This is a genomic window from Paenibacillus sp. GD4 (assembly GCF_030846225.1).
Taxonomy (GTDB): Bacteria; Bacillota; Bacilli; order Paenibacillales; family NBRC-103111; genus Paenibacillus_G; species Paenibacillus_G silviterrae.
In genome coordinates this window covers 3,473,604-3,530,890 of record NZ_JAVCYK010000001.1, presented here as the reverse complement: position 1 = coordinate 3,530,890, position 57,287 = coordinate 3,473,604, and the positions used below count along the sequence as shown (strand labels likewise).

54 protein-coding genes and 1 riboswitch (1 of these 55 only partly in view) are annotated in these 57,287 nt (G+C 54.1%); of the genes, 20 read left to right on the top strand and 34 right to left on the bottom strand.

All coding sequences use genetic code 11. The features are described 5' to 3' along the window. From RAC89_RS17105 to RAC89_RS17090, 4 genes are all read left to right on the top strand, one after another. Window positions 1-36 carry the 3' end of a type II toxin-antitoxin system antitoxin gene (locus RAC89_RS17105; RefSeq protein WP_284644657.1) on the top strand. Its footprint begins 153 nt before the window's first position, so 36 of the gene's 189 nt are visible here — the last part of the coding sequence; the start codon falls outside the window, past its left edge; it ends in the stop codon at window positions 34-36. Between the two features lie 151 nt (window positions 37-187). Further along, complete coding sequence (locus tag RAC89_RS17100) at window positions 188-1,462, top strand: DUF2515 domain-containing protein (protein ID WP_306614916.1); 1,275 nt, start codon at window positions 188-190, stop codon at window positions 1,460-1,462. 58 nt (window positions 1,463-1,520) lie between these two features. Continuing rightward, window positions 1,521-1,603, top strand: a riboswitch (ZMP/ZTP riboswitch). Window positions 1,604-1,667: 64 nt separating this feature from the next. Further along, window positions 1,668-2,519, top strand: coding sequence for a bifunctional 5,10-methylenetetrahydrofolate dehydrogenase/5,10-methenyltetrahydrofolate cyclohydrolase (locus tag RAC89_RS17095; RefSeq protein WP_306614915.1), 852 nt, complete (start codon window positions 1,668-1,670; stop codon window positions 2,517-2,519). A 144-nt stretch (window positions 2,520-2,663) separates the two neighbouring features. Next, window positions 2,664-3,482, top strand: a complete 819-nt coding sequence (locus RAC89_RS17090; protein WP_306614914.1) for a DUF2935 domain-containing protein — start codon at window positions 2,664-2,666, stop codon at window positions 3,480-3,482. A gap of 56 nt (window positions 3,483-3,538) precedes the next feature. On the opposite strand, the gene RAC89_RS17085 is transcribed toward RAC89_RS17090, so the two are convergent. Further along, on the bottom strand, window positions 3,539-3,925 hold the full coding sequence (locus RAC89_RS17085; RefSeq protein WP_306614913.1) for a YmaF family protein: 387 nt from the start codon (window positions 3,923-3,925) through the stop codon (window positions 3,539-3,541). 150 nt (window positions 3,926-4,075) lie between these two features. On the opposite strand from RAC89_RS17085, the gene RAC89_RS17080 reads away from it, so the two are divergent. After that, window positions 4,076-4,453, top strand: a complete 378-nt coding sequence (locus RAC89_RS17080; RefSeq protein ID WP_306614911.1) for a hypothetical protein — start codon at window positions 4,076-4,078, stop codon at window positions 4,451-4,453. Between the two features lie 103 nt (window positions 4,454-4,556). Here RAC89_RS17080 and RAC89_RS17075 read toward each other — a convergent pair whose 3' ends face one another. The 4 genes from RAC89_RS17075 to asnB are packed head-to-tail and all read right to left on the bottom strand — an operon-like array spanning window position 4,557 to window position 9,384. Continuing rightward, window positions 4,557-6,221: a putative polysaccharide biosynthesis protein gene (locus RAC89_RS17075; RefSeq protein WP_306614910.1), complete on the bottom strand. Its 1,665-nt coding sequence runs from the start codon at window positions 6,219-6,221 to the stop codon at window positions 4,557-4,559. A 15-nt stretch (window positions 6,222-6,236) separates the two neighbouring features. Further along, window positions 6,237-6,722 (bottom strand): DUF456 domain-containing protein, encoded by a 486-nt coding sequence (locus RAC89_RS17070; RefSeq protein WP_306614908.1) that lies wholly within the window; start codon window positions 6,720-6,722, stop codon window positions 6,237-6,239. Between the two features lie 19 nt (window positions 6,723-6,741). Then, complete coding sequence (locus tag RAC89_RS17065; protein WP_306614907.1) at window positions 6,742-7,488, bottom strand: Cof-type HAD-IIB family hydrolase; 747 nt, start codon at window positions 7,486-7,488, stop codon at window positions 6,742-6,744. Window positions 7,489-7,506: 18 nt separating this feature from the next. Then, the gene (asnB, locus tag RAC89_RS17060) at window positions 7,507-9,384 is read right to left on the bottom strand and encodes an asparagine synthase (glutamine-hydrolyzing) (protein WP_306614906.1); all 1,878 of its coding nucleotides are present in this window, start codon (window positions 9,382-9,384) and stop codon (window positions 7,507-7,509) included. A gap of 212 nt (window positions 9,385-9,596) precedes the next feature. Here asnB and RAC89_RS17055 point away from each other — a divergent pair, with 212 nt between their 5' ends. Then, window positions 9,597-10,445, top strand: a complete 849-nt coding sequence (locus RAC89_RS17055; protein WP_306614905.1) for a sugar phosphate isomerase/epimerase family protein — start codon at window positions 9,597-9,599, stop codon at window positions 10,443-10,445. A 31-nt stretch (window positions 10,446-10,476) separates the two neighbouring features. On the opposite strand, the gene RAC89_RS17050 is transcribed toward RAC89_RS17055, so the two are convergent. After that, window positions 10,477-11,361 carry a LysR family transcriptional regulator gene (locus RAC89_RS17050; RefSeq protein WP_306614904.1) on the bottom strand — a complete coding sequence of 295 codons (885 nt, stop codon included), beginning with the start codon at window positions 11,359-11,361 and terminating at the stop codon, window positions 10,477-10,479. Window positions 11,362-11,477: 116 nt separating this feature from the next. Between RAC89_RS17050 and hisC the strand changes: the two genes are divergently transcribed. Then, the gene (gene hisC, locus RAC89_RS17045; protein ID WP_306614902.1) at window positions 11,478-12,578 is read left to right on the top strand and encodes a histidinol-phosphate transaminase; all 1,101 of its coding nucleotides are present in this window, start codon (window positions 11,478-11,480) and stop codon (window positions 12,576-12,578) included. Between the two features lie 64 nt (window positions 12,579-12,642). Here hisC and RAC89_RS17040 read toward each other — a convergent pair whose 3' ends face one another. The 8 genes from RAC89_RS17040 to RAC89_RS17005 all read right to left on the bottom strand — a co-directional run bounded on the left by RAC89_RS17040 (window position 12,643) and on the right by RAC89_RS17005 (window position 21,087). Next, entirely contained in the window at window positions 12,643-13,527 is an 885-nt protein-coding gene (locus RAC89_RS17040) for a metal ABC transporter permease (RefSeq protein ID WP_306614900.1), read from the bottom strand. Beyond that, window positions 13,520-14,488, bottom strand: coding sequence for a metal ABC transporter permease (locus RAC89_RS17035; protein WP_306614898.1), 969 nt, complete (start codon window positions 14,486-14,488; stop codon window positions 13,520-13,522). The genes RAC89_RS17040 and RAC89_RS17035 overlap by 8 nt, the downstream gene beginning before the upstream one ends. 5 nt (window positions 14,489-14,493) lie before the next feature. After that, a complete protein-coding gene (locus RAC89_RS17030) occupies window positions 14,494-15,267 on the bottom strand; it encodes a metal ABC transporter ATP-binding protein (RefSeq protein ID WP_306614897.1) in 774 nt (257 codons plus the stop codon). A gap of 28 nt (window positions 15,268-15,295) precedes the next feature. Next, window positions 15,296-16,246, bottom strand: coding sequence for a metal ABC transporter solute-binding protein, Zn/Mn family (locus RAC89_RS17025; protein ID WP_306614896.1), 951 nt, complete (start codon window positions 16,244-16,246; stop codon window positions 15,296-15,298). A 234-nt stretch (window positions 16,247-16,480) separates the two neighbouring features. Further along, entirely contained in the window at window positions 16,481-18,520 is a 2,040-nt protein-coding gene (locus tag RAC89_RS17020; protein WP_306614895.1) for a peptidoglycan D,D-transpeptidase FtsI family protein, read from the bottom strand. A gap of 34 nt (window positions 18,521-18,554) precedes the next feature. After that, window positions 18,555-19,271 carry an HAD-IA family hydrolase gene (locus RAC89_RS17015; RefSeq protein ID WP_284644638.1) on the bottom strand — a complete coding sequence of 239 codons (717 nt, stop codon included), beginning with the start codon at window positions 19,269-19,271 and terminating at the stop codon, window positions 18,555-18,557. 152 nt (window positions 19,272-19,423) lie between these two features. Beyond that, window positions 19,424-20,533 (bottom strand): transglutaminase domain-containing protein, encoded by a 1,110-nt coding sequence (locus RAC89_RS17010; RefSeq protein ID WP_306616118.1) that lies wholly within the window; start codon window positions 20,531-20,533, stop codon window positions 19,424-19,426. Window positions 20,534-20,631: 98 nt separating this feature from the next. Then, entirely contained in the window at window positions 20,632-21,087 is a 456-nt protein-coding gene (locus RAC89_RS17005; RefSeq protein ID WP_306614894.1) for a hypothetical protein, read from the bottom strand. Between the two features lie 181 nt (window positions 21,088-21,268). Here RAC89_RS17005 and RAC89_RS17000 point away from each other — a divergent pair, with 181 nt between their 5' ends. Further along, window positions 21,269-22,435: an MFS transporter gene (locus RAC89_RS17000; RefSeq protein ID WP_306616117.1), complete on the top strand. Its 1,167-nt coding sequence runs from the start codon at window positions 21,269-21,271 to the stop codon at window positions 22,433-22,435. Between the two features lie 180 nt (window positions 22,436-22,615). On the opposite strand, the gene RAC89_RS16995 is transcribed toward RAC89_RS17000, so the two are convergent. Continuing rightward, on the bottom strand, window positions 22,616-24,328 hold the full coding sequence (locus tag RAC89_RS16995) for a methyl-accepting chemotaxis protein (protein ID WP_306614893.1): 1,713 nt from the start codon (window positions 24,326-24,328) through the stop codon (window positions 22,616-22,618). Window positions 24,329-24,537: 209 nt separating this feature from the next. On the opposite strand from RAC89_RS16995, the gene RAC89_RS16990 reads away from it, so the two are divergent. Further along, window positions 24,538-24,645, top strand: a complete 108-nt coding sequence (locus RAC89_RS16990) for a YjcZ family sporulation protein (protein WP_284644635.1) — start codon at window positions 24,538-24,540, stop codon at window positions 24,643-24,645. 203 nt (window positions 24,646-24,848) lie between these two features. Then, window positions 24,849-26,489, top strand: coding sequence for an S-layer homology domain-containing protein (locus tag RAC89_RS16985; RefSeq protein ID WP_306614891.1), 1,641 nt, complete (start codon window positions 24,849-24,851; stop codon window positions 26,487-26,489). Between the two features lie 47 nt (window positions 26,490-26,536). Here RAC89_RS16985 and RAC89_RS16980 read toward each other — a convergent pair whose 3' ends face one another. Beyond that, window positions 26,537-27,532 (bottom strand): Gfo/Idh/MocA family protein, encoded by a 996-nt coding sequence (locus RAC89_RS16980; RefSeq protein WP_306614889.1) that lies wholly within the window; start codon window positions 27,530-27,532, stop codon window positions 26,537-26,539. Window positions 27,533-27,785: 253 nt separating this feature from the next. Between RAC89_RS16980 and RAC89_RS16975 the strand changes: the two genes are divergently transcribed. Further along, the gene (locus RAC89_RS16975; protein WP_306614888.1) at window positions 27,786-28,148 is read left to right on the top strand and encodes a ribonuclease M5; all 363 of its coding nucleotides are present in this window, start codon (window positions 27,786-27,788) and stop codon (window positions 28,146-28,148) included. On the opposite strand, the gene RAC89_RS16970 is transcribed toward RAC89_RS16975, so the two are convergent. From RAC89_RS16970 to RAC89_RS16930, 9 genes are all read right to left on the bottom strand, one after another. After that, window positions 28,138-29,064, bottom strand: coding sequence for an AEC family transporter (locus tag RAC89_RS16970; protein WP_306614887.1), 927 nt, complete (start codon window positions 29,062-29,064; stop codon window positions 28,138-28,140). The two genes, RAC89_RS16975 and RAC89_RS16970, sit on opposite strands and share 11 nt — an antisense overlap. Before the next feature lie 10 nt (window positions 29,065-29,074). Beyond that, window positions 29,075-29,683 carry an SCO family protein gene (locus RAC89_RS16965; RefSeq protein ID WP_284644630.1) on the bottom strand — a complete coding sequence of 203 codons (609 nt, stop codon included), beginning with the start codon at window positions 29,681-29,683 and terminating at the stop codon, window positions 29,075-29,077. Between the two features lie 71 nt (window positions 29,684-29,754). After that, entirely contained in the window at window positions 29,755-30,693 is a 939-nt protein-coding gene (gene cyoE, locus RAC89_RS16960; RefSeq protein WP_284644629.1) for a heme o synthase, read from the bottom strand. 443 nt (window positions 30,694-31,136) lie between these two features. Continuing rightward, complete coding sequence (locus tag RAC89_RS16955; RefSeq protein ID WP_306614885.1) at window positions 31,137-31,982, bottom strand: urease accessory protein UreD; 846 nt, start codon at window positions 31,980-31,982, stop codon at window positions 31,137-31,139. After that, the gene (ureG, locus tag RAC89_RS16950; protein ID WP_284644627.1) at window positions 31,975-32,637 is read right to left on the bottom strand and encodes an urease accessory protein UreG; all 663 of its coding nucleotides are present in this window, start codon (window positions 32,635-32,637) and stop codon (window positions 31,975-31,977) included. Before ureG ends, RAC89_RS16955 begins: the two co-directional genes overlap by 8 nt. A gap of 35 nt (window positions 32,638-32,672) precedes the next feature. Further along, window positions 32,673-33,371 carry an urease accessory protein UreF gene (locus RAC89_RS16945; RefSeq protein WP_306614883.1) on the bottom strand — a complete coding sequence of 233 codons (699 nt, stop codon included), beginning with the start codon at window positions 33,369-33,371 and terminating at the stop codon, window positions 32,673-32,675. A 64-nt stretch (window positions 33,372-33,435) separates the two neighbouring features. Beyond that, window positions 33,436-35,196 (bottom strand): urease subunit alpha, encoded by a 1,761-nt coding sequence (gene ureC / locus RAC89_RS16940; RefSeq protein ID WP_373429952.1) that lies wholly within the window; start codon window positions 35,194-35,196, stop codon window positions 33,436-33,438. After that, complete coding sequence (locus RAC89_RS16935) at window positions 35,178-35,543, bottom strand: urease subunit beta (protein WP_306614882.1); 366 nt, start codon at window positions 35,541-35,543, stop codon at window positions 35,178-35,180. The genes ureC and RAC89_RS16935 overlap by 19 nt, the downstream gene beginning before the upstream one ends. A 13-nt stretch (window positions 35,544-35,556) precedes the next feature. Continuing rightward, the gene (locus tag RAC89_RS16930) at window positions 35,557-35,862 is read right to left on the bottom strand and encodes an urease subunit gamma (RefSeq protein WP_306614881.1); all 306 of its coding nucleotides are present in this window, start codon (window positions 35,860-35,862) and stop codon (window positions 35,557-35,559) included. A 332-nt stretch (window positions 35,863-36,194) separates the two neighbouring features. Here RAC89_RS16930 and urtA point away from each other — a divergent pair, with 332 nt between their 5' ends. From urtA to gerQ, 7 genes are all read left to right on the top strand, one after another. Beyond that, the gene (urtA, locus tag RAC89_RS16925) at window positions 36,195-37,421 is read left to right on the top strand and encodes an urea ABC transporter substrate-binding protein (RefSeq protein WP_372516731.1); all 1,227 of its coding nucleotides are present in this window, start codon (window positions 36,195-36,197) and stop codon (window positions 37,419-37,421) included. A 154-nt stretch (window positions 37,422-37,575) separates the two neighbouring features. Next, on the top strand, window positions 37,576-38,481 hold the full coding sequence (gene urtB, locus RAC89_RS16920) for an urea ABC transporter permease subunit UrtB (protein WP_284644621.1): 906 nt from the start codon (window positions 37,576-37,578) through the stop codon (window positions 38,479-38,481). Window positions 38,482-38,498: 17 nt separating this feature from the next. Then, window positions 38,499-39,608 (top strand): urea ABC transporter permease subunit UrtC, encoded by a 1,110-nt coding sequence (gene urtC / locus RAC89_RS16915; protein ID WP_373429951.1) that lies wholly within the window; start codon window positions 38,499-38,501, stop codon window positions 39,606-39,608. 6 nt (window positions 39,609-39,614) lie between these two features. After that, complete coding sequence (gene urtD, locus RAC89_RS16910; protein WP_306614879.1) at window positions 39,615-40,409, top strand: urea ABC transporter ATP-binding protein UrtD; 795 nt, start codon at window positions 39,615-39,617, stop codon at window positions 40,407-40,409. Beyond that, the gene (gene urtE / locus RAC89_RS16905) at window positions 40,402-41,124 is read left to right on the top strand and encodes an urea ABC transporter ATP-binding subunit UrtE (RefSeq protein ID WP_306614878.1); all 723 of its coding nucleotides are present in this window, start codon (window positions 40,402-40,404) and stop codon (window positions 41,122-41,124) included. The genes urtD and urtE overlap by 8 nt, the downstream gene beginning before the upstream one ends. 83 nt (window positions 41,125-41,207) lie before the next feature. Beyond that, window positions 41,208-42,041 carry an aldo/keto reductase gene (locus tag RAC89_RS16900; protein WP_306614876.1) on the top strand — a complete coding sequence of 278 codons (834 nt, stop codon included), beginning with the start codon at window positions 41,208-41,210 and terminating at the stop codon, window positions 42,039-42,041. A 312-nt stretch (window positions 42,042-42,353) separates the two neighbouring features. Next, window positions 42,354-42,869, top strand: a complete 516-nt coding sequence (gene gerQ, locus RAC89_RS16895; RefSeq protein ID WP_306614874.1) for a spore coat protein GerQ — start codon at window positions 42,354-42,356, stop codon at window positions 42,867-42,869. A gap of 46 nt (window positions 42,870-42,915) precedes the next feature. Here the strand turns inward: gerQ and RAC89_RS16890 are convergent, their stop codons facing one another. The 5 genes from RAC89_RS16890 to RAC89_RS16870 all read right to left on the bottom strand — a co-directional run bounded on the left by RAC89_RS16890 (window position 42,916) and on the right by RAC89_RS16870 (window position 49,593). Beyond that, the gene (locus RAC89_RS16890) at window positions 42,916-45,387 is read right to left on the bottom strand and encodes a S1C family serine protease (RefSeq protein ID WP_306614872.1); all 2,472 of its coding nucleotides are present in this window, start codon (window positions 45,385-45,387) and stop codon (window positions 42,916-42,918) included. 137 nt (window positions 45,388-45,524) lie between these two features. Further along, window positions 45,525-45,989 carry a MarR family winged helix-turn-helix transcriptional regulator gene (locus RAC89_RS16885; protein ID WP_306614870.1) on the bottom strand — a complete coding sequence of 155 codons (465 nt, stop codon included), beginning with the start codon at window positions 45,987-45,989 and terminating at the stop codon, window positions 45,525-45,527. Window positions 45,990-46,017: 28 nt separating this feature from the next. Beyond that, entirely contained in the window at window positions 46,018-46,779 is a 762-nt protein-coding gene (locus RAC89_RS16880) for a pirin family protein (RefSeq protein ID WP_306614868.1), read from the bottom strand. A gap of 19 nt (window positions 46,780-46,798) precedes the next feature. Continuing rightward, the gene (locus RAC89_RS16875) at window positions 46,799-47,443 is read right to left on the bottom strand and encodes a nitroreductase family protein (protein WP_306614866.1); all 645 of its coding nucleotides are present in this window, start codon (window positions 47,441-47,443) and stop codon (window positions 46,799-46,801) included. A gap of 167 nt (window positions 47,444-47,610) precedes the next feature. Next, window positions 47,611-49,593 (bottom strand): ATP-dependent DNA helicase, encoded by a 1,983-nt coding sequence (locus tag RAC89_RS16870; RefSeq protein WP_306614864.1) that lies wholly within the window; start codon window positions 49,591-49,593, stop codon window positions 47,611-47,613. Between the two features lie 436 nt (window positions 49,594-50,029). On the opposite strand from RAC89_RS16870, the gene RAC89_RS16865 reads away from it, so the two are divergent. Next, window positions 50,030-50,395: a response regulator gene (locus tag RAC89_RS16865; RefSeq protein WP_306614863.1), complete on the top strand. Its 366-nt coding sequence runs from the start codon at window positions 50,030-50,032 to the stop codon at window positions 50,393-50,395. A gap of 13 nt (window positions 50,396-50,408) precedes the next feature. On the opposite strand, the gene RAC89_RS16860 is transcribed toward RAC89_RS16865, so the two are convergent. The 4 genes from RAC89_RS16860 to RAC89_RS16845 all read right to left on the bottom strand — a co-directional run bounded on the left by RAC89_RS16860 (window position 50,409) and on the right by RAC89_RS16845 (window position 55,807). Further along, entirely contained in the window at window positions 50,409-51,707 is a 1,299-nt protein-coding gene (locus RAC89_RS16860) for a DUF4129 domain-containing protein (RefSeq protein WP_306614861.1), read from the bottom strand. Further along, entirely contained in the window at window positions 51,704-52,807 is a 1,104-nt protein-coding gene (locus RAC89_RS16855; RefSeq protein ID WP_306614860.1) for a DUF58 domain-containing protein, read from the bottom strand. Before RAC89_RS16855 ends, RAC89_RS16860 begins: the two co-directional genes overlap by 4 nt. A 7-nt stretch (window positions 52,808-52,814) precedes the next feature. After that, window positions 52,815-53,783, bottom strand: a complete 969-nt coding sequence (locus RAC89_RS16850; RefSeq protein WP_306614858.1) for an AAA family ATPase — start codon at window positions 53,781-53,783, stop codon at window positions 52,815-52,817. A gap of 611 nt (window positions 53,784-54,394) precedes the next feature. Further along, on the bottom strand, window positions 54,395-55,807 hold the full coding sequence (locus RAC89_RS16845) for a HEAT repeat domain-containing protein (protein ID WP_306614856.1): 1,413 nt from the start codon (window positions 55,805-55,807) through the stop codon (window positions 54,395-54,397). A gap of 313 nt (window positions 55,808-56,120) precedes the next feature. Here RAC89_RS16845 and RAC89_RS16840 point away from each other — a divergent pair, with 313 nt between their 5' ends. Continuing rightward, the gene (locus RAC89_RS16840) at window positions 56,121-57,263 is read left to right on the top strand and encodes a cation:proton antiporter (RefSeq protein ID WP_306614855.1); all 1,143 of its coding nucleotides are present in this window, start codon (window positions 56,121-56,123) and stop codon (window positions 57,261-57,263) included. Window positions 57,264-57,287 lie beyond the last annotated feature (24 nt).

Genomic DNA, 57,287 nt, shown 5'->3' with positions numbered 1-57,287 from the left:
CGCCCCTCCTCTAAGGAGGAGCCCTCTTCCGAATAAAAAAGCCTAACCCTTTTCGATCCGGCGGAATCGAGAAGGGTCAGGCTTTTTTTACCTGTTACGGCACATACTAAGAGGCAATACTCCTCATCCTTGCATAAGGTAAAGATACAGTATCCATAGTCGATAGCCTAGCGGAAGGGGGTGCCTTGTGTATCGCTGGAACGGATGGGATCTACTGCACAAGCTTGGAGATATGCCTAAAGAAGCAGTGGAGTGGCTGAAAGGCAAAAAAAATACGATCCTTCTGGAGAATCAACTGCTGGGTGCCGCACATCGGATTCGAATAAAACCGTCCGCGCTGGAAGCAGCCAAACGCCGGCTAGGATGGAAGCACGGATTCGGCGGCAATATTACGGGTAAAGAATCGGCGGCCTCCCTTTCCTCTTCGGAGAAAGCTCTGGTGGAGCGGATTCGCCGGGATACGCATGCTAATAACCGGAATAACGTGACGCGTACCGCCTCCTATTTGCGTCTCTACAGAGAACAGCCGGAGCTTCATTGGGCGTTTTTGGCCCATATGGTTTCCCGCAACGGCGGCTGGTGCATGACCGATCTAAAGGGCGAGCTGCTGCCTTATTTATTGAATGCCGAGCAGCGTGAGCACGTATTTTTATTCCTGGAGCGTGCCAACGCGTTGATCTTCCAAGACGCTTACCCCCAGCTGCTGCTCTATCAAGCCAGCCGCCGGGCCGGGCGCCCTCTCTTCCATCTCCTCCCGAGCTTTCATGTCTCCGCCTTCATGCGGCCGATATGGGAAGTCTTCTGGGAGTATGGAGATTCCGCACTGGTAACCGTCGGATTGGTCATTAACGAGCAGCACTATATTGAAGAGCGTGTGGTGCAGCACCCTTTTTTTCGGGAAAAGGTGCTTGATACCTTCTTCTTCACCACGCAATCGGTGCTGCAGCTAAACCAGGTCGTGTTCCCCTATGGAGAAACCGAAGGGCAAAGGCTTCGCGTTGCCGGGCTCGTCCTTGAGGACTTCAATCTGCTGAAAGAGCGAATTGAAGTAGGCAAAAAGCTGTATGCCATCCTCTTTGGCATCCCCGTCGTATTCGAAGGGGCGCGACGATTCGCCTTCGGCAAGCGGCATAGCGGTTCTCGCGCTGATTATTGGCCTCATCTGTATGCGGCGGTGCGCCATCAAGCTCCGGTTCCGAGCGGTCAATTAAAGGAACGACTGGAGGGCGGAGAGCTGCGGCCGGGAGCCGATCCATTATATAGTCCGTATCTGACCTCCGCCTGGAAGGATCGGGAGTTGGCTCCTATCGAGCGAGGCGACTGGTTCAAAAGCTTAGACGTATTGAACTATGTTACGGATATCGACGCCCCCTTCTCTTTCGAAATGACGCATGAGCACAGCTTCGGATTGAATAAGGTCGAGTTGGCCGTCCTTGCCGGGGATTTACTGACGAAGCCTTAGAACCTTTGGATTGATTCCATGGCAAGGTTGATGTAAGATGAAGCTATCAGCATAAATACAACCCGTATGTGACTGGCGGAACGTGGATGACCACGAGGAAGCATAGGGGCAGCAGTAACGCCGTACGCCTGGGCAGAGGTAAGGAGACATGTTCTCCTTGCCTCTTTTTGTTTTTCAATAACATGACGAAGGGTGTGTACCGGAAATGAAAAAAACGCTGATTTTGGATGGAGCCTGCGTGGCTCAGTCCGTTAAGGAGAAGCTGGCTCAGCGTATCCAGAGCTTAGCCTTGCAAGGCATTACCCCTTGTTTAGCCACGATTCTTGTTGGCGATGACCCTGCCTCCGAGACTTATGTCAAGATGAAGGGGAATGCGTGCCGTCGTCTGGGAATCCATTCAAGAAGAATACACCTTGATAGAAGCATCACAACAAATGAATTGATTACAATCATTAACGAGCTTAATCATGACGATCAGGTGCATGGCATTCTTTTGCAGCATCCGGTGCCGCATCATTTGGATGAGCGGGCGGCTTTTGAAGCGATTGCCATTGAAAAAGATGTGGACGGCGTTACGATGGCCGGGTTTGCCCGGAGCGCGTTTGGCTTGGCTGGCTTCCCCTGCTGCACGCCCGCGGCCATGATGGAGATCATGGACTACTATAAGCTGCCTATGGAAGGGAAGCATGCCGTTGTGATAGGCCGCAGTCCCATTCTAGGCAAGCCGGCTTCGTTGATGCTGCTTAACCGGAATGCAACGGTAACCGTATGCCACTCCAAAACGAAGGACCTCGACCGGATCGTGCAGCTGGCGGATATTGTCGTTGCTGCGGTCGGCAAGCCTCGCTTTGTGCAAGGCTCTTGGATCAAGGAAGGTGCTGTCGTGCTGGATGCAGGCTATAATCCAGGGAATATCGGGGATGTCGATTACGAGGCCTGCTTAAAGAAAGCTAGTGCCATCACTCCCGTCCCGGCCGGTGTCGGTCCGGTAACCATTGCTATGCTGCTTAAGCACACCGTTGAAGCAGCGGAGAAGCGCTTGGAGCTTGTGAAATAATGCTGTTGAACAAAAAACCAGGAACCTTGAGGATTTCTGGTTTTTTTTCTTATTTAACAAATTTTTCTTCCCTGTTAGGCTGAAGACAAACTGTGGCCTCATATACATAATCCTAATTCATTAGGTTGGAGGTGCACGTCCACAATGACAACTACGTTTGTTTCCCGATCATTGGACGAAACACGTTTTTGGTCTCGAATTATGAAAGAGCATTCATTATTCCTTAGACTCGGTTTCAGGTGTGAGGACACGCAGCTCATTCATGAAGCCAATCATTTTTATAACTTATTTGAAAGTATCGAGAATCGCTCCCACTCTTACACACCGGCAACCGATCCTGATACCATCCGGCAATTCAATGTTGAAGTGTATAACGCCGCTTCCTACATCTGGGCATTTAAGCGAAGGGTACTCGGGTTAATTTTGCAGTGCAAGTTACCCGGACAAAATAATTTCCCATTATTAGTTGATCACGTAAGCAGAGAAGCGAATTATTTCCGCACACGGTTAGCTGAATTAAATGCCGGCAGGCTTGATCCTCTACCTGATGCCATCATTAATGAAAATGTATTCTTTCTGAGAATTATGGCAGACCACGCAAAATTCATCGGTCATTTGCTTGACCCTTCGGAACGCCGCTTAGTGGAACAAGCGCGAAATTTTAGCGATGAGTTTGACCAGCTATTGTTCCAAGCCAGGGACCTGGATTCCATGCGTCCTCAGTCGCAAACGGTTCCTTTACTGGATCAATTTTTGGATCAAAATCGCGTGTCCGTACAATCACTTCGTGATTTTAAGAAAACCGCACGTGAACTTATCGAAGCTTGTAAAATAAAAAGCATGATTCACCCTTTATTAGCAGACCATGTCTTCCGGGAAGCAGAGAGATTCTTGGTTATCATCGACATGTTTGAATGCTCCCTTACCGGCGCTCCTATGCCTAGCATGCCAATTGGCGATTGAAGTGTAAATAAGAAAAAACAGCTTATGCACAAACGTACGTAAGCTGTTTTTGTCGTTTAACTCACTTCGTTTCCAGTATTCCCGCGATACATATGGGTGTGCGGATTCATTCCATTTACCGTCGTATATCCTTCGAAGTGATGATAATGCCCTCCGCCCGGGAGCGGGATCGATGGACCTGTCGTTCCGCGAATGATGTGGGTATGCCCTTGATCAATCGATGTCTCAGCATAGTATCCATGGACATGCTGCACTCCGCTTGAAGCAGGCGCTGTCATTGCCGAATATTGATGACTGTGTCCCGCATCGTATGAGGTAATTCCTGAAAAAGGATGTGCGTGAACGACAGGTCTTCCATCCCAGGATGTGATGAACAGCTGGTGCGAATGATGCGGATCAGACTCTCCGGAATCAAAAATAAACCCCGTAATCGGTATGACCATACATTTCATCCTTTCACTGTAAAATAAACACTGATACAGTGTATGAGTATTGTGGAATCCTTGTATGGGCTTCTTTGAAAATCTAACAATTTCAGGTAACCCTTTACAATTTAGGCGAATATCCTGAGGGTGTAGAGGAGGGATAGGCAAGTGTATAATCCAATATACCTTGATCAAAGCCAGGGAATGCACCCTATGGCTAACGATGTAAAAACCGTTTGTCAAAAATACATGAAATATCATGTTATTGCCCAAACCGCAAACGGATCACAGTTTGATGCAATTATCGACGACATCGATGCGGACGGAGTTACCATGTTAGTTCCTGAAGAGCTTGAGGCACACCGTGAAGATGAGCAGGAGGACCGACAATTCGGCTTTGGCGGAAATAGATTCCGCCGGTATCATCGACGCCGTTTTCCATTCCAAACGTTTGTGTTTCCATTTTTCGTACCTTACCCATATTATTCCCCGTACTATTTTTATCCACCGTACCCAACCTATCCGGCTTATCCTTGGTTTGGCTAGGGCCGGTAAAAATCCAAACAAAAACAAAATCCATCCCTTTCAAAAAAGGATGGATTTTTGTCTTTCTATAACAATTACACGAATGTTCTAGACACGATGAGCTTTACCCCTCTTGTTTCAGCTTGGTGCCACCGAGCCGGTTGAGGATCGGTCGGGCCAGCCTGCGAATCGGGCCCGGCATTTGCTGAATGTCATCCGCAGTAACGGTTTTGGTCAATAGCAGCAGTACCGGATACGCCGCGCTGGTGATGCCGACGATCAGAATCGCTTGCAGCATATCGTCCCAACGGGGGCTTCCCAGAGGATGAACGTAGGCTCGAGCGAACAGGTCGAGCCCAATCCCAAGGAGAATAACGGCTGCCGTAGCCATCGTCAGCGTTGCCCAGCGGCGCTTGCCCAGCACACGGAATTTGATCTCTTGTCGAAGCACCAGCAAGTTCAGCACCGTCATCACGACAAAGCAAAGCATGGTCGCCCCGATAATTCCGTAGATGCCGAACCACGGTGCAAGCACATAGCTGAATGCCAGCTTCGCACCTATACCCGCAACAACTCCCAGAACAAGCGATCGCATGCGGCCAAGGCCCATGAGCACGGCACCGGAGGTTTGCATGATGATCTGGAACATCGCGCTGGCTGTCAATGCAATAATGATAGGTGCCGCATACTGTTCCACCCATACGGAGCCGGTCGGGTTGCCGAAGATGAAGCCGTTAATCGGACGTGCAGCCAAACAAATGACTAGCACGGCAGGAAGTCCAGTAAGGATGGATAGGCGGAGCACCTTGCCGGCTTGATCGGCTACCCCCTTCAGATCCTTCTGGGAGTAAGCCGAGGAGATAATCGGAACCACCGACTGGCTAAGCGCAACAGCAAGAATGATTGGAATCCCGGCTAACGATTGCGCACGGCCTCCCAGGATACCAAGGATCTCCCGCGCCCCATCTTCTCCTGCCGAGTCCTTCAACAACAAGGTTACAATCGAGGAGTCGATGGTATAAATGAGCGTTACCGTCATCGAGAAAATGACAATCGGTACCGATAGCTTAAAAAGCTGCGCATAAATGGTTTTGTACGGAAGCTGGGCGTCCGCCCCAACCGTTGTTTGTGACCTAACCTCTGTCTCGGAGCGATCCTTCTTCCGCAGCCGCATCCCGTAATATAACATCACGGCAAAAGCTGCGATGCTGCCGATGACCCCTCCGAAGGAGGCTCCGGCTACCGCAAAATCCAAACCGACGCCAAGCAGCAGCAGCGCAAGTCCCACCGAAGTAACCACACGGAAAATTTGCTCGATAATCTGCGAGATGCCGTTCGGCATCATCATTTGCCTGCCTTGAAAGTAGCCGCGCATAATGGCAATCAGCGGAAATAGGAGCAGTGCCGGAGCAATGGCCCGAATCGGCAGAACTGCCTGCGGGTTTAGAATCATGTCGGCGTAGTAAGGCGCGGCTCCATATAGGATGACCGTCATGACAACCCCAGCACCCGCCGCGAACCATAATGCGGCCTTGTATATCCTGTCTGCTTCTTCCGTTCGTCCGAGCGCTGTCCGTTCGGAGATCATTTTACTTAACGCGCTCGGAATCCCGGCCGTAGCGACAACGAGCAGCATCGAGTAGAGGTTAAAGGCGATGGCATACGAGGCCATCCCGATCTCGCCAAGCAAGTACACCAGCGGAATCCGCTGGACTACGCCAAGCGCCCTGGCTACAAGAGCAGCCAGGGTAAGGATTAACGTACCTTTGACTAAGGAATCCTTGGACATTGTTACTAAACCACCTTAATAATTGATCACCCAAATGATAAACAGAACGATCATCAGCAGCTGCAGAATCACTTTGACCACGAGGCCCGAGAAGAAACCGACCAGCGCTCCGACCCCCGCCTTCATCGCCTGGCGCAGCTCCGTGCCGACCAGAAGCTCGCCTATCACGGCCCCAAGGAAAGGACCGATCAGAAGACCGGCCACAGGTATGACAAACGGACCGACCAGAAGACCGATCGTACTGCCGATCACGGAAGCCTTGGTGCCTCCGAATTTTTTGACGCCAAGAGCACTGACCAAGTAATCGGCAATCATCAGCACGGCTACAATCGTCGTCTGAATCAGCCAAAACCATAGCCCGAACGGCTCAAAGCCAATCATAAAGCCATAGACGAAGAAAGCGGCATATATCGCCAGCGCCCCGGGCAATACCGGATAGACGGCACCGGCCATGCCGACAACAAACAATAAGATAATGATAACCCAAGCGGCAATGATCATTATGCGGAAGCCTCCTCGTCTAGATCAATGCATACTTTCGGATGATGTGGGCGACCCCATGCTCTTCGTTCGTCAATGTAACGACATCAGCGAGCGCCTTCACCTCATCCTGAGCATTGCCCATCGCCACACCAAGTCCCGCTTCACGGATCATGGCAACATCGTTCAAGCTGTCGCCCATAGCGATGACCTCGGACATTTGCAGGCCAAGCAGCTCACACACCTTGCGGATCCCGCTTGCCTTGTGAATGCCCTTGGGGTTCAGCTCCAAATTGTTCGGATGGGAATTGCTAAGCTCCAGTGTGCCCCACGATAACAGCTCTTCACGAATCGCCGCCAAGCTGCTGTTATTGTCAGTATAATACCCGAACTTCAACCACTGTAATGCGTCGAGCTCCTGCGGCTCCGCCCAACGGTCTTTATTATAGATGTCCCCTACGGAATAGGCCCAATACCAGGTATCGTGCTGCAGCGCCAGCTCGTGAAGCCGTGTTACTTGATCCGTAGTTAACGTGTGGCGCTCCACCAGCATTCCGGGCTTCCGGTATACCTCGCCCCCGTTGACGACCACCAGGGGAGATTCGGTCATGTGAAGCTCCTCGACATAAGGAAGCACATTCTGCACTCCTCGTCCGGTCGAGAAAATGACCGTGATGCCTGCATCCCGCGCCGCTCTCAGCGCCGCTTTATTTTCCTCGGATACCTTCTTGTCCTCGGTCAGCAGCGTACCGTCCATATCGAGGGCAATCAGCTTATATCGGCTCATCGTCCGTCCACTCCCCTTCTACAATGCCTGCGCCATTGAGCGGTTCGGCACTTCCTCCAAATACGTTTGGTGCCAAAGCGCGAACATGTAGATCGTCCAAATGCGCCTAGCGTAGTCGCCTTCGCCTTTTTGGTGCTTGGCTAACATCCGCTGTACGGAATCCATCCGAATGTAATCCTCGATGCCGCTTCCTTCGATCTGCTCGAGAATCGACTTGCCCTGAGGCCCCTTGATCCAATCGCGCATCGGCACCGGGAAGCCCAGCTTCGGCCGGTTCAGGATGAAATCAGGAATGATCCCTTCCATCGCCTTACGGAAAATGTACTTCGTCGTCCCCTCCGCCAGCCTATATTTTGCAGGAATGCGGCGAGTCAGCTCATAAAGCTCCACATCCAGGAAAGGAACGCGCAGCTCCAACGAGTGCGCCATCGTCATTTTGTCGGCCTTCATCAGAATATCTCCCGGGAGCCACAAGTTCATATCGATATACTGCATCCGGGACACCGGATCGAGATGCTTCGACTTATCGTAGAAGGCTTTGGCTACTTGAACCGGATTCTTGTAGCTGCGAAGCATCTCCGCATCCATCCTCACCACTTCGGCCTTCATATCCTCCGTGAAGATCTTGGCATTGCCGAGAAAGCGTTCCTCAAGCGGCGTAGTTCCGCGAAGGACGTAATTGCGTCCGTACGTTCCTTCCGGGAGCATGCGGGCTAAGGCGTGAAGCAGTCTCTTGACCCCATACGGCAGCCTCTCTACGGATCGAAGCGACAACGGCTCGCGATAAATGCGATACCCGCCGAACAGCTCGTCGGCGCCCTCTCCCGATAATACGACCGTAACGTGCTCGCGTGCCAGCTGCGCCACATGATATAGCGCGATAGCGGACGGATCGGCCACCGGCTCATCCTGGTGCCATACCGCCTTCGGCAGCGTATCGAAATAATCCTTTTGCGATATGATTTTGTCGTAATGCTCCGTGTCCAAGGCGGCGGCCGTTTGGCGGGCGATCACCGTCTCGTTATTGGCGCCCTCGAAGCCTACCGAGAACGTTCGGATCGGCTCAATGGATCGCATTTGCGCTGCAATTGCGGTGGAGTCGATCCCGCTGGAGAGGAAGCAGCCCCGCTCCACATCGCTTTGCATGTGATGCACTACAGAGTCCTTAAGCGTCTCCCGAATTTGCTCTACATAGTATTCGAACGGACGCTCCTCCGGCTCAAGCATCGGATCCCAATAGCGGCGGATCTGCATGTCACCTTCGTAGCTAACGGTAATGGAATGCCCCGGCGGGAGCTTATGGATCCCCTGGAACATCGTCGTCGGCTCCGGCACGTACTGGAACGTCAAGTAATTGAGCAGGCTCTCCGTGTGAATGCTCCGTTCCACACCCTCCGCCGCCAGAATGCTCTTGATTTCCGATCCGAACAGGAACCGGCTGCGATCCTTAAAGTAATAGAACGGCTTTATGCCAAAATGGTCCCGTGCCCCGAACAAACGCTTCTTATTGCGGTCCCAGATCACAAACCCGAACATGCCGCGCAGCTGCTTTACGCACTCTTCCCCGTACTCCTCGTACAGGTGAACGATAACCTCGGTATCCGAGTGGGTTTTGAACTGATGGCCTTTGGCCTGAAGCTGGTTGCGCAAATATTTGTAATTGTAGATCTCTCCGTTAAAAGCGATCCACACCGTTTCATCCTCGTTGGCGAGCGGCTGATGCCCCTCCTTCAGGTCGATGATGGAGAGCCGGCGAAACCCGAGTCCGATGCGATTCTCGCTCCAAAACCCAAAGTCATCCGGTCCCCGGTGAACGATACAGTCCGTCATTCTCTTCAATAAGGACTGCTCAGGTTCTCTATCTTCAAAATACATGGCGCCGGTGATGCCGCACATAACAACGTCCTCCTTCATCTCTGACCAAAGCCATTCGTCCTTGGAACGCGATTCAATTCAACTAGTATACCATATTCGTGAGCTAGAATCATTTTAGGAAGCTAAAGTATCAGGACATGTCACATTTTCTGAGTAGACAGCCCTTGCGTGATCAGATTATGATTTGAGAAGTTGGATCTATCGGTTGTCACTCAAGAAGGGAGTGTTCCTTAATGAAAAAAGGCTTAACTCGCGCCGGACTCGGTCAGGTCGGCTCACTCGCAAACTTCGTTTCTCTAGCTGCAAGCTACGGATTCGAGGCTATCGATACCAGCGGCAAAGAGCTGGAGGACTGGATCGTTGAAGCAGGCAGGGAAGGCGTCCAATCCTTCCTTGCGGAGCAGAAAGTACAGATCGGGTCCATCGGCCTCTCGGTGGAATGGCGCCAGTCGGAGGAGCGGTTCCGCGAGGGTTTGCCTCGCCTTGCCAAGGATGCGGAAGCTGCGGCTCAGCTCGGTGTCACTCGCTGCTGCACCTACGTCCTGCCCTCCACCGACTATCCCGCCGCCCACTTCATGGCGCTGGCTACCCGCCGCCTGCGTACCGTAGCGGAGGTCCTCGGAGCCTACGGCATCCGTTTCGGCCTGGAATTCGTCGGCCCTCATCATCTGCGTACACGCTGGGCCAATCCGTTTCTCTGGGACATTCCGAGCACACTCGATTGGATCGACGCGATCGGGCGGAGCAATGTCGGATTGTTATTCGACGCGTATCATTGGTACACGACGGAAGCCGGCTACGAGGATATCTTGAAGCTGCGCGCGGATCAAATCGTGCACGTTCACATCAACGACGCGAAGGAAGTTCCTGTCGCCGAGGCGCTGGACAATGACCGGGTCTACCCGGGAGAAGGCGTGATCGATCTGGCGGCCTTCCTGAAGGGGCTGCACGCGATCGGTTACCAAGGCGTTGTCTCCCAGGAAATTTTGACACCGCAGCCCCCGACGGCTCCGGTGGAGGAGCTTCTCGCCCGTTCACAGCAAGGCTTCGCGAAAGTATTCCGCGCAGCGGGACTCGAATAAAGCATGCAGGGCTGGCCCCGTCTCAGCGGGCTCAGCCTTCTTTTTGCTGCAGCATTTCGATCAGCTTACGAGTGGCCAGAGACAACGGGCTCCCCTTAACCACGGCAATCCCAACCTTCCGTGAAGGAATGGTCTCCGTGGTCTTCACCTCGTACAGACTCCCCTCCTCCAACTGCACTTCAATAAACTCGCGCGAAAGAAACGAAACGCCTAGTCCTCTCCTGGCAAATTCGATCAGCAACTCGACGCTTCCTACCTCAATCTCGGGCTCGAGCCGCAATCCGTGCTTTTTGGCTATCGATTCTACAAAATCTCTTGTACGGCTGTTGCCCGACAGCACGATTAACGGCTGCTCCAGAACCTCCCGAAGCGTAACCACGCCATCTGCAAGTCTCCGATAACGCTCGCCGACAACGAAGCAGTCGTGAATCTCCGCAAGCTCAATCACATCGAACCATTCCTCACTTACCGGAAAATGCACAATGCCGCAATCGATTCGTCCCTCTCTCAGCCATCCGACTATGTCCGGCGTCTTCCCATGCGTAAGATGGATGTTGACCTCCGGGTATGCCTGATGAAAGCTCTCCAGGTAAGGCAGCAGAAAATATTTGCACAGCGTATCGCTTGAGCCGATCCGTACTTCTCCACGGTGCAGCTGCTTGAACTGCTCGATCGCCTTTTCCCCCATCAGAATCGATTCCATGCCTTCTGCTACATATCGGTACAGCACGCCTCCCTCGGCGGTTAAGGCTACCCCCTTCGCATTACGAGTAAAAAGAGCCATCCCAAGCTGCTCCTCCAGCTGCTTTACGGCATAGCTGACGCTCGGCTGCGTTATGAATAACTGGTCGGCTGCTTTGGATAGGCTTCCTGTCCGGGCAACGGTATAGAACGTTTTATACAACTCCAGATTCACCGCAAATATATAGATCACCTCTATATGTGATATCGATAATATTGATTTTATTTATAGGATAGTTCCCATTATATTGGAGTTGTCACGAAATGAACAGATGAAAGGAAGGATCAGCTATGCCAACGATAGGAGCTGCGCCCCGCAGCGTACTAACCCGTCTTCCCGTATACACGCCGGGGAAACCGATTTGGGAGGTTCAGCAGGAGCTGGGCTTGGACCGGATCATCAAGCTCGCCTCCAACGAAAATCCTCTCGGCGCTTCTCCCAAAGCTACGGAGGCCATGCAGGCTTGGCTGTCGGAGCTGCACCGTTATCCGGATGCCTCCGCCGCCTCGCTAAGGGAAGCCGTTGCTTCTTCGTATGACGTTTCCAAGGAGTGTGTGATCGCCTCCAACGGGGCCGATGAGCTGATCAAGCTTCTCTCCGAGGCTTATCTCGAACCCGGCGATGAGGTTGTCATCCCAATCCCTACCTTCACCGAGTATGAGTTTGCCTCACGGCTGATGGGGGCTGAGGTTGTCCCTGTTCCCCTAGTCGCCCCGGATTACCGCTACGATGTGGAGGCGCTGCTGCGGGCCGTCACCCCTCGGACGAAGCTAATTTATCTTTGCTCCCCGAATAACCCTACCGGCACCTACCTGCGGCAAGCGGAGGCGGAGCGGCTGCTGCGAGCACTGCCTCAAGGGGTTCTCGTTGTTCTGGATGCAGCCTACTCCCACTATGCCGAGGAGGAGGACTATACGAACGGGGTGGAATGGGTGAAGCGAGGGGCTCCCGTCCTAGTGATGCAAACCTTCTCCAAGGTATACGGGCTTGCGGGCCTCAGAGTAGGATTCGGCATTGCCTCCGAGGAGGTCATCGGACACATCCAGCGGGTACGCGAGCCGTTCAATGTCAATGCCCTTGCCCAAGCGGCGGCCGCAGCAGCGCTGAGGGACGAGGAGCATGTTGAGATGTCCCGGCAATGTGTGGCTGAAGGTCGGAATCAGTTGTATCGCAGATTCGACGAGCTTGGACTGGCTTATACACGCAGCTCGAGCAATTTCATTCTGGTTCAGGTAGGAGCTTCGGCCGAAGACGTATACAAGAAGCTTCTTCAGAACGGCATCATTGTTCGTCACGGCGCGCAGTGGGGATTGCCTCAGCATGTGCGGATCACAGTGGGAACGGAGGAAGAGAACCTGGCACTAGGGGAAGCGTTGCAAAGGGTGCTGTGAACAAAGCGAAAAACCCGCCTGAGGGTCGAATCGTCACGATCCGCTCGGCGGGTTTCCTTACTAGTTATACTGCTTCCTTAGCTGCCAATCGGCGCTGCTTCAGCTTACGGAATACAACCCCGTGCTTCGGTGAGAACAGGAACGCCGTTACGAACAGAACACCCGCTACCGAGATCATACAGCCTGCGATCGAGGCATCCAGCAGTACGGAAGCGTAGTACCCGAGTGTTGAACTGGCAACGCCCACACCCATGCTTAGGAAAATCATGACGCTAAGACGCTCCGTCAGCAGGTAAGCAGTGGCTGCAGGAACTACCAGCATGCCGACGACGAGGATGGCCCCTACGCTCTCGAAGGAGGCAACGGTCGTCACAGACACCAGCCCCATCAGCAAGTAGTGGAAGAAGGCTACCGGTATGCCTACGGCCGCCGCCAACGCCGGGTCGAAGGAACAAAGCTTGAACTGCTTATAGAACACCCCAATAACTACTGCACTTAAGGTCAGTACGATCCCGAGACCCCATACCGCCTTGGGACCGATTTCCCTTCCGGCGAAATCAATCACGTCCCAAGGGACACGGATGATCTCGCCGTACAGCACACAGTCGAGATCGAGATCCACCTGGCGCGTGTATAGACTTACCAGAACGACGCCGACGGAGAAAAGCGCGGTAAACACAACCCCGATCGAGGCGTCGGACTGCACGCCGCTCTGCTGAAACATCTGAATCAGGAACACCGTGATCAGTCCCAGTACGGAAGCGCCCAGCATCATGAAGAGCGAATCTCTTGTACCGCTGAGCAAAAAGGCGATGACAATCCCCGGCAGCACGGAATGGCTGATCGCATCCCCGACCATGGCCATGCGCCGAAGAATCAGGAAGCAGCCGAGCAGGCTGCAGGAGCAAGCGACAAGCGCCGCGGTTAATAATATCCAGAAGTCATTCATGCCCTACACTCCTTCCCGCCGAGGATACGACGGCCTTAGCCTCCTGCAGCTCTTGCTCCTTCATGACGCTTCGCTTGACCGACAACCGCAGCAGCAGCTTGGATACAAGCCCGCGCCGGGGCGCAAACAGCACGGAAATCACGAACAGCAAGGTGGCGGCAAGTACACTCAACGGTCCCGTCGGCAGGTTGTTGGCTGTGGTGCTGACGAACGTACCGATCAATCCGCTGATCGAACCGAAAAAGCCCGACAGCACCACCATCACGCCAAGGCGCTCCGTCCAATAACGCGCCGATACGGCAGGCGTAATGAGAAGCGCGGACATCAGCACGACGCCGACAGCCTGGATGCCGACAACAACCGCAACTACGATCAGAAACATCAGAAATTGGTCCAGGAAAGCCACCGGAAGCCCAATGCCCTTGGCAAAGCCGGCATCGAAGCTGAGCAATTTAAATTCCTTAAATAACGCAAAGCATACAAGCACTAACGCAGAGGCGACGATCGCCATCGTGATCACATCGGACAGCACCATCGACGCCGCTTGCCCGAACAGGAATTTGTCCAGGCCGCTTTGGTTGCCGCTGTCGCTATGCTGAATTTGCGTCAGCAGCACGATCCCAAAGCCAAAGAACACTGACAGCACGATACCGAGCGCCGTATCCTGCTTAATCCGCGAGTTGCGCGTCACGTACCCGATACCGAAGGTGGCTATCAGCCCTGCGGCCACCGCGCCGATCAAGAAGTAGAAGATCGACTTCGATCCGGTAAGCATAAACGCGATGCAAACCCCCGGCAAGGCGGCGTGCGCCAGCGCATCTCCCATAAGGCTCTGCTTCCGCAAATAGGCGAAGCTGCCCAGCACCCCGCTGCTCAATCCGAGCAGAATGCTGCCAAGTAAAATCCACTGCGTGTTCGGATCGGACAGCAGCTCGATCAGTCCATCCCATATCCCGTTCATGCCGGTCACCTCGCTCCCACCAGAAGCATATCGTCGTTATCGCTGCCCAGCATCGCCAGTCGCCCGCCATAGGTGGTCTGCAGGTTCTCTTTGGTAAACACCTCATTCGTAGGGCCGATCGCCATGACCCCGACATTCAGCAGAATGACCCAGTCGAAATATTCCTTTACCGTGGCGAGATCGTGATGGACGACAAGCACGGTCTTGCCCTGCTTCTTCAGCTCGCCCAGCAGCGTGATAATCGCCTTCTCCGTTGCCGCATCGACACCGACGAACGGTTCATCCATGAAATACAGCTTGGCGTCCTGTGCAAGTGCCCGTGCCAAGAAAATACGCTGCTGCTGCCCGCCGGACAGCTGGCTGATTTGGCGGCCGGCATAATCGGCCATGCCTACCTTCTCGAGGCAATCCATAGCGATTTGCCGCTCCTTGGCTCCCGGTCTGCGGAACCAGCCGAGCCGTCCGTAACGTCCCATCATGACCACATCCAAGGCACTCGTCGGAAAATCCCAGTCGACCGACTCCCGCTGCGGAACATAGCCCACAAGCTGACGCTGCTCCTTATAGGGGCGGCCATAGATAGCGACCTCTCCCGTTACCTTCGGGATCAAGCCGAGCGCCGCCTTAATGAGCGTGGATTTGCCCGCCCCATTGGGGCCGACAATCCCGATGAGCTTCCCTTCCGGCACCTCAAGCGACACCTCGCGGAGCACCGGCTTTTTCTGATAGGCAACCGTCATGCCTTGAATCGATAATGGAGCTTGACGCTCTTTGTCCATAGTCCCTCTCCCCCTGTCGCTGGCTTTATTATTTCAACGCTTTGACAATCGTGTCGACGTTATGGCGAACCATACCGATGTAAGTCCCCTCCGTTGTTCCTTCCTTGCCCATCGCATCGGAGAAGAGCTCTCCGCCGATTTTCACCTCATGTCCCTGCTGCTTCGCTCCCTGGATCACCGCTTCAATGGACTTCTTCGGTACGCTGGACTCTACGAAAACCGCCTTGATCCTGTTCTTCACCAGGTAATCGCGAAGATCGCTGACATCCTTGGAGCCGTACTCAGAGGCAGTGCTGATACCTTGAAGCCCCATCACCTGGATGCCGTAAGCCTTGCCGAAATAACCGAAGGCATCATGTGCGGTTACGAGCACCCGCTGCTGCTGAGGGATCGTGCCGATCTGCTCACGGACATAGCTGTCGAGCTGCTGGAGCTGTGCGATATAGGCGGCCGCATTTTTCTTATAGTCCTCCGCATGGGCGCTATCCAGCTTGCTCAGCTCATCGCGGATCACCTCTGTCGCGCTGATCCAATGCTTCACATCGAACCAGACGTGCGGATCATGCGCCGATTGTCCGTCGTTTGCACTCAGCAGCTTCGCCTCATCGATGCCCTTGGTAACGGCAACCGTCGGCTTCTCCTTGCGCATCTGCTCGAAGATTTCCTCCATCTTCCCCTCTAGATGAAGCCCGTTGTAGAAAATGATCTGCGCCTGCTCCAGCTTCTTCACATCGCCTTGAGATGCCTTGTAGAGATGCGGATCGACGCCGGATTTCATCAGTCCTGTAACGGCGACATGCTCTCCCCCGACATTCTTCACGACATCGCTGATCATTCCGATCGTGGTCGTCACCTTCAGCTTCCCGTCTCCTCCGGCTGATTGATCTTCCCCGCAGGCGGTCAGCATTACCGTTAAGCCAAGGAACAGAATCGTCATAATAAACCGCTTAAAGGACGAGCTGATTGATTGCTTTTTCATTGTTTCTCGCGCTCCGTTTCTTTGTGTAATAAGCATACTTTACCTATATGAGCCAAAAAAGTTGTCTTAGACCTTAAATGTTTCCCTGATGTATATTTCTTTCCCACGCGACTACATTTTTATTATATACAAATATGTTTCCCTAGTGCAACATTTATTTTGAAAAAATGCATCCTTTCAACGCAACAAAAAAAGCTGCTCCCGAAGGAACAGCCTCTTGCTTCGTTCTGCCTGTTATTCCGTCTTGCCCTTTCCATTCTTCGGCACTCCGTCGAGGCCGTAGTATTGGTCGTAAGTATCGAAGATTTTGCGAGCAATCGGTGCGGCGCCCCAGGAGCCGAAGCCCCCCTCAGGAACAACCACCGCTACGGCAAGCTTCGGCTTATCGGCAGGGGCGAAGGCGATGAATACTGCGTTATCTATGTGTTGGCCGCCGACGCTCTGCGTGGAGGTCCCCGTCTTTCTCGCCAGCTTGTAAGGGAAGTCGTCAAAGCCGGTAACGAAGCTCTCCATCCCGTTCAGCACCGTGTCCCAGTGGAGCTTGGAGAACTGGGACTCATCGAGCACGACCGGCTCATCGAACTTCTTGACCAGTTCGCCGTCATAGGTCTCGATCTTGTCTACCAGGATCGGCTGCAGCCGCTTGCCGCGGTTGGCCAGCGTCGTCGCATACTGGGCCAGCTGCAGTGTCGTATACTTCTCGTTCTGGCCCCAGGAAGCAAACACCATCCGGGATTGCTCGGTTTCCTTCGTGTTGGTCAGGAACTCGCTCAAGCCCTCATACTCCCGCGGAAGGCCGCTTCCCGTTGATACGCCCAGACCAAACTTCGCCAGGTAGTCGGACCACAGCTGCGGCGCCTGCTTCCCATATTTCTCATACAGCTTATTGCCTATCATTGCAGACATAAACGTATTCGAAGAAACTCGAATCGCCGTAGTTGCAGTGATCGGTCCGTAGGGCTTCCCATCGGAGTTCTGCAGTCTTGAGTTACCGTTCCGGCCGTAAGTAAATACCCCGGTATCGTTATACACCGTGCTCGGCGTAAACAGACCCTCATTCAATCCGATCAATACCGATAACGGCTTGATTGTGGAGCCGACGTACACAATGGAGCTGGGATGGTTCTTCCGCTCGTTCTCCGGATAGTCCGGGTATGCCGTAGTGATTGTACCGTTGTTAATGTAAGGCTCAATCCGTTTGTACTCGGCCGGAGGAATCCCCCCGTTCCATACATTCGGATCGTAATCCGGCATACTCGCCATCGCTACGACCTTGCCGGTATCCACCTCCATCGCAACGGCATAACCCGCCACAGCATTCTTCCCGATCGCCGGATATTTCAACGCCCGCGCCTCTGCACTTTTCATATACGCCAGCTGATCCATAATCGCTTGCTCCGCCGCAAGCTGTACATCCTTGTTGATGGTTAAGAACAGATTGTTTCCCTTCTGGGGAGGGGTAATGGTCATTTTGCCGATAATTTTCTGCGACGCATTGACCGGATACGTCTTCGAGCCGTTCTTGCCGCGCAGCTCCTCCTGGTATTGCCGCTCGATGCCGTCAAATCCGACATCCTCCGTATCCAGGTATTCCTTCGTCTTCTCCGGATCCCGGTAAAACGCATGCCCTTGGGAGCTTCGGGCCGTATTGAACGGGCGCATGTATCCTACCAGCTGCACCGCAATCGTGTTGATGCTGTCGTAGGACCGGATGCTTTCCTCGGTGATTTCGATCCATTTCAGCTCGTCGCGGCGTTCACTGATATAGGCTATCTCATCCTTGGTCAAATCCGACTTGATCCGCCGCGGTGTAAACGAATAGCTCGGATCATGCGTCTTCTTCTTCTCCAGATCGTAGCCCACATCCATCGCCTTAATGATATCCTCGGGCGACAGCTGCTTCTGCGTCGGCGATCCGTAGGTCGCAAATATAGTAGCCAGCTGCTTGGCAAGAGCCACCACATCGTCCTTCGCCTGCCCTGATTCCATTCGGAAATAAAGCGACTGCGTCGAGGTCGTGATGGCGATCGGCGCCCCGTTGCGGTCTAGGATGTTGCCCCGAATCGGCGGAATTTTCGTCTGCGCCTTGGTCTGATCGGCTTCCTGAGCCCGCAGCTCCTGCCCCTCCACGAACTGAAGCATCGCCAGGCGGACGATGAGCACGGAGAACAAAAAGAACGTAACAAAGAAAAAGACATTAATCCGAAGGGTATACTGCCGGCGTTTATTCGCCTCATGCTTTTGCGGATCGTCCAGACCCAGCGATGATTTCATTGTGCTTTCGACTCCTTTTACTTCAAATGATTCATTAGGTCAATAAATCCCGCAAGGAAACGATGCCTTCCCCGGTTTGGTAGTCATATCGCTTGATGCGAACCGCATCGATGCCGAGCTGATTCGGCGCCCAGATATCGTTGCGTTCATGGTCACCGATGTACAGCACCTCGTGTGCTGCCAAGCCCGATTGTTCCAGGGCGAGCGCGAAGATCGCCGGGTCCGGCTTCTCAAGCCCCACCTCGGTCGATACGAGCACCGGCTCGAAGTAGCTGCGAATGCCTTTATACTCTAGGATCGATACCAGGGTAGGCGCGAAGTTGGAGATGACGCCCAGCTGAAACCCGCGCTGCGTCAGCTCCTCGAGCACTTCCTTAACGTCATCAAATAACGCATAATGCTCCGGCGAAGTGAACAGGTCGTACAGCTCATGACAGCACTCGTGGATCTGCTCCTCGGTCCAATTCTCTTCATGGACCCCAAGCTTCTCGAGGATATATCGGTACAGGCTTACCCAGAACGCGCGGTCCGATTCCGGGGTACAAGCCTCGAACGGCCCCGCCTGCTTATCATAATACATAAGACGAAACGACTCGGTAAAAAGTTCCCCGATTCGCTCCTGTTCCCGGTGCAAGGATCGCCCGGCCAAATATTCATGCATGATGATTCTTGCCGCCGGGATCGTGAGCAGCGTATCTCCCACGTCAAAAAATACGGCTTTATATTCATGAAGCGGTTTACGTAACAGCATATTCGGTTTACCCCAATCCCTATGTAGCTTTATCTCTCCATGAAAGTCTCAACCTTAAGTGTACCACAAGTTTTCCGGATGAGAAACGGCATGTAGAAAAAGGAAAAAGCCGGTACGTCTGCTTACATAAGCAGCGCACCGGCTTGAACCTGCTACACTTCCTTGATATGCGTTTCGTGAAAATTCGGCGGGTTAAACCAGTTGCCTCCGCTGGCCACCCAGGTGGAATCCAGAGGCACCCATGCCTTCTTCTCTGACAAATACACTTCGTTCCAGGCATGCGGCCCGTAGCTGCCCCGGCCGTCGTAACCGAGCCCAGTAACCACTTTGACCTCAAGTCCGATCGAACGGGCCATTACCGCATAAAGACGGGAGAAATCGATGCACACGCCTTGCTTCGTAAGGAAGGTTTCCTCCGGCGTCTGCTCCTTCCAGATCCGCTTCTCCTCATACAGCTTCACCTTGTTCCAGTCATACTTGACCCGGGTGCCGACGTAACGGTAGAGCAGCTTCGCTTTCTCCTCGTCGGTCGAGCCCTTAGCCGTAATCTGCTCCGCCGCTGCCTTGATATCCGCCGGGATCCTGGCATCCACCACTTCGTACTTACGCTGAAGAATATTAGCGAATTCCTCTTCCACCGCGCGGGTAAACACCGGCAGCTGGCTCGTCAGGAAATCCCCGGTTACCGGCTCAATGATCTCCTTGGCGCCTTTCTGGTAGAGGGACGAGGCCTGAATATACCCGGTAGCCTGCGTATACGGGAACAAGGTCGTCACCACAAACAATATCGCGATAAATATGAGCGATCTTGCTGCACCGGTAACGACACCGATAGCCCCTCCGGCAAGGCTGCTCAAGATCGTAGGCGTCTCTCCCTTGGCCTTCGCCTGAGCGGAGGCATGCTCCGTTCGCTCCACGATCGACTCTCCGATCAGCGGATCCATGACCCTGTACACCAGCTGTTTAATGATGCCGAAGGATAACACGAACAGCACGCTAAAGCGAAGCAGCGAGAAATCTCTCATGCCTGTCATTGCCGTATAATAAAGCTGCTGCCAAAAGCCCAGCTCCTCCGCCGGAATGGTAATCCCCAGTTCCGCAAGCCAGAGCTGAACCTTGGGAGAGAGCCATGAAGTCAGCTGCCAGCCGATAAAAAGACTGACGACCGTCGCCGCGCTTTCAAGCGCAAGCAGCAGCAGGCGTCTGGCGGACGATGAGGCGCCCCGGTACATCCCTTGAAGCACGGACAGCACGAAGATCATGAACAGCAGAACCGTAACGGCATTCCATTCCTTGATAAGATTCCACACCTCATTCAACGTTTCCTCATTCCTCCTCCCCCGGCTGCTTGCGTCCGGTTCTAGTTTTTCTTCGCCTGCTCAATGAGCGTGTTCAACGCCGCATCCAACGGCAGCGTGAACGTCTGATTCATAAAGGTGACTTTCACCTCGTTCGCGCCGGGCTTGCCCTCAAGCTTCACACTTTTGGTCGCTATCGTGAAGGTTCCGTCGGGATTCAGCTGATACTTGGCGTCCTTCACCTCATCGGTCATCGCTTTCATCGCCTGGGTCTTCGCCTCCGTCGCAACCTTCGCCCCCACCGTGCTTCCGAGCTCCAGCAGCTGATCCTTATAGCTCGCGCCATAGTAGAACAATCCGGCAAGCACAGCGAGCACGATCACCCATTTGATGACGGTTTTCACAATCTTGATCACCAAAAACAGTACAATCAGCGCCGCAGCAATGACATACCAGCGCTCCGCCAAGAAAGAACCGATAAATTCCAAGACCATCTCTCCCTTTTTATCACTGTTCACAAACACATACCAGCTTATACATCATACCTTATGAAGCGGCTCTTCTTCATCCCTTTTTTTCGAAAACCGCCTTAGCCGTAGCCTTTGTCAAAAATTGTGTACTAACGGGTCGTCCCAAGGCGTACAAGTAGTAGGGGAGGCTATGAGACAACCACTCCACTATAAGCGCGAGGTGATTTCAGTGAAAACGGCCATTTGGCTGTATTTATTTATTTTCGTGGCCTTCTTTGATCTACATGCCCAGTACCCGATTTTGTCTCCCTTTGCTATTTCGCTGGGAGCGGCGCCTTCCTTTATCGGACTGATTCTTGGAGTCTACTCGATCACACACCTGCCAGGAAATTTGATCGCAGGCTTCGGGGTTGACCGTTACGGCAGCAAGGGCTTCATTGTATTCAGCCTGATTGTAGCAGGAATCGTCCTCCTGTTTCAATCCCGCGTCGACGATCCTTGGGAGCTTTTAATCATACGCTCGATCAGCGGGTTTGTGCTCGCTTTCCTCTCCCCGGCTTGCTTGTCCTTGCTCGCCAAAATTGCCAAGGATCGAGTCCAGCAAGGCAAGCTGATGGCCGGAAACGGCATGGTGCATACGATCGCCTCCGTGCTCAGCCCGGCAGCGGGCGCTTATTTGGTTGCTACCTTCGGCTTTGCCCAGTCGTTCGTCATCCTCGGGTGGATCCTAATCGTAACGGGCGTGCTCGCCTGGTTCGGGGTAAAGGAGAAGCAGTATCAGCAGTCGGCCTCGGAATTGTTCGTCGATTCCCATGGAGCTGTGCTCCCCGATGGCGATTCATCCAAGGCGGACGGGGCGGCAGGCTCCATCCCTTGGCTGTTCTATGGGGTGCCGCTGGCCATTTCCTGCTCACAGGGCATCCTGTTCTTCGAGCTTCCTCTAATGAAGGAAACTCACGGCTCCATCCTGACTTCAGGCGTTTTCTTCTCCCTGGTCAGCTTAGGAGCGCTGGTCACACTAAGCATGCTGTTCCTCAGCCGAGTGTCACCTTTTTTACGCACGACGATGGGCGCGCTGGCTCTTGCCTTTATCTTCTTCGGCATGTCCGTCAACTGGCCGCTTCCGATGTATGCTTCGTTATTCCTGATCGGCATGACGAAAGGCGTAATTTTTCCGGCGATTGCCTCGCTCTTGGCCAGCGTGACGAGCGCGACCCGTTATGGCCGGGTATTCTCGATTCTCTCCATCGCTTTCTCGATAGGAGCGTTTCTCGGTCCTATTCTCGCCGGACATTTCCGCGGGCATATCTCGCCGTACTTCATCGCCTTTCTTTGCCTCATGCTTGCTCTTTCCATTTTGCCGTTTCGCGCGTTTCACAAGCCCGTCGAAGCTTAACCACATAAGAAAAGCTTCTATCGAAGCCCTTTCAAAGTAGTGCATTCGTGTCTAAAAGGTAGCTTTTCTTGAAACATTAGAATCCTTGAGCTCCGCTCAAAACTTATAAATTCTAATGTTATAAACTAAAGGGTTGAGATGCTAATGTCATCTCAACCCCTCTCCTTATGCAGCAGCAGATTACAATTTAAAATGCCCCACCGATTGATTTAACCTCACAACGACTTCCTTCAATTGCTCCGACGAGCTGGCAATGGATTGCATCAAGGCCAGCTGTTCCTCTGTGGCGGAAGCGACATTCTGCGTTTTAATGAATATCTCGCGGGCGTTAGCCGATGATTGCTCCATTCCCGCGGAAATTTCCTGCGAAGAGGCCGCCAGCTCCTCCGTAATGGCCGAAGTCTCCAAAATTTCCGAGCTGCTTTCCTTGACTGACTCATAAATATGGAGGAAGCTTTGCTGAACCTCATCCATAATCTTCGTGCTTTTGCCCGCTTCCTCAATCGTATCTTTCATCAGCCGGGAGGCTGTGGAAATTTCCTGCTGCGTGCTCTCTATCATTCCGGTGATACCTTCTGCTGATTGCATCGATTGTGCGGCCAGCTTGCGGATTTCACTCGCCACCACCGCAAACCCTCTGCCGTGCTCACCCGCACGTGCGGATTCAATGGAAGCGTTCAGGGATAAAAGATTGGTTTGCGCAGCAAATTGAGTAATTTCCTCAGCGACAACTCCGATCTCCTCCGATTTGCGGTTCAACGCATCAATAACATTAGATAGCGTGGCTGATGTACCGATCAACGATTGAATTTGGTTCTTCAGCGTCACCATGATCATTCGGCCGTCTTCCGTTTCCTGCGTCGTGCTGACAAAGTGCTCGGAAATATCTCCCGTACCTGCGGCAATGCGATTGACGCCGGCCGCCACCTCCCTGACCGCCTTATTGGTTTCTTCGGCAATCGCCGCCAGGCCCTCTACGCCGAGGGTGACCTCCTGAATGTTCTCCGCTACATGCTCTGACGCCCTCGCCGATTCCTGGGCACTGGACGCCAGCTGAAAGGCGGAATCCGCCACTTGCTTGGAGCCCGACATGATGTTCTCAATCAGGGCTTTTACATTGGCGGTCATGGCATCTAGGGATTCGGACAACAGCCCCATCTCATCTTTATTTCGCTTCACCGGTGCCGATACGCTCAAATCGCCACGGGCCACCTTGCCCATTCGATCCAGCAATTCCTTCATCGTCCGCATCATTCTTCGGATCAGAACATATCCGGCAAAAGCAAGGACCGCTGCGATCACTAGGATCAGGGCGTACATCCATTTCTCATCTCGCTTATTCTCTCGGACAAGCTCCTCTACTTGGGACGAAGCATACGCATCGAGTATTTCACCAAATTCATTAAGACCCCCGCGAGTTTTTTCGAATAGCGGCTCTACAAAAGCGCTTTCAATTCTTTGCCCGTTCATCTGGGCTCTGGCCGCTTCTGTTAAGGGTTGAAAGCTTGTTCTAAAGTTATCGATAATTTCTTGAATCGAATGTCCCGTTTCCGGATGCTTCAGATGGGTTAACTGATCTTCCTTCAGCATCTGATATGCCTGCTCGATTCGATCCGTCGCCTGCTTGGCGTTCTCTTCGAAGCTCGCTTTGGCAGCCGGCTTATCCTTAGCATTGGCATAGCTTAGATAGGCCGTCAGCATTTGATACAGATCGCGGTCCGCATTAAGCACTAAGGACGTCGGACGGTTCGTTGTCTCCTGCAATAACCGCGTGATCCGGTTTACATCGGAGGACTTGTCCTGAATCAACATCATCGAGATGGCAATGATGCAAATAATCGGAACCACTAAAAGAGCAAATAACCGGAATTTGAAGCTTACCCAAAATTTCAAATGACTTCCCCCTGATCGTTTCATTTGGGTTGGACAACCCTTACATAGTATATATACAACTTTATCGGTCAAGTCTCCTCTTTTTTCGACATTTTTCTGCTGCCATATTCATTTCTTATCTAGGTGACCGCACATAACGAATCGAGACATCTTACATAGGATATAGTGTCTTCCGACAAAGATTCCTCTTCCGAAAGGAGGCACATACTATGGGAGCATGCGGTAACGTAGGCGTAGGCGGCCTCTGGACTTCAACTGGCGTCGTATTGGTTCTCTTCATCCTGCTGGTCATTGTCACTCGCACTTTCTATGTGTAATGTTTTGAATTGGCGCTGGGAGGCCGTCCGTCATCGGGCGGCTTTTTCTTTTGTCCGGGCCAGTCCTGCCAAACGGACAAGATGTGTCCAAATGATGTCTTATATTTTAACTTTATTATCAAATTATGGAAGTACGGTCATATTTTTATGGGCACCCATCGAATATTGTTGTGATGGATTGTAGGAAAAGGAGGTGAGATGGCATGAATCAACGAACCCTGCAATCACAATCTCAAGCAAGCGACAAAAAAGATGGGAGTGAAATGTTCGTGAAGCCCTTACTTAAGCAAAAAACGGCTCAAGTGACAGTGCTTATGCTGCTGTTGTCGGTCATGATGCCGGTTCTGGCTTATGCCGCTTCAGGGTTCAAGGACCTGAGCTATCGTAACGGCACGGTTACCGGAACGGTCTACTCCGACGTGTACAGCGTCAGCCGGGACGTGTATCTTTACGATCCTAACGGCACCCAGCTTCAAGTGACAACTGCTACGTACGCTACATACAACGTGACTGAGGGCGTATATCAATATAATTTGAATGTAAGCGGTCTTGGCAATTATTCCTACCTTCGTCTTCATAATGTATCCGACAGCGTGTACGAAACGGTATACCGCAGCAACCTGAATGATCCCGGTTATGGCTGGGGAGGCGGTGGCGGCGGTGGAGGCACCAGTACTCCAGCCGGTACGGTCATCGTACCGATGGACGGCAGCGTAAGCGCGACCGAACTGGAGAAAGCCCTGACTGACGCCAACGAAGTCATTCTGAAGCTGTATGGCGAAACCGCCCTGCTGCCGGCGAAGGCACTGAAAGGATTTGTCGGGAACAAAGACAAGGTGCTGCGCATTACGAATGAATATGGAACGTATCTTCTTCCGGTTCATGTACTGAAGCTGGAGGAGCTGGCTAAGGCAACCGGCAGTGAGCTGGACAGCCTGCTGATTAAGGTGACCGTTGCGAAAGCAACACAAGCCACTGCGGATGCTGTGACTGCCGCGGCTAAGTCGTTAGGCGGAGCCAAGCTGTCCGGTGTGGTCGACTTCAATCTTCAAGCAGTGGGAACCTCCACAATTACGGTAGATTTGGGCAATACCTACATCAGCCGCATTCTTCCTTTGGATAAAGCGGTGGATGCCGATAGGACCACAGGTGTTCTGTACAACCCGGATACCCAAAAGCTCAGCTTCGTTCCGACCCTCTTCACCTCGAAGGATGGAAAACACGAAGCCCTGCTGAAACGCAGCGGGAACAGCATTTATGCCGTGATCGAGCTGAATAAGAGCTTTGATGATATTAGCGGTCACTGGGCACAAGGGAACATCGAGCTTCTGGCAAGCAAGCTGGTCGTAGACGGTGTCACGGATTCGACCTTCGAGCCGGAACGTCAAATAACCCGGGCCGAATTCGCCGCACTGGTTTTTCGCGCTCTGGGACTTCAGCCGGGCGGAAGCAGCAGCTTCAAGGACGTCTCCGCATCCGACTGGTATGCAGGCGTCGTAGCGGCGGCCGCACAAGCCAAGCTGGTTGAAGGCTATGAGGACCAGACCTTCAAGCCGAACGCGCCGATTAATCGCGAAGAGCTTGCTGCCATGGTCGTTCGAGCCTTGGATTATGCAGGTGCGAAGCCGGAAATAAACAGCTCAAGGCAAGCCGAGCTTCTTGCGAAGTTCGCCGATGCGAAGCAAATCGTCTGGGCGCAAGCCGAGCTCGCCGCGGCTATTGAAGCGGGCATTGTCGACGGAATGACCGATACGACGATCGCTCCGCGGGAGCTGGCGACTCGCGCGCAATCGGCAACGATGCTGAAGCGCTTGTTATCCGGCGCCGATTTCATCAATAACTAATAAGTAAAAGGCGGCTGTCCCCTTCTTAAGAGGACGGCCGCCTTTCCCTATTCACGGAGCAGCCGGATCGGCTGCCCCGACTTCATATAGATATCCAAGATGAGCTCCGTAGCCTTTCTGGCGGACTCGCCGGTTATGAACGGCTCCCGCTCCTGCTCGATCGCCTCCGCGAAGTCTACGACCAATCGCTCGAATAATCGCGCATTACTCTCGTCGTGCGACGGCTCGGGCGGTTCCACGCCCGGCACTTGGAAGCTGATGATGCCTTCATAGTCCGCCTTAATCGAACCCTTCGTACCGGAGATTTCAATGTATTCCGTCTTCATACCGGTGCTGGCCGTTGAAGCTTCGATCATGCCTACCGCGCCATTCTCATACCGGACGATCGCATAGCCGTGGTCCTCTGTCTCTATATCGTGGTAAACCTGGAACCTCCTAGCGTCCAGCACCTCGTGATAGCCTCCGCAGAGCCATTGTGCAATGTCAACGATGTGGCTTCCCTGCTGCAGGAACGGTCCTCCCCCGTCCAGCTCCATTGTACCGTGCCAGGAATCGTAATAGTCGTGCGGCCGGAAATGCTTCATAACCACGTCCACAACCATGATCCTGCCGAGCTGCCCTGCATCCATCAGCTGCTTAATATCCTGCATATGCCTGATGAGCCTGCGCATGTAGGATACTCCAAGCTTTACCCCGTTCTCCCTGCAGCTTCGGATCATATCCGCTTGCTTTTCCGCCGAGATATGAAGCGGCTTCTCGCACAAGCAATGCAAACCCAAGCGGGAAGCCTGCAGAACCCCCTCATGATGCAGGGCATTCGGCGTGCAGATGATAGCTGCTGTCGCTTCAGCATTCTCAGCTACTTCCCTCAGATCAGTTCCGTAATAGGGAATGCCATGTTCTTCTGCGAATGCTTCGACCTTTATGGAAGACCGTCCGATCACTCCGACTATTTCGGCAAAGGGAAGCTTGGAACGAATGGCCGATATATATTTCGTGCTAATATTGCCGTGTCCAATCAAAACAAATCGATGCTGCTTCATAGATGCCGCTCCTTTTTTACAACAATCACTGCCTCTTCCTTTATTGTAATTCATCGGACATGCCGAATCTAAACCATCTATGCCTTTGTTAGAGAAAATAAACGATTCTTGCGATTAGACGTCGAGGAAGGCAGCGGATCGCTCCCTGTTCGACATTTCCCGGGAAATGCATACAGAAACCTCTTGGATGGGACAGCAAAAGTGGATATACTACAAGGAAGATTATTAATCCGCTAGTATACGGGGGGATTCTATGTCCATCGTCATCATTGTGGAAGGAAAAAACGACAAAGCCCGGCTCCGCCGCCTGCTTACGGACGATATCACCATTCTCTGCACGTTCGGCTCTTTAAATACATTGAAGCTGGAGGATTTAAGGCAAAAGGCGGGCTCAAGCGAGGTGTTTCTTTTTACCGATAATGATTCCTCGGGGAAAAAAATTCGCGGCATTCTGCGCGACCTGTTCCCCGATGCCGAACAAATCTACACGCGGCGGGGGTATGCTGGGGTTGAAGGTACGCCTGACGAGTATCTCATACAGCAATTAGAAAAAGCCGGGCTCGAGGAATTTATCATTTATCCCCCCGTAGACCCGGCCTTGCAGCCTATGAAATAAATTTCATTAAATAAATGACAAGCGTGACGGTAAAAATACTGAAAATGGTAGACGAGAACACCACCTGCGAGGCAAACTCCGGCTCGTTGTCATATTCGACAGCGATCAGCACACTGCTAAGCGAGGTGGGTACCGAGCAGGACAGCACCAGCGCTTGAGCCATAATGCCCTCGATTCCCAGCAGCAGCACAATCCCGAAGCCAACCGCCGGCCCCATGAGCAAACGAAGCACGTTGGACACCATAACGTCCGAGAAGCGAAACTGCCACTTCATGCTTCCCAGCTGTACGCCAAGCGTCAGTAGAGCCGTAGCAATAAACGCATTCGATACATAATTGATAGGCGCATAGATCGGGTCCGGTACCGGAATATGGAACCCGCGCATCACAAAAGCAATCGGAATGACATAAAGCACGGGCAGCGATAGAATCGTCCTCATCGTTTGCTTAAGGTCGCTCTTCTTGGCCGCATTGACGCTGTAAATTCCGTAGGTGTTGGGCAGCAGATTCTGCATCATCATAATGATAATCTGAATCGACATCGTAAAAGCATCCCCGACGAAAACAAGCTGGTTGAGCGGGATTGCATAATTCGCGCTGTTGTAGAAAATAACGCTGTTCCTCATGGCGGTAACCATTCCGCCCTTATAGCCCCGGAGACGGATTACGGCCTCGACCAGCAGGAACATCGCTGCAAAATAAACGACAAAGAAAAGCAGCGTCTGCATCAAAATATTGAGGGAGATCGCCGATTCGTACAGCATCTTGAATACGATGGCCGGGGAAAACAAGTAAAAATTCAGCTTGGAAAGGGTTTTGATGTCCAATTGAAAGGCGCGGTACAAGACCACGCCTACAGCAATCATTATGGTTAGCGGTATCACATTGTTGAGTAAAATATGCAGGAAATAATTCATGTTGTCCGCCCTACTCTTTGCTGATCTTGATCAGATCGTTCACTACCTTATCCAGGTCGAGGTCTACATCGCTTCCGTTATAGTACGTACGGATATCCCCTTTGCCGTCCACAAGCAGAATATAGTTCGTATGGCTGAACGTATCCGCCCCTGCATCCTTCACGACCATAATCCCGTACTTCTGCGCAAGCTCCATCATAGCAGTCTCATCTTCTCCGCGGAGGAAAAACCAGCCCTTCGGATCATAATGAAACCGGTTTGCGAACTGCTGCAGCTGAGCCTGCGTATCCTTCTTCGGGTCGAAGCTGATAGAGAGGAAAGCCGTTTTGGTGCCGAAGACCCCTTTCTCCACCAGCTTATCTTGAATCTTGGAAATCGTATACGTCGTCGGCGAGCACACGTCAGGGCAGGTCGAGAAGTAGAAGTACACCAATCGTGCTTTGCCTGCCGTATCCGCGAGGCTCATCTTTTTCCCATCCACGTTCGTGAGTTCGAAATCCGGCGCTTTCTTGATGACCCCGATTTTCTCCTCCGGTCCTTTGATCAGCATGTATCCCAGGGAACCGATCAGACCTAATAAAAGTATAATGACTATTGCTTGGAAGCCTTTGTTTTTCATGTTTTCTCCTGTTCCTCTCCTAAAAAAATAATCCCATGCGCCTGAAAAGGGTCATGGGAAGATCATTCAGCTTACCCCTGCGGCGTCGTATTGATTACCATAATGATAAACAGCAGGGTCAAATAGTTAATGGAGTAAATAAAGTTTTTCTTAGCCCACGCCACTTCATCCTCCGCCTTGAAGCCCTTAACCGTCAAATACGTCCAGTATAGCCCCATAACGACAGCGGCATAAAAATAAATGTTGCCGACATAGCCGTAAACGTACAGCAGCAGCGATACCGGAACGAGCAGAACCACATATCGGATCATGCTGATCTTGGTCACGAAGGTGCCTTTTACGACGGGAAGCAACGGGAAGCCTGCCGCACGGTATTCCTCCATTCTGCGAATGCCCAGTGCCCAAAAATGCGGCGGCTGCCACAGAAACAGGATGCCGAACAAAATCCATGCCCCTGCGTCCAGCTCCGGCTGAACGGCACAGTACCCGATCACCGGAGGCACGGCCCCGGAGAAGCTGCCGACGAACGTGCTCCAAACGGAGGTGCGTTTAAACCAGGCGGTGTAGATCCATACATACACGAAAAGTCCGATCAAACCGAGCAGCGCGGCAATCGGGTTCGCGAGAAACCAGAGCGTCGAAAGCCCCAGAATACCCAGAATAATGCCGTACGCCAAAACGGTCTGAGGCGAGATTCGGCCGGTAGCGAGCGCTCTGCCCTGCGTACGCGCCATCTTGATGTCCATATCCCGGTCCAAATAATTGTTCAGCACGCAGCCGGAGGCCATGACCAGCGCAGTTCCGATCAGAGTGTATACTAACAGAAGCCAATCCACATTCCACTGGGATGCTACCCAGAAGCCCCCGAAGGCTGTGATCGAGTTAGAGAATAGAATGCCCGGCTTGGCCAGCTGAATAAAATCCTTAATAGAAGCTTTCTGCTGCACGGCTTCCGACGCAGCAGCCACGGTATCCTCCGCGCCTAGCTCCAGACTAGCTTGTTCTCTCAATGCCAAATACCCCCTTGTGTCAACCCTTGTAGCCCATTCGAATCCGGCTCATGGATCCACATCCTCTTAATAATATCAACCTGCAGGACGTTTGACAACAAAGCGGGAAAGTGTTCAAAATATTGTCGATATGTGGGAGGGGGTTGTCCGATTTCGATGGTGGGGAAAGCGTAGAGGATTCTGGGGAGAGTTCATTGCGGGGAAGGGAGGGTACTCCACCGCTCCTTGAAATCAAGTTGTTCTATTGAAAGTATGTATCGGTAACAACTTGATTTCAAAGGCGGCCGTTACCACTTTGCGTACCCTTCCCTCCCCCTCTATTCACTCCCGTGAATCATGAGCTTGGAGACCCTCCATCGGACAACCCCCTCGGAGGGAAGTAAAAAAGAAAACCGCTCACTGCGCCATAAATGGCTACGAGCGGTTACTGACTTTGCGGGGAATTACTTGCGGAGTGGGAGAGGCTCGAGGCCGAACACCTCGGAGCGGATACGGGTTCGGATCGATTCCAGCAAGGCTTGAATCTCATACACCCGTTGTCCCAAGATTGAGATGGCCATTCCATGCTTATACGTATGGCTGACGCCGCAGGATAATGAGGGAGAAGCCGGCTGATCTATGGGGTTCAGCCACTCCCTGAAGCGGTCTGCGAGCTCCTGGTCCGCCTTCTCTGAGAAGAAGAGGAAGGTGCCCAAATGCGTATGGCGGTCCCAGCTTCCCACCTGACGAGGAGAGTGTAATGCAGGGGCGATTCTCTGTCTGGCGCTATAAATTAACTCCTCTTGGAAGAAGACGGATAACCTGGATTGATACAGCTCATAATCGAATTGCTCTCCGCGGTGGGTACGCCCGGGACACAGCACCTCGCTCCACAGCAAGTGGGAGCCCTGCTCCAGCTCAATGACCGTTTCGCTGTCGAACACCGCGTCCTTATACAGCATCACCGGCTCCGGCATGTGCTCGACATAAGCTCCCGCCCTCAAAACGAACTTCTGGTGCTGCTCGCTGGGCCTTGCCTCCGCCCCGGGAGAAATCCTGGCAGGATGAACCTTGGTGTAGGATTGGTTGGTCAGCAGCACCTGACTGTTCTCTCCGAACTCCCACTTGAGCTCATAACGGTCCCCTGCCAGGATACCCGGAGAGGCATCCATCAGGTATACGCCTAGCTGGCGCCCGAAGGCAAAGGTCTTCGCCAGCTTAAGCGGATACGACTGCTTGTGCCGATCCAGCTGCGTCGCGCCTCCCGTGCTGACGAACGAAGCGGCTATCGAGCCGGTCACCCTAGACATGCTTGTATTCGTGCTGCACCCATTCGATAATGCTGTCGAGCCCCTGGCCGTCGAACAGGTTTGAGAAGACGAATGGCTTATCACCGCGCATGCGCTTGGTATCCTCCTCCATGACCTGAAGACTGGCGCCTACGTGGGGGGCCAGATCGATCTTATTAATAATGAGCAGATCGGAGCGCATAATGCCAGGTCCCCCCTTGCGAGGGATTTTCTCCCCCTGTGCTACATCAATAATATAGATGAAGCGATCCACCAGCTCGGGGCTGAAGGCAGCGGCCAAATTATCTCCGCCGCTCTCGATGAAGATCATATCGAGCCCCTCGAAGCGCTGCTCCAGCTCTTCGATAGCTTCAAAATTCATGGAGGCGTCTTCCCGAATGGCGGTATGAGGACAGCCCCCGGTTTCCACCCCGATAATTCTCTCGGCGGGAAGCGCCTCGGAGCGAATCAGGATATTGGCGTCTTCCTTCGTATAGATGTCATTCGTGATAACAGCAATGCTGTATTGGCCATTCAGCTTCCGGGCGAGACGCTCGACGAGCGCCGTCTTGCCGGAGCCTACCGGACCTCCGATGCCGATTCTCATGGGACGCTGCAGAGAGGCTGATGCGGGTGTTTCCCAAACATGATGATGATGCGCTCCTCCTTGACACATGGCGGTGTCCTCCTTCTCCATCTAAAAGTAATGTTTTAAGACATAAATAACCGGGAATATAAGCCGGCATGCTGCATCATGGCGATATCTGCGGCAGGTGAATTGCCATAGCCGTCCCTTAGCGGATCCTGCTCCGCAGTACGGCTCCATGCCTCACTGATCGCCGGCAGCAGTGCCGCAATGAGCCGCTGTCCGTCCGTTTGGCCCAGGGACATCAGACGAAGTCCGCTGTTGATGCAGGTAACGGTACAAGCATACAAGTATCCTTCGGCGGCCCTATCCAGCGGCACCTGCAGCTCGCGGCTGACCCAACCGTGAATCAACGGGTGGGTGCCGATGCAGCGGCCTGCTTGGAGTGCTCCGGCCAGAGGCTCCCACTCCAGGCCCGGATACGTTGCGCGGGCAAGCTGGTACAGGCGGCGGCCCATTTTGGCGACACCGTCCCTCGTCTCTGCGGCGGCTCGCTGCACATGCTGCTGACGATCCACCAGCCAAAGATCCTCATAACGCTCCTCCGGGCAATACTCGTACACCGCCTTAACCGCTAAAGCATCGATAGTCGCCCAGCTTCCCGCCAGCATCGCCAGCACATACGCCTGCAGATCCGCAGCCGTCGTGATTCGTTCCTGCTGCACCAGCGTTTCGAGACCGAACGAATGGGAGAAGCCGCCGATCGGCAAGGCCGAATCGAGGAATTGCACATAAGCGAGCCAGGAAAATGCGGGAACGCTCATGTTCCGGGATCCTCTCCCTTCCTTAACCTGATTGAACATCAACCAGGCGAATGATTACTATGATTTAAAATAGGAAATACCGCTGCGCCATCGGCAGCACCTCGGCCGGTTCGCAAGTGATGGCTTCGCCGTCCACCTTCACTTCGTACGTTTCCGGGTTCACCTCAAGCTTAGGGGTTTCTCCGTTATGGATCATATCCTTCTTGGTCACTTGGCGGCAGCCGCGAATCGGCTCGATGCGCTTCTGCAAGCCAAGCTTCTTATGAACGCCCAGATCATACGCTGCCCGGGAGAGGAACGTTATGCTCGTGGTGCTCACCGCACGGCCGTAAGCGCCGAACATCAGTCGGCCGAATACCGGCTGAGGCGTCGGAATCGAGGCATTGGGGTCGCCCATCTGAGCGAAGGCGATCATTCCGCTTTTCAGCACCAGGTCAGGCTTTACCCCGAAGAACGCCGGCGTCCAGACGACGAGGTCCGCCAGCTTCCCCACCTCCACAGAGCCTACCAGATGCGAGATCCCGTGGGTAATGGCCGGATTGATCGTATACTTCGCGATGTATCGCATAATGCGGAAGTTATCCTGCTGCGGCGTTGCGCCGTCAGATAAGCTCTCTCCCGGAGCCGGCAGATAGCCACGCTGCTGCTTCATTTTATCCGCGGTTTGCCAGGTGCGCAGAATGACCTCGCCTACCCGCCCCATCGCCTGGGAATCGGAGCTCAGCATACTGAACACGCCTAGGTCATGAAGAATGTCCTCCGCCGCTATCGTTTCGGGCCGAATCCGGGAATCGGCGAACGCTACGTCCTCCGGGATCCGGCTGTCGAGATGATGACATACCATCAGCATGTCAAGATGCTCTTCTACGGTATTGATCGTATAAGGGCGCGTCGGATTCGTGGAGGACGGAAGCACATTAAGCTCCGCGGCAATCCGGATAATATCCGGAGCATGCCCCCCTCCTGCCCCTTCCGTATGATACGTATGGATCGTCCGCCCGCCGATGGCGCGGATCGTATCCTCTACGAAGCCGGCCTCGTTGAGCGTATCCGTATGAATCGCCACCTGCACGTCATAACGGTCCGCCACACTCAGACAGGCATCGATCGCCGCCGGCGTCGTCCCCCAGTCCTCGTGCAGCTTCAGGCCGATCGCACCGGCCTCCACCTGCTCGGCAAGCGGCTCGGGAAACGACGCATTGCCTTTCCCTGTGAATCCAAGATTCATGGGGAAGGCTTCCGCCGCCTCCAGCATCCGGTACATGTGCCATGCTCCCGGGGTGCAGGTGGTGGCGCTCGTTCCCGCAGCCGGCCCTGTGCCTCCTCCGATCATTGTAGTCACACCGGAGGACAGCGCCGTTTCGATCTGCTGCGGACATATATAATGAATGTGCGTGTCGATGCCGCCGGCCGTGATGATCTTGCCTTCGCCCGCGATGACCTCCGTCGAAGCGCCGACGATCATTCCCTCGGTGACGCCATCCATCAGATCGGGATTGCCGGCCTTGCCGATCCCGACGATCAAGCCGTCCTTCAGTCCAATGTCCGCCTTCACGATCCCCCAATGATCGATGATCAAGGCATTCGTAATGACGGTATCCAGCACCCCTTGGTCCCGGGTATGCCGGCTCGACTGCCCCATCCCGTCACGGATGACCTTACCGCCGCCGAACTTGCATTCTTCTCCATAAACTGTATAATCCCGCTCCACCTCGGCCCACAGATTCGTATCGGCTAGTCTGACGGCGTCTCCGACCGTGGGACCGAACATCTGGGCGTAAGCCTTTCGCTCCATATCGGCCACAGCTACATCCCCTCTTCCCATTCCGTAAGCCGAATCCGAATCGGCTCCTGCAGCTGCCCCCGCTGCACCTTGCCGCGGGACAGCCCGTTCAGGCCAAACGACAGCTTCTCACCGCCCAGCTCCACAAGCCGGATCGGCTTCTCCTCACCGGGCTCGAACCTTACAGCGGTCCCGGCCGGGATATCGAGCCGCATCCCGTAAGCCTGTGACCTGTCAAAGCGCAGCTGCCGGTTGACCTCAAAAAAATGAAAATGAGACCCGACCTGGATCGGACGATCTCCCATATTAACAACTATGACCTCAAGCTTCTCTTTGCCCGCGTTGAGTTCAATAGATCCTGCGGAAGTACGAATTTCACCCGGGATCATGCCGCAACCTCCTCTACCTTCGAATCGGCTGATGCACGGTAACCAGCTTCGTTCCATCCGGGAACGTCGCTTCGACCTGCACCTCGTGAAGCATTTCAGGCACGCCTTCCATGACCTGTTCCGCCCTCAGGATCGTCGTCCCGAAGTGCATCAGCTCCGCAACCGTCCTGCCGTCACGCGCACCCTCCAAAATTTCCGAGGTGATCAGCGCCACGCTTTCCGGATAATTCAGCTTAACTCCACGGAGCAAGCGACGCCGGGCCAGATCGGCAGCTACCGTAATCAGCAGCTTCTCCTTCTCTCTCTCCGTCAAGTGCATGATACCCCTCCTACAAAACACGAATGATTCTTTGAAGATAGGTCTATTATATTCGCGGTTACAGCTCCTGTCTATAGTTTATGTCATATTGTATAACACGAAACAATTGTTTTTTTTCTGAAATCGACTCATAACCAACGATAAATTTGCATAAATCTCTCTATAACTCACACAAAAACACGAACATTCCCAGCAAAACAAATTTTATGTTATATATATTGACATGTAAATAACATTTGAATATGATAGGGCATGTAAGCCATACTGAAAACCAAAATTTGGGGAGTGGATGAGAGATGGTACCGACAAAGAAAAAGGGCTTCACCGCGCTAATGGCCGCATGCCTCACATTATCCGCCTTGCTCGCAGGGTGTGCGGGAGGAGAGAAGCCTGCAGCGACAAACGCCGCCGACACAAAAACAGAAGCAGCGAGCGGCGACAATACGGTACCGGTGGGGATTCTTCACTCGTTGACCGGTACGATGTCAATCAGCGAGGTATCCGTACGGGACGCTTCCCTGATGGCGATCGAAGAGATCAACAAGGCCGGCGGGCTGCTCGGCAAGCAGCTGAAGCCTATCGTAGAAGACGGTGCTTCCGACTGGCCGACCTTCGCCGAAAAAACGAAGAAGCTGCTGCAGAAGGATAAAGCCGTAGTCATCTTCGGCGGATGGACCTCCGCCAGCCGCAAGGCCGTACTTCCGGTCGTCGAGCAAAACAAAGGACTTTTCGTTTATCCTGTCCAATATGAAGGCCTCGAGGCGTCTCCGAACATTTTTTACACCGGCGCCACCACCAACCAGCAGATCGTACCGGCCGTATCCTGGCTGCTCCAGAATAAAGGCAAGAAGTTTTTCCTCCTGGGCTCCGACTATGTCTTCCCAAGAACCGCCAACAAAATCATCAAGGAGCAGCTGAAAGCCGAAGGCGGCACGCTTATCGCAGAAGAATATACCCCTCTTGGACATACCGACTACAATACTATCATCAGTAAAATCAAGGCTCAGAAGCCGGATGTCGTGTTCAATACACTGAACGGCGACAGCAACGTGGCCTTCTTCAAGCAGCTGAAGGATGCCGGAATTACCGCGAAAGATCTTACCACTCTATCGGTTAGTGTCGCGGAGGAAGAAATCCGCGGAATCGGCGCCGGTGTTCTCGAAGGCCACTATGCCGCTTGGAACTATTTCCAAACGACCGATACGCCGGAGAACAAAAAGTTCGTTGAAGCCTACAAAGCGAAATACGGCAAAGACCGCGTAACCGATGACCCGATTGAAGCCGGATATTTTGGCGTCTACGTATGGGCGGAAGCGGTCAAGAAGGCAGGCTCCTTCGATGTCGAGAAGGTCAAGGAAGCTGCCAAGGGCATCGAGATCAATGCGCCGGGCGGCAAGGTGAAGTTCGACGGCGAGAATCAGCACGTGTATAAGACCGTTCGGATCGGGGAAGTGATGGCCGACGGCCAGTTCAAGGAGGTATGGAACTCCGGTCAGCCCGTGAAGCCGGATCCGTTCCTGAAGACTTATCCTTGGGGTGCTGAGGTTACGAAGAAGTAATAGGCTTAGCCTCTCCTGAGCAATGAATCCTTCGGCATTCCTTATCCGCTAGCACACACCCCAGAGGCTCGTTCCCTAAGCCGTTTCCGGCTTACGGGACAGCCTCTTGCATTTTCCCAAACGAAGCACATCACACGAAACGGAGGTACCAGCTATGAGCTTGCTTATTCTGCAGCTGTTCAACGGCGTCTCGCTCAGCTCCATCCTGCTGCTGATCGCGCTCGGACTCGCCATCACCTTCGGGCTGATGAACGTGATCAACATGGCGCACGGCGAATTCATTATGATCGGGGCCTATATGGCCTATACCATCCAGCTGCTTTTCCAAAAGCTGCTGCCTTCCGGCGTCTTCGGCCTCTATTTCGTCCTCTCGCTGGGGGTTGCCTTCGCCGTAGCCTTCCTTGTCGGCTGGCTGCTTGAGGTATCGCTGATCCGCTACCTTTACGGCCGTCCGATGGATAGCCTGCTCGCCACCTGGGGGGTTAGCCTTGTGTTGCAGCAGCTGGCGCGCACCATCTTCGGAGCCCCGAATGTAGCGGTTAAGGCGCCGGCTTGGCTCGAAGGGGGACTGGCGATCACCGCGGATCTGACCTTGCCTTATAAGCGCTTGTTCATCATCGCTCTCGTTGCGGTCTGTATCACCGTGATTTACCTCTACCTGTATCACACGCGCGGCGGCCGTAACATGCGGGCGGTCATGCAAAACCGCTCGATGGCCTCCAGCCTCGGCATTTCCACCCGCCGCGTCGATGCCGTCGGCTTCGCCTTCGGCTCCGGGATGGCGGGCATCGCCGGCTGCGCGCTGACGCTGCTCGGTCCGATCGGCCCTTCCATCGGCACCTACTACATCGTCGACGCCTTCATGGTCGTCGTACTGGGCGGCATCGGCAAGCTGATCGGAACGGCCGCCGGTGCGCTCGGCATCGGCGTCCTCGGCACCGCCTTCGAATATACTACCAGCGCCACGCTCGGCAAGGTCATCGTGTTCACGCTGATCATCGCCTTCCTGCAGTGGAAGCCGGCCGGCCTCGTCACGATGAAATCCAGAGCTCTAGACTAACAGGAGGTGATCTCCCCATGCTGACATCATTGCCGCTGCGCAATAACAAAATGAAAATCATAGCCAGTGTGATCCTGCTGGCCCTCATGCTGCTGGCACCGCTGGTGTTATCCGAATTCCGCCTCTCCCTGCTCGGCAAATTTCTGGCCTATGCCATTCTGGCCATGGGCCTTGACCTGATCTGGGGCTACACCGGCATCCTGAGCCTTGGGCATGGCGTATACTTCGGGCTAGGCGCCTACGCGATGGCGATGCACCTGAAGCTGACAGCCTCCGGCGGCGAGCTTCCCGACTTCATGTCATGGAGCGGCGTGGAGACGCTGCCCTGGTTCTGGCAGCCGTTCCATTCGCCCGTCGCGACGCTGCTGCTCGCCCTGCTGATTCCGGTAGCGGTCGCCTTCCTGCTCGGCTACCTGACGTTCCGCAACCGGATTAAGGGCACCTTTTTCTCCATTCTGTCGCAAGCGCTTGTCATCATTACCGTTACGCTCTTCGTCGGACAGCAGGGCTTCACCGGAGGCACGAACGGACTGACCAACTTCGATACGTTCCTCGGATGGAAGCTGGGCGAACCTTCCACCAAGCTTGGCTTGTACTACGCCACGGTGGCGATCGTGGGACTGACGCTGCTGCTGTGCCTATGGCTCGCCTCCAGCCGTCTCGGCAAAATTCTCGTCGCCGTGCGGGACGCCGAGAACCGCGTCCGCTTCATCGGCTACAATCCGGTCGCCTACAAGGTGTTCATCTACTGCGTATCGGCGGCATTGGCCGGACTCGCCGGGGTCATGTTCGTCCTGCAGGAGGGGATCATCTCCCCTGCTCAAATGGGCATTGTGCCTTCAATTGAGATGGTGCTTTGGGTAGCCATCGGCGGCCGCGCCACCATCTTCGGCGCTCTCATCGGCGCCGTGATCACGAATGCAGCCAAAACCACCTTCAGCGAGGCTTATCCTGACTGGTGGCCGATTATTTTAGGAGCGATGTTTATCGTCGCCGTTCTCTTTTTGCCTAAGGGTCTCGTCGGTACCTTTCAGGACTTTGCAGGCCGATGGACCCGGCGTTCCGAAGCGCCCGAACCGCAGGTACCTGTAACCGGCGCCGCTACCAAACCCATTCAAGGAGGCTGATTTGCCATGAGTAGGACGGAGACATCACCCAGAAAAACAGAGCCCGGCACCATCATTCGCGTAGAGCAGCTTGAAGTGGACTTTGACGGCTTTAAGGCGATTCGCGATCTTGCCTTCACCTTGAACTCAGGGGAGCTTCGCTTCCTGATCGGACCGAACGGAGCCGGCAAGACAACCCTGCTCGACGTGCTGTGCGGCAAGGTGAAGCCTTCGAAGGGGCGCGTCTTGTATAAGGGACAAACGGATCTGGCCAAATACCAGGAGCATCAGATTGCACAGCTGGGCATCGGGCGCAAATTCCAGGCTCCCTCCATCTTCGTCACCCTTACGGTGCAGGAAAACCTGCTTCTCTCCATGAGGCAAAAGCGAGGCCTGCTCAGCTCGCTGATCGCCAAGACGACCCCTGAGCAGCGGGAAAAGGTGCAGCAATACCTCGAGCTGATTGGACTGGCGGACCGCTCCGGCGAGAAAGCCGGCTCCCTCTCTCACGGGGAGAAGCAGTGGCTTGAGATCGGCATGCTGCTTATTCAAGAGCCCGAGCTGCTCCTGCTTGACGAACCGGCAGCCGGGATGACGGACAGCGAAACGGAGAAAACCGGCGAGCTTCTCCATCGCATCAGCGACAGGCAGACCGTCGTTGTGGTGGAGCACGATATGGAGTTTGTGAGGCAGTTCGCCAAGACGGTAACCGTCATGCATGAGGGCAGCGTACTGCGGGAGGGCACGATGGAGGAGATCCAAAGCGACGAACGAGTGGCAGAGGTGTATCTTGGAAGACGGGAGGAGCGAAGCCATGGCTAATTCCAGCTTGAACGCTCTGGAGCTGTCGGACATCGAGGCAGGCTACGGGGAAAGCATGATTTTGCGCGGCGTCCAGCTGAAGGTAAGGCCCGGTCAGGTCGTCTGCCTGATGGGACGCAACGGCGTCGGCAAATCAACCTTAATGAAGACGATCATGGGACAAATCAAGCCAAAGCGCGGCACCATCCGTTATGCCGATGAGGATATTACCTCAAGCCCCGCCGACCGGCGGGCCCGCGGAGGGATCGGCTACGTGCCCCAAGGCAGGGACATCTTCTCCCAGCTGACCGTGGAGGAGAATTTGCTGCTCGGCCTTGAGGCCGCCACCCCTGCCGTTCGGAGGAGAGGCATCCCGGAGCACATCTATGAGAAGTTTCCTGTGCTGAAGGAGATGCTGGCTCGCAAGGGCGGCGACCTCAGCGGCGGACAGCAGCAGCAGCTCGCGATCGCCCGAGCGCTGGTGGCCGAGCCGAACGTATTGCTGCTTGACGAGCCGATGGAGGGCATTCAGCCGTCGGTCGTTCAGCAGATTGAGGAGGTCATCGCCTCCATTAAGAGGAGCAAGACGATGTCGGTGCTGCTTGTCGAGCAAAGCCTCACCTTCGCCACGACCATCGCAGACTATTATTATGTCATTGACAAGGGAACGGTCGTAGCCGAAGGAAGCTCAGAAGCCTTGAGTGCCGATGAGGTACGCCGGCATCTGGCGGTCTAGTTCAATTACACGGATTTGGAGGACCCCTAGCGTTGTGGTATCATGAGAAAGTGTGCCAATTCAATCCAGGAGGGACTGTTCTCATGACCACATTCCAGCATATCGCAGATAAGACTGTTCTGAATAACGGCATCGAAATGCCGTGGCTTGGCCTAGGCGTATGGAAAACGAAGGAAGGCGACGAGGTTGTCAATGCCGTGAAATATGCATTGCAGGCGGGCTACCGCAGCATCGATACGGCAGCTGTGTACGGCAACGAAGCCGGTGTCGGCCAGGCCCTTCGCGAGAGCGGCGTTTCGCGCGACGAGCTGTTTATAACGACAAAAGTGTGGAACGCAGATCAGGGCTACGACAGCACGCTGCGGGCCTTCGAGGAGAGCCGCAAGAAGCTTGGACTTGATGTAATCGACCTTTACCTCATTCACTGGCCCGTGAAGGGCAAATATACGGAAACCTGGAAGGCGCTCGTGAAGCTTTATCAGGACGGACTGGTGCGGGCGATCGGCGTCAGCAACTTCCAGGTGCATCACCTGCAGGATATTTTGGATTCCAGCGACATCGTTCCGGCCGTCAATCAAGTCGAGTGCCATCCACTCCTTCAGCAGAAGGAGCTGCGCGCCTTCTGCAAGGACAAGGGCATCCAGCTTGAGGCTTGGAGTCCTCTCATGCAGGGGAATCTCGACCTTCCGCTGCTTACGGAGCTCGCGCAGAAATACGGCAAATCGCCGGCCCAGATCGTACTGCGCTGGGATCTGCAGAGCGGCATCGTAACGATCCCCAAATCCATCAGCGAGGGCCGTATTCGCGAGAATGCGAACGTCTTTGATTTCAGTCTCAGCCCGGAGGACATGCAGCGCCTGGATGAGCTGAATCAAAACAAGCGCTTCGGCCCGGACCCGGACAATTTCGATTTTTAATGCTGCTTACAGCGATCGCAATTTTTGCGGTCGCTGTTTTTTTGTACAGGTTTTCGATAAATTTCTCCCTTGTCCGATGACATGATTCTCCGTTTCGTCTCATATATTTTTCCCGTATTGCGTTTCCAGCTGTAACCAACCGCCGCCCATCCCCATAGAATGATGTGTGCTTCAGCCCATGGGCATCATTCATGGAGATGAGCCGTACTTATGGATCCGGCGGCACTTTTGCTGCCCCTATACTTACAGCGGATGCATCCGCAGTGTCACACGGTATGCGGTCCGCCCAATTCCAAGGAGGTTTTTATGGAAATGATGAACAATCCTTACAAGGTAGGCAACCAAGGGCAAATGAATCCTTATCCCGGCGGTTATCCGATGGGGGGCATGGCTCCGGGCTTTACCGGCTTTCCCGGCTTTAACGGCGGAGCCCAGCCGTCCATGATGCCCGGTGGTGCACCTATGGCTCCGCCTATGAGCGGCACTAACACCCCGGGCTCGCTCGCGGCATCCCCTGCCGGCACTACAGGGGTCAACGTTCCCGGCATGCTGCCGATCGAGCAGTCCTTTATCGAAAACATCCTCCGTCTGAATCTCGGCAAAATCGCTACTATTTACATGACTTTCGAGAACAACAGTGAGTGGAACGCCAAAATATTCAAGGGCCGCCTGGAAGCCGCCGGTCGTGACCACATTATCATCAGCGATCCGCAAACGGGAATGCGTTTCCTGCTGCTGATGGTGAACCTGGATTACATCACCTTCGATGAGGAATTGAATTACTCCCCTCAATTCGGCGGTACGGCACGGCCGGGAGTCGGAAGGTAAACGAACGAAGGCGGGTCGCCACCTCATGTGACGCCCGCCTATTTTGCTACTTGCCGATGGTCATAGACTCCAATGCTTGCATAAGGCGCCCCCAGCCCGACTCGGTGTTTACCGCATCGTTGATTTCAAGGCGCACGGTATAGGTCATCCCGTTCGCTTCCAATGCATACTCCTGCAAGGTATACGGATTGCTCTTCGTCGCATATCTCACTTCGTATTTCTTGGCTGAAACACCGGCCAAGGCAACATCCGTTACGTTATATTTGTAGTTCGCATCCTTCTGCGCATTTTCCTTATGCTCCTGCTCCAGTCGGTTGGCCGTCTCGTCAAGAGCCGAACGGTCCTCCGCCTTTATCGTGAAGCTGCCCCCCTCGAAGCTAAACCGTTTCACCTGTGTTTCGCCCTCTTCGCCATAGCCGCTGTTCCAGAACTCAGGCACCCGAAGAGAGTAATGATATTTTTTATTGCTGTAGGCAATCGTTTTGGTTTCATCGATCAGGTCTTCCTCATCTTGGATAAAACCTAAAGTTCGGTTCACGGCATCCTTCGGGAAAGAGACGGATTCCGTCATCTCGGCAATCAGCCGGTCGACTTCGCTGCCGCCCTTTGCCCTTGGGTAACTCCAACGAAGCTCGTACTTATATTTGTCCTTCAGCACATACAGTACATGTTCTTCCTTCCATTTATCCCCCATGGTCGTGGCAAAGTGGTTCTCCAATGCAGCGTTCCCGTCAACCGTTACCTCCCGTACCCCGCGGACCTCACGAAAGCCCTCCGCATAGCCGGTCAACACCTTCTTTTCCTGCCGATCGGCCCATGCCTTCAAGGTATCGCCCGAGGCCGCAGAGCTTACCTTCACGGAAAGCGTCACTTCTTTATCCTTACTGTAAAATTCAAGCTCTCCGCCGTACTCCTCCCGATCCCATTCCGCCGGCAGCTCCAGTGCGAGTCCGTACTCGGTGCTAACCGACTTGTTCGTTTGGTAGACCGAAATATCCTTCAGCATCGAATCGTCCGGGTCAAATGCCAGCGTAAACGAATCCAGAAGATCGTAGTAGCTGTTTCTTTTGGCCGGATTCAAGTAATGCTCTTCCTTCTCGATAGCCAAAATGACATAATACAGCTTCTCCTCCTTCCAGAAGACCCGTACCTCGTAGTACCCTCCATCCTCGTATTTGCCTAACAGCTTCGCATAAGGCTGCGGCGCTTGGTCAACGTATTTACGCTCAAGCACAAGCGCACCCGGCTGCTGTCCCAGCTTACGAAGCAGCGACAGCGGCGAAGGCTCCGTGCTCTGATGCTCCTGGACCATGATATTTACGGCAAAGTCCCCCTTCGCATCGGCAAAGGTAGCCATATTCCCCTCATAGGATTGATCCGCTTGAATCAATCCGGCCGGATATTTCATCGACCAGCCGTAATAGCTGTCCCCGACCCTTGTTTTCCCTTGGTCGGAATCGATGTAGGTGCCCTCCGCGTCCTGTACCAGAGCCGTTTCGGCCGTCCGATCCTCCTCCAGCACGAGCTCGACCTCACGGGTCTGCCCCTTGTTCTGAAGCTTGATTTTCACCTTCTGCCCCGGCAGGTAAGTCTTCAGCACCTCATGATATTCGGCCAAATTATTCACTTTAGAAGCATCGATCGACAACAGCGCATCCCCCTGCTTTACCCCGGCCTTGGCCGCAGTCGTCTCCGGCTCCACGTAGGTGACTTCCAGCCCTGCCGCCGTCGGAAGTCCAACTACGGCCTCCCAGCTTTCGCCAAGCTCCAGTCCCAACGACACCCGCTTCACCTTCCCGTATTTGAAAAAGTGATCCAGCACATGCTGTACCGTTCCCACCGGGATCGCAAAGCCCAGATTGTCGACTCCGAAGTCCGTAAACTTCATCGTATTGATGCCTACCACCTGGCCGTTCATGTTCACAAGCGGGCCTCCGCTGTTTCCAGGGTTAATGGCGGCGTCCGTCTGAATAAGCTGATGCTGGGATTGCACCGATCGGTCCATTCCGCTAATAATTCCATAAGTAACCGAATTGCGCAGAGCGAAGAACAGCGGCGTACCGATCGCCATAACCGACTCTCCTACCCTAAGATCCTTCGGCGATGCGAAGACGGCCGGGGTCAAGCTCGAGGCCTCGATCTTCACCAGCGCCAGATCGCTCTCCTCATCGTAATGCGTTGTCTTCCCGCTGTAGGATTTCCCGTCTGCCGTCACAACCGTAATGTTGCGCATATCCTTCACGACATGCGCATTCGTAAGAATGTAGCCTTCACTGCGGATGATGACCCCTGTACCGTGAGACAGATTGTAGCGGTTCATCTCCCACGTCTTTTTCCCTTCCATCGGCCTGCCGATAATCGCCACCACTGACGAGGTCGTCTTGTCGATGACGGCGGAGAAGGCCTGAGATTCTTGCGCTGTCGCCGCTTGCACTACAGCCCCCGGAGCTGCCGCAAGCAGCATCGCCGCAGCGGTAGTACACAGAATCGTAAATTTCCATGGATGCTTTCGCTTCATACATCTGGTGCCCCCTACCCATTGTTTTCCATAATCTATCAAATCTATCATATGTATCCGACACTAGCAATAGGAAAGATGGGAAGGAGGAGCCAAAAAAAGAGCGATGCCTCTCTCTCCGGCACCGCTCCGCTTTCTTACCCCTTATACCGCTGCTCCGCATGAAGCCCCAGCCGCTTCAGCAGCTCCGCCGCTTCCTGCAGCTCCTCGTCGCTTAAGCCCTCCATCGCCCGCATCAAGGCCAGCTCGTGCCCGACAAAGGCTTCCGCGATGAGCTTTTCTCCTTGCTCGGTGACCTCCGCATAGATCACACGACGGTCCGTCGGACAAGGCTTCCGCTGAAGCAGCCCCTTCTTCTCCAGCTTATCTACGACATACGTAATATTGCCGCTGGAGATGAGCACCTTCTGTCCGATCTGCTGCAGCGGCTGTCGGCCTTTATGATACAGCAGCTCCATGACCGCGAACTCCGTCTGCGTCAAGCCGGACTTCTGGATATCCTCCTCCGCATGCTTGTTCACCCAGTTAACCGCACGATTCATGACGATGAACAGCCTTAATGACAGCTCTTTTCTTCGCTGCATCCCATCCTCATGCTGCATGAGCCTTCACCTCAATTCCATGTGTTTATTACCGTTTCGGATAGAGCGCGTAATCCGGACTGGAAGGCACCTCAATCAGCAGGATTCGCACCGCTTCTTCTCCCGCTGCAATTGCAACCTCCGTCTCCTGATCGACCGGAATCACGCTGAAATCCTTAGGCTGGAAAACATATTCCTTCCCGCCGGCCTCCCATCTGCCGCCTCCTCGGATCGCCAAAGCCGACAAGGTATGTCCCTTTTGTATTCGATGAGTATAGCGACTTTCCTTCTGTAGGGTAACATCCCACATGTGTGCCGGTACCTGCAGCTTGATCGGCGACGGACCGCCAAGCACCGTTTTGACCGTAACCCCGTCCCTTTCCTCCTGCGGGAATTGTTCATGCTGATATTCATTGTAAGTCGGAGCCAGCTTCGTGCTCTTGTTCAAATCCGGCTCAAACCATATTTGAAAGCCCTCGGCTTCCGGGCCGATGATCCTTTCACTGTGAGATACGCCGGAGCCGGTCTGCATGACCTGCGCTCCGCCGGGGCCTACGATGCTCTTCGTCCCAAGCGAGTCTTCATGCTCCGCCTTGCCTTGTGTCACGTAAGTCATAATTTCAAAGCCCGAGTGAGGATGCGGCGCTATATAGCCTTCCTTGGCTGAAGCGAACCATGCCCAATAAAAGAGCGGGCCTACACGCTTAATCACCGAGCCCTCTCCCGGAAAACCAATCGGCTTCTGTTCCGTAATTTTACCTCCGTCAAAGTTTCCGCTTGCCTGCATCGCAGGAGTATAAATTCTAACCATAGTATGCACCCCTCCCTTATTAATAAGCGCCGTATTGCACAAACTCACCGATAGGACGGCGATACCCGCGAATTCTCGGATGGTTCGTTTTTTCTTTGCCAATGGTGATCATCATGACCGGAGCGAGATGGCCGGGAATGTGAAGCAGCTCCTGAACCGCCTGTTCGTCATACCCGATCATCGGACAAGTATCCCAGCCGCGGCTCTTGGCCGCCAGCATCAACATCATCGCGGACAGGCTTGCGCTGCGGATCGCCTCATCCCGCTGGAAACGCTCATTGCTTTCATATGATGATTGAATGGTCTGAAGTGTTTGATCATACTGCTGCTGATCCATTATGCCCAAGTGAAGCTGTCCTTCATAAATTTGCTGCGCCTTCTCATAGCCTTTCACATCGCCCAGGACGATGATAGCCGCGGACGCGGTACCCACCTTATGCTGACCGTAAGCCGCCTTTTTCAGTTTCAGCTTCAGTTCCTCTTCATCAACGACCACATAACGGGTATGCTGAAGGTTATAGGCCGACGGGGCCAGCTTAGCAAGCTGGAAGATCTCATTCAGCTCTTCTCGCGTAATGCGCACCGTCTCATCAAAATTATTAGCTGATCTCCTTTGCTCCACTAAGAGCTTGAAGCCTTCGGCTGGTACGGTATTCGTTGTCATGGTTATATCCTCCCCGGAATCAATCGTCTTAATTTTAAGATAATACACTTTTCTTAATCTCATATTTGAATATCTTTATATTGAGATAATATCACGGATTGTACCTACCGTCAACTCGGATAAAAAAAGAACGTGAGAGGTGCTTCCCACGTTCTTGCCATTGCCAATCACGGCTTTACAGCCTGAACCATTCGAAGCTCGCCTATCTCCTCGATCAAACGAACTCCCTTCGGCAAAACCGCCTCTACCCTCGTTCGCACTTCTGGCTTCGTATGGAGTCCTTCGCTAAGCAAAGCGACGATCCCCCGGTCCTCACGGGAGCGGATTAAGCGGCCGATTCCTTGCCGCAGCCTAAGCAGCATATAGGGCAAATCGACTTCCTCGAAGGGCGACCTTGCATCCTTTCGCTTCGCGGTAAATACCGGATCCTCCGGCGGATAAGGCAGCGACCAGATGATGACATTCGATAGCGACGGACCCGGCACATCGAGCCCCTCCCATAAGCGCACCGCGCAAAGCACGCTTTGCTCATCCTCTTGGAAGCTTTCGATCAGATAGCTGATCTCCTGATCGCCCTCGAACAGGAAGCGAAACCTTCCGCCTTCCTCCCGCTGTCCGATCTCTTTTTTAAAACGCTCCAGCTCCTCCCGTGTCGGAAAGAGGATCAGCGCTCTTCCTTCGGTAAGCTGCAGGAGCTCAGTCGCTGCGATCATTTTATCCTCAAAGGCTCCTGTCGCGGCCACCTTCGGGGCAATAACCTGCATATGCCGCTCATAATCGTAAGGCGAATCGACGGTGAAGGAAAGATACGACTCAATCCCGAGACTCTCCGCCGCATAGCGGAACGAGCCGTCCACCGACAAGGTCGCTGAGGAAAAAACAATCGGCATGCTTTTATCAAACACCCGCTCGCCCAGCACTTCCTTCACGGTTCTAGGCATGATCGCAAGCGTCAGCCCCGTCTCGGAATCCACCGCCCAGCAGACCAGCTTCCCCGGCTGATCGAACAGCACGAGCGCCTTCTGCATCATCTCCAGATGCTCTTCGACGATGCGCAGCTGGTACTCATTCAGCGTGAACAGACCGCTTTCGAAGACCAGCTCCTCCTCCAGCTTCGTGAGCAGCCTGCGAAACTCGGTAATCTCCCGCAAAAGCTTATCGCCTACGTCGATTCGGCGACGGTCCGAGCCGGGTACCGGCTTGCTCTGGCGATCCAGCTCACGGAACATGGCCTCGCTTTGGTCGATCATGTCGTCCACCAGCTGTGCCAGCGACTCCCGAACCTCACCCTGCAGCAGCCTGGTCATCAGCTCCTCGAACACAGCATGCTTAATCCGGTACGTGAGAGCCTTCTGCGCGGCCGATTCCAGCAAATGCCCCTCATCGAATACAACGGCGCAATGCTCCGGCAGCAAAGGCAGCTGCCCCTCGCGTTTCCTGGCCTCATAAGTCCAGACATGCTCCATGTAAAAATCGTGCGAGCAAATGATCAAATCCGCCGAACGCCGGTAGTGCTCGCGGGATAACGTCTGTCCGCAGCGATGTCGCTTATCGCACACAAGGCAATCCTGGAACGCATCCCAGTTCATCCGGCTCCACTGCTCGTCGTTCATCTCCGGATACTGCTTCCGGTCACCATAGGCATAGAATGACTGCAGTGCCTCGCGGGCATGGACGAAGGACGGAAGCTGCTCGTAGAGCTCCTGGTACTGCTCCCCCTCGTCGTCTCCAAACCGTGCTTCATCCAGCTTCACCAGGCAAAGGTATTGATCGGGAGATTTGGCGAGACGGGCATCAATGTCGAGATCCAGGTGCTGCATCAGCTTGGCGATGTCCCCGGTCGGCTTCACCAGCTGCTCGATCAGCGTCTCATCGGCACAGGCAATAATCGCCGGCTTGCGCGTATAACGCGCATAACAGACGGCGTAGAGCAGGTACACCAGCGTTTTTCCGGTGCCCACCCCCGCCTCTGCAAAAATGGTACGCTTCTCGGCAAAAGCCCGCTCCAGCTGATACGCCATGTAAATTTGCTCATCCCGAACCTCAAATCCGGCCTCCGGCAAAATATCGTAGAAAACATCCCCTACCCATTCGCCTACCTGAGGAATGAAGGGCTGAGAGGGATCATAATCGAAAGGGTAACGCGGCACGGTCAGTAAGCCTCCAATGTCTTGCTAGTATAAGAATCATTGCTTCAGACATGGTTATTTCTACAAGCAAGGGGCAAGCTCCTTCTTATCATACCTGTCTTTCATCCAGAATTCCCCTTACCTAAGCTTCCCATGCACAATAAAACGGGTAAAAGAGGGCTTTTTCCAAAGAGAACAGTCTGTGGATAACCAATTCTGTGGATATGTTGACGAAAAAGAACGATCTATACACAGGACTGGGCTTAAAGCCTGTTGATTCTGTGCATAACCCTGTGGATATCCGCTCGAATATAGAGAGAAAAACATCATAACACATTTTCTAAATACACAGTTGTGAATCTTGTATGGCAAACATAGAGTAGTAGGGAAGCATCCTATTCGGCTCATGGGGAATTTGAGGGAGCAATCTTATGACTTAACTTAGGGGGAGCGCCATATGGCCAACGTTATGATCATTGAGGATTCCAGCTTTATGAGGCTCATTCTGAAGGATATCATTGCTAAGGCGGGGCATAGGCTTGTGGGCGAGGCGGAAAACGGGCTGACCGGCGTCCAAAAGTACCGGGAGTGTCAGCCTGATCTTGTAATCCTGAATATCGTCATGCCGGAGATGAACGGTATAGAGGCGCTTCGGCACATACGGGAGATCAACCCGCGAGCCAGAGTGATTATCTGCTCGGCGATGGGTAATCAGTACAGTGTCATTGAAGCGATAAAAGCGGGGGCGATGGATTTTGTCGTAAAGCCGTTTGATGCCCCCCGCATGATTAGCGCCATGGATCGCGTTCTTCATAAGCTGTAGCCTTGCACTCGCTTCATTTCCATTGTCTAGCTCTTTCCACCTCTTCGTCCGTCACATCCTTAGCTGCATAACGAACCCGGTAATAGAGCTTCAACAGGAGGCCCGCCGTTTCTTCCTTCGGTCCGTACGTTCGCTTGCGGCGCTCGGCTGCTTCCTTGCGCAGGAGCTCATCTCCCGTTTCCTTGGGTGTCAAATAAGGCTTCTTCTCGTACCCGTGGGCTGCTCCCACGCGCAGCCATTCCCGGTATAGGTAACGGATTCGATCGCGATTCGTGACTTGGTCTTCCCATCTGTCTCTTACGCCGCCTTTCACCCGGTCCAGCCACACTTCCCGCCAGCGGCGACGAGCGCTCTCCCAAGAAAACACACCGCTTTCAATATCCACATAGCCTTGTTGATTCTCCTTTGGGGCTTCGCGCCGAAGCATGGAGATGATCTTGGCCGCAAAGGCGCGAAGCTTCTCTCCGCTATTCCGGTAGAGCCAATACAGCGCATAACCCAGAAGAGCAGCCAGCACTAAGGCGCATACCGTATAAAAAAGCAGGTTCAGCAGGTAGCTCAGCAGCCCCGGCTCCTCTTGAGGCAAGCCCATCGGTGGACTTGGAGCCGCCGGCTGCTGTTCTACCCGCTGCATTTCCTTAGGAGTGCTTCTAAAGAGCCAGCCCAGAAGCACCCGAAGGAAGCTCCACAGCAGCTGGCCCATGTAGCTGCCGGCCAAAGCTGCAAGCCCAATGGATACGGCAAGCACGCCTCCCACGTACCATCGGTTATGCGTTCGGATGGCGGCCGGAACTGCAGCTGCGGAGGCTTTGTTTTTGGACAGGCTGGCATACCTTAGGAAGCGGCTGTTCGTGGTAAACACGACAATGATCAGGCAAAACATGCCGGCCCAGGTAAGCAGGGACAGCTTCGTCTCCAGCTCAGGCCAATAGCGGAAGAAGAACGCAGCAAGCAGGTAGCCTGTGATGCCAACCCAGTGCAGGGCCTCACTCCGTGAGCCGCTTGTCGCGCGTAAGCCTAGCAGCACTGCCGCGATTCCCGGTGGCGCAGTAAGGAGGGCGCGCCAGTCCGTCCCCGTAACCGCGAGTGCAAACAAGCCGCCAAGAGCTATAGCGGTCAGCCCTCTTGACCAATGGTATCTCAGCCTGTTACCGGTCAGAACTCCTACTAAGGATAAAAACGCCAGTCCAATCAGCCAATGCAGGCTTTTCTCAGGGAGTATATATACATTGACCAGCAGCCAAAGGGGCAGCAGGAGCAGCAGCTCGAACAACGCCCTGCTCCATGAACGGATAATGGGTTGGATGGTCATGCGATCTCTCCCTTCCGCTTGTTCAGCTCCGGAATGTGCATCCACTCGACCCCATTCCCCCGCCGCTGAAGAAGCTCGGCCATGTCGCTCAGCTCCTCCCCTTGATGGCAGGAGAGGATAAGAATATCCATATCGGCTGTCCCCGCTTCCATTTCACGCTCCAGAAGCCAGCTCATTTTGACCACAGCCTCCAGCTCCATTCGCGCCATCGTTTGAAGGATATCGAGCAGCTGCGAGCTCCCGCCATGCGGTGTCAAACGGATCGGCACCTTGTCCCCGCCCTGCACCCAGCCGTTGCATACAAAGCCTGTCTCGATCCCGTGTCGAATCGCATGTTCGGCCACGGTGGCGGCATAGCGCAGCCCCTGCTCGATCCGCTCCGGATCGGTTACGGCCGCCCACATCTTCTCGTGCGTCTCCAAATTGAGACAGAGCAGCAGCCGGTGATCGGCCGTGTAATCCTTGCTGTGCACCTGCAGCTCGCCGGTCCTCGCCGTCGCCTTCCAATGGATCGACGAAAGCGGGTCGCCTGCACGGTATTCCCGAATCCCTGCCGTTAGGAACGGATCCTCCACGATCCAGCGGCGCACGGTAATCTCTCCGAGCCAGCTGTGGTTCGGGAGCGGAAGCTCCTGAAGCGGCTGTACCGCCGGATATACGAGCAGCTCCAGCGACAGCGGAAATCGCTTATTGATCTGTGCGATGCCTAGCGGATCTCCGGTCGTCATGGTAGCGGAATCAAGCTTATACCAGCCCCGCTTTGCACATAACACCTGATGCTTGCGGACAATCTGACGGTATGGGCGCAGGCTGAACATGCTGATGTGATTCTGGAACAGCTCGCCGCTGCGTATGTCCAAATTCGCCTGTCCCCCGAACAGGAGGCCTCGGCCTAACAGCGACTCCAGCCGCAGCCAAGGCAGCGGAAGCAGCTTACGGTTGACAATGCGCTCGACCATTTCCACCGTCTCGCCTTCAAATACGGCGGACCGGGTGAACTCTCGGTGATAATCCAGATGATGTAGAGCCCGGTATCGGTAAAGCCATGCAATGAGCGCAAAAATGACAACGACATCGATGATTAGCCAAGTCAGCAGCATCGATCGCTTACCTTCCCCGCGATAAGGCAGGTCCCTCTGAAGGCACCTCCACCTCGTTCAGCAGCCGCTTCAGGACGTCCTCGGAGCGGCCCTCCCTTACCCTCATGGCTCCTTGCAGCAGGATCCGGTGGGTGAGCACCGGCAGTGCCATTGCCTTGATATCATCCGGCTCGACATAGTCTCTTCCCCGCACCAGGGCATAGGCCTGTACCGCCTTCAGCAGCGATTGCGTCCCCCGCGGGCTAATGCCGAGCACGACATCGGGATGCTTCCGTGAAGCCTCCGCTAAGCGCACGATGTAGCCGAGCAACTCCTCCGCAATATGGACTCGGGATGCTTGCGCTTGGGCGAGCCGTACTTCGTCCAAGGTGACGGCAGCCTGTAAGGTTTGCAGCGGGTTGGCCTCCTGGAAACGGCGCAAAATCCCCACTCCTTCCTCAAAGCTGGGGTAGCCCATTGAGACGCGCATGAGGAAACGGTCGAGCTGGGCCTCCGGCAGCGGAAAGGTTCCTTGATTATCCACAGGATTTTGCGTGGCGATCACGAGGAAGGGCTTCTCCAGCTGATGCGTTTCCCCATCAATCGTAATTTGTCGCTCCTCCATGCACTCCAAGAGGCTGGACTGCGTGCGGGGTGTGGCCCGGTTTATTTCATCCGCGAGCAGGATGTTCGTGAACACAGGACCCGGCCGGAACTGAAACTCGCCCAGTTTTTGATTGTAATAGTGGATTCCGCTCACATCGGACGGAAGCAGATCGGGTGTGAACTGAATTCGCTTGAAGGTGCCGCCGACAGCTTGGGCCAACGCCTTCGCCAGCAGCGTCTTGCCAGTGCCGGGCACATCCTCCAGCAGAACGTGGCCGCCGGCCAGCAGAGCGGTCAGCAGGAGATCGACCGTGTGCTCCTTCCCTACGATCACGCTGCCTACGCTTTGCCTCAGCCTATCGATCATCGCTGTTAGGTTTTGCATTTCCATGGGACACCGCCTCACTTGTTCATTGAACCGTTTTTTTCCATCATACCAGAAAGCGCTCCCAGCGCCTACAGGCCAATTGATCCTAGAGTGCGTTCTGCGATTGGACGCCATCCAGCGCCCGTTTACTTCCTCCTTCGTCGCCATTAATCGCACTTTTGCCGCTACTTACCGCCGTCCACCCCAGTTTCGCACCTGCAATCGCATTTCTGCGATTGGACGCTGTCAAACGCTCGATTACTTCCCCACCCACCACCATTAATCGCACTTTTGCCACTACTTACCGCCGTCCACCCAGTTTCGCCGCTGCAATCGCATTTCTGCGATTGGATGCTATCTAGCGCCCGATTACTTCCTCATCCACCACCACTAATCGCAATTTTGCCACTACTGACCACCTTCCACCCCAGTTTCGCACCTGCAATCGCATTTCTGCGATTGGACGTCATCCAGCGCCCGATTACTCCCCCATCCACCACCATTAATCGCAATTTTGCCACTACTGACCACCGCACACCCCAGTTTCGCACCTGCAATCGCATTTCTGCGATTGGACGCCATCAACGCCCCACAAACAGAGAAAGACGGCCCCCAAAAGGGACCGTCTTGGCTTCTTACGGATAGAACGTGCTCTTCGGCGTGGTGATCGGGCACCAGCGCGAGCGGAGCAGGAACGGCAGCAGCACATCCTTCGCGGCAGGCGTGCCGATGCACTTGAGCGCATCGACGGCATGACCGCGCACGTAGCGGTTCTCGTCATTCAGCGCAACGGCAAGCTCCGGCACGGCGGCGTCGGCTGAGGCGCCAAGGCGTGCCAGCGACAGCCCGGCGGTAAACCGTACCTGCACATCTTCATCTTGCAGGCAGCGGATGAGACCGCCCACCACACTATCCACAGGCGTACCGATCAAGCCGAGTGCTTCTACAACAATGCGTCTCACCGGCGCATCACCGCTGCTCAGCAGACCGTTCAAGCTTGGAACGGCCTCCGCTGCCAGCTCTCTCAGCTCGCCCAGGGCGAAGGCAGCGTGCATAACCGTCTCTGGACGCTCGCTAGCCAGCGCCGCTGTCAAGCCGGATACTGCCCCCGCTCCCGCTGCGGATAGGCCGTAAGCTGCGCTGCGGGACTTCTTAAGATCGTCACCATGCAGCACCTCCAGCAGCGCGGCAATGCCTGCTTCACCCCTGCGCGCAAGCTCATACGCTGCATTCAGGGCCTCCGGTTCATCCGCAGTCCGAAGCTGCGCCGCCAAAGCCTCCACTTGACCTTCTTCCGCCGCGCAAGTGTTCGCCAAGCTGCCGACCTGCCCGCTTAGCCAGTTCCAGGTCTCCTCCCATAACGTGTCACGCTGCACAATCGGAGTGCTGAAAGCAGCCGGCTTTCTCCACTCCTTCTCCACCCGGTTCCAGGAAGGAGCGGTAGGCGCTTCCGTCCGCATGAACTCAAATTTCAGCATATACCGTTCTTTCCCCAGCAAATTCGGGGTGGAGCGGTGCCAAATATCGTAATGGATCAAGGCAAAGGTGCCCGCCTTGCCGGCTGCAACCGCTTCCCCTTCCGGTTCATCGGTCCCGAAGGTCTTGGTCTCATCATACTGCGTCCCCGGCATTACGCCAGTCGGTCCAAGCTCGATCGGCGTATCTTGGGGGAAGTACATGACCATAGCCCACCAAGGATGTAGATTGCGTATTTTGCTATAGCCCCAGTAGCTGTCTTTATGCCAGCCGCCGGCTTTCGGCGACGCATTGTAATGGCCGTGGCGATGGCAATGCATCATATAGTTCGGCCCCAGCACGCTGGTCAGGGCACCGTTCACCACGGGGTGGTCGAATACTTCCTGCAGCTCCGGGATGCGGGGGAGCAGGTTATTGCCCGGATTGCCCTCTTGCTCATAAACATAGCTAAGCTGCTCCACCAAACGCTGATGATATTCCTCCGATAAATCGGTTTGCAGTATAAGGAAGCCTTCCGTAATGAATGTGCGCATTTGTTCGTCAGTCAAAAGCAATGGAGCGGATGTACTCATGATTTCTACCTCCCGGCAATTTGAACTTGTTTCGTATGATGACCTTATTATATAAACCGCTTGCCGGAGAGAACATGCACGAAGATAATCCAAGTTTGCACAAAAATAAGGTTTTATCAGACAAAAAGAAAATGAAACCATTCCTCCCGCCCAACGTATAAATCTCAGGAAAAACAAAATATGCATTGCCTGGAGGAGCCTGTCACTATGGGATAGCTATGTCTTTTAGCGCCTATAGTTGTCAGGCTCCTTTTGCATGTTTTTCCCCATTATTCACATGCTAAGAACGATATGGAAAGGATGAACTTGTGTCATGCTCATTTTTGAACTTGCAGTTATTTTATTAGCTTCCAAAATCGCAGGAGATCTCAGCGTCAAGCTGGGCCAGCCTTCGGTCCTCGGCAAGCTGCTTATTGGTATTGTACTGGGTCCGAGCGTCCTTGGCCTCGTCACCAATACGGATATTTTGAAGGAGATCAGCCAAATCGGCGTCATTCTTCTGATGTTCATCGCCGGACTGGAAACAGATGTCGATGAATTCAAGCGCTCAGGGAAAGCCTCTACATCCGTTGGAGTAGCGGGCATTCTCGTTCCGTTTGCGCTAGGCTATTTGTCCGGAACGGTCATCGGGCTCCCTCCGATTCAATCCGTATTCCTTGGCCTTCTGCTGTCCGCCACCAGCGTGAGTATTTCCGTACAGGCACTAAAGGAAATGGGCAAGCTGCAGTCCCGGGAAGGGACTACCATCCTGGGGGCTGCCGTCATTGACGACGTGCTGGTCATTGTAGCCTTAGCCTTCGTGATGAGCTTTGCCGGGGGCGATGTAAACCTCGGCATGGTCGTGGTCAAGAAAGTGATCTTTTTCGCAGCAGCCATCCTGTTCGGATGGAAAATAGTCCCCTGGATTCTATCCAAGTTCGCTCCTCTCCGTGTGACCGAATCGGTTATCTCCGCTGGACTCATTATCTGTTTTACTTACGCGTACTTAGCGGAAATGGCCGGCGTAGCCGCCATCATCGGGGCCTATATCGCAGGTGTCGCCATCAGTGTAACGAAATTCAAGCATGAAGTTTTCGAAAAGGTCGAAACCGTCAGTTACTCCATCTTCGTCCCTGTTTTCTTCACATCCATCGGGGTGACGGCAGAGTTTGTCGGCATTACCCAAAATATCGGACTCATTATACTTTTAAGCATCGTGGCCATCGCCAGCAAGCTGGTCGGTTCGGCTGTGGGAGCCAAATTGACCGGCTTCGGCTGGCGAAGCTCCTGGGGCATTGGGGCCGCCATGGTTTCCCGGGGAGAGGTCGCACTGATTATCGCGGCGATGGGCCTGGAGGCCAGCCTGCTCACCCAAGATATGTTCGCCGTCCTCGTGGTGGTCGTATTGATTACAACGCTCGTAACACCGCCGATGATGAAGCTGTTTCTCAAGGATAAAAGTCCAGCGGCAGGGTAAAAGTATAAGGGGTATCCCGAACGA

Coding starts and splice junctions, on each gene's coding strand:
- RAC89_RS17095 (WP_306614915.1), top strand. CDS start 1,668: ATGAAAAAAACGCTGATTTTGGATGGAGCCTGCGTGGCTCAGTCCGTT.
- RAC89_RS17090 (WP_306614914.1), top strand. CDS start 2,664: ATGACAACTACGTTTGTTTCCCGATCATTGGACGAAACACGTTTTTGG.
- RAC89_RS17085 (WP_306614913.1), bottom strand. CDS start 3,925: ATGGTCATACCGATTACGGGGTTTATTTTTGATTCCGGAGAGTCTGAT.
- RAC89_RS17075 (WP_306614910.1), bottom strand. CDS start 6,221: ATGTCCAAGGATTCCTTAGTCAAAGGTACGTTAATCCTTACCCTGGCT.
- RAC89_RS17070 (WP_306614908.1), bottom strand. CDS start 6,722: ATGATCATTGCCGCTTGGGTTATCATTATCTTATTGTTTGTTGTCGGC.
- RAC89_RS17065 (WP_306614907.1), bottom strand. CDS start 7,488: ATGAGCCGATATAAGCTGATTGCCCTCGATATGGACGGTACGCTGCTG.
- asnB (WP_306614906.1), bottom strand. CDS start 9,384: ATGTGCGGCATCACCGGCGCCATGTATTTTGAAGATAGAGAACCTGAG.
- RAC89_RS17055 (WP_306614905.1), top strand. CDS start 9,597: ATGAAAAAAGGCTTAACTCGCGCCGGACTCGGTCAGGTCGGCTCACTC.
- hisC (WP_306614902.1), top strand. CDS start 11,478: ATGCCAACGATAGGAGCTGCGCCCCGCAGCGTACTAACCCGTCTTCCC.
- RAC89_RS17040 (WP_306614900.1), bottom strand. CDS start 13,527: ATGAATGACTTCTGGATATTATTAACCGCGGCGCTTGTCGCTTGCTCC.
- RAC89_RS17035 (WP_306614898.1), bottom strand. CDS start 14,488: ATGAACGGGATATGGGATGGACTGATCGAGCTGCTGTCCGATCCGAAC.
- RAC89_RS17030 (WP_306614897.1), bottom strand. CDS start 15,267: ATGGACAAAGAGCGTCAAGCTCCATTATCGATTCAAGGCATGACGGTT.
- RAC89_RS17025 (WP_306614896.1), bottom strand. CDS start 16,246: ATGAAAAAGCAATCAATCAGCTCGTCCTTTAAGCGGTTTATTATGACG.
- RAC89_RS17020 (WP_306614895.1), bottom strand. CDS start 18,520: ATGAAATCATCGCTGGGTCTGGACGATCCGCAAAAGCATGAGGCGAAT.
- RAC89_RS17015 (WP_284644638.1), bottom strand. CDS start 19,271: ATGCTGTTACGTAAACCGCTTCATGAATATAAAGCCGTATTTTTTGAC.
- RAC89_RS17010 (WP_306616118.1), bottom strand. CDS start 20,533: ATGATCTTCGTGCTGTCCGTGCTTCAAGGGATGTACCGGGGCGCCTCA.
- RAC89_RS16990 (WP_284644635.1), top strand. CDS start 24,538: ATGGGAGCATGCGGTAACGTAGGCGTAGGCGGCCTCTGGACTTCAACT.
- RAC89_RS16985 (WP_306614891.1), top strand. CDS start 24,849: ATGAATCAACGAACCCTGCAATCACAATCTCAAGCAAGCGACAAAAAA.
- RAC89_RS16980 (WP_306614889.1), bottom strand. CDS start 27,532: ATGAAGCAGCATCGATTTGTTTTGATTGGACACGGCAATATTAGCACG.
- RAC89_RS16975 (WP_306614888.1), top strand. CDS start 27,786: ATGTCCATCGTCATCATTGTGGAAGGAAAAAACGACAAAGCCCGGCTC.
- RAC89_RS16970 (WP_306614887.1), bottom strand. CDS start 29,064: ATGAATTATTTCCTGCATATTTTACTCAACAATGTGATACCGCTAACC.
- RAC89_RS16965 (WP_284644630.1), bottom strand. CDS start 29,683: ATGAAAAACAAAGGCTTCCAAGCAATAGTCATTATACTTTTATTAGGT.
- RAC89_RS16955 (WP_306614885.1), bottom strand. CDS start 31,982: ATGTCTAGGGTGACCGGCTCGATAGCCGCTTCGTTCGTCAGCACGGGA.
- ureG (WP_284644627.1), bottom strand. CDS start 32,637: ATGTGTCAAGGAGGAGCGCATCATCATCATGTTTGGGAAACACCCGCA.
- RAC89_RS16945 (WP_306614883.1), bottom strand. CDS start 33,371: ATGAGCGTTCCCGCATTTTCCTGGCTCGCTTATGTGCAATTCCTCGAT.
- ureC (WP_373429952.1), bottom strand. CDS start 35,196: ATGGGAAGAGGGGATGTAGCTGTGGCCGATATGGAGCGAAAGGCTTAC.
- RAC89_RS16935 (WP_306614882.1), bottom strand. CDS start 35,543: ATGATCCCGGGTGAAATTCGTACTTCCGCAGGATCTATTGAACTCAAC.
- RAC89_RS16930 (WP_306614881.1), bottom strand. CDS start 35,862: ATGCACTTGACGGAGAGAGAGAAGGAGAAGCTGCTGATTACGGTAGCT.
- urtA (WP_372516731.1), top strand. CDS start 36,195: ATGGCCGCATGCCTCACATTATCCGCCTTGCTCGCAGGGTGTGCGGGA.
- urtB (WP_284644621.1), top strand. CDS start 37,576: ATGAGCTTGCTTATTCTGCAGCTGTTCAACGGCGTCTCGCTCAGCTCC.
- urtC (WP_373429951.1), top strand. CDS start 38,499: ATGCTGACATCATTGCCGCTGCGCAATAACAAAATGAAAATCATAGCC.
- urtD (WP_306614879.1), top strand. CDS start 39,615: ATGAGTAGGACGGAGACATCACCCAGAAAAACAGAGCCCGGCACCATC.
- urtE (WP_306614878.1), top strand. CDS start 40,402: ATGGCTAATTCCAGCTTGAACGCTCTGGAGCTGTCGGACATCGAGGCA.
- RAC89_RS16900 (WP_306614876.1), top strand. CDS start 41,208: ATGACCACATTCCAGCATATCGCAGATAAGACTGTTCTGAATAACGGC.
- gerQ (WP_306614874.1), top strand. CDS start 42,354: ATGATGAACAATCCTTACAAGGTAGGCAACCAAGGGCAAATGAATCCT.
- RAC89_RS16890 (WP_306614872.1), bottom strand. CDS start 45,387: ATGAAGCGAAAGCATCCATGGAAATTTACGATTCTGTGTACTACCGCT.
- RAC89_RS16885 (WP_306614870.1), bottom strand. CDS start 45,989: ATGCAGCATGAGGATGGGATGCAGCGAAGAAAAGAGCTGTCATTAAGG.
- RAC89_RS16880 (WP_306614868.1), bottom strand. CDS start 46,779: ATGGTTAGAATTTATACTCCTGCGATGCAGGCAAGCGGAAACTTTGAC.
- RAC89_RS16875 (WP_306614866.1), bottom strand. CDS start 47,443: ATGACAACGAATACCGTACCAGCCGAAGGCTTCAAGCTCTTAGTGGAG.
- RAC89_RS16865 (WP_306614863.1), top strand. CDS start 50,030: ATGGCCAACGTTATGATCATTGAGGATTCCAGCTTTATGAGGCTCATT.
- RAC89_RS16860 (WP_306614861.1), bottom strand. CDS start 51,707: ATGACCATCCAACCCATTATCCGTTCATGGAGCAGGGCGTTGTTCGAG.
- RAC89_RS16855 (WP_306614860.1), bottom strand. CDS start 52,807: ATGCTGCTGACTTGGCTAATCATCGATGTCGTTGTCATTTTTGCGCTC.
- RAC89_RS16850 (WP_306614858.1), bottom strand. CDS start 53,783: ATGGAAATGCAAAACCTAACAGCGATGATCGATAGGCTGAGGCAAAGC.
- RAC89_RS16845 (WP_306614856.1), bottom strand. CDS start 55,807: ATGAGTACATCCGCTCCATTGCTTTTGACTGACGAACAAATGCGCACA.
- RAC89_RS16840 (WP_306614855.1), top strand. CDS start 56,121: ATGCTCATTTTTGAACTTGCAGTTATTTTATTAGCTTCCAAAATCGCA.